Source organism: Acinetobacter sp. FDAARGOS_515 (assembly GCF_003938865.1).
In the GTDB taxonomy this organism is placed as follows: Bacteria; Pseudomonadota; Gammaproteobacteria; order Pseudomonadales; family Moraxellaceae; genus Acinetobacter; species Acinetobacter ursingii.
Genome location: NZ_RKIX01000003.1, coordinates 1787437 through 1845107, shown reverse-complemented (window position 1 = coordinate 1845107; position 57671 = coordinate 1787437). Strand labels below are relative to the sequence as shown.

Here is a 57671-nt window from a genome sequence, read left to right as displayed (position 1 = left end):
GATGTAATTCGTGGTCGTTTATGTTCGGCTTATCCTGCATGTGCAGCCGAAGTAAAATTGGCGGGTGGTCAGTATGCAGATATTGCGGTCACAGAAGCCGTCACCGATGGACATTTCGTCACTGCCCCTGCTTGGCCTGCACATCCTGCATGGCTTTCTCAGTTTGTCAAAGTACTTGGAGCTCAAATTACCCTGTAGAACAGCGATGAGTATTATTTAATATCGCTTTTTCGTTTGAGTTTGACATATGGCAATACAACAAGCTCAAACGAAATATCTTAATTCTCTGAAAACTATTGAATTTGTTTCAACATATTTTGGGCGCCTGCATGATTTTGATTAGTCGCTAGATTTTGTAAAATCCCCACTGCCCGAGCTTTAGGATTGCTAAAGCGGCTCTTATAAGCAGATACATGGGTTAGGCATTTTGCAACCAATATGCCAGATTCAGCATATACATTACTTCCATTGGTATTATACAACTTGCCATAGCTATAGGCTTTTTCAGCATTATTGCAGGCAACAATCTGGTTTTGTCCCTTACTCAAATCTTTACGTGCAGCGACATAGTATTTTAATTGCTGTGATTGAGGTGTTTCAGTCACTTTTTCTGGCATCTTGATCGGAGCGATGGGTACAGGCTTCGTCTCTTTTTTTGCATCTGATTCTTTTTTAACATCAGCTTCTTTTTTTGTTTCAATCTCTTTGTCAGACTGATGCTTCATATTTTTGGTCGAAGACGAGTTACTTACTCCTTTTTTAGGTGAGATAGCAGAAGCAGGATTGGCTTTACTATAAAAAGTTTTCGTTTCTTCAAGCGTCATTATTCGAGTGTGTAAACTCACCATACTGGTTGCATTTTGATCTATATTTTTACGTTGTGCAGTCGGTTCAATCGAAACAATCCAGCTTTTTTCAGTCCCATAATCACATTGATAGGCTCCTATTCCCTGCTTCACATTTGGATGAGATGCCAATATTTTTTTAGTTGAATGATCTTTAATTAAACTCAGATTGCTATGACGTAGCACAGAAAATTTCCCACCATTGGCATGGCAATATTGACTTAAATATTTCCGTGGATAGAGTGATTCTGGTTCAATATTGGGTTGTTGTTGTCCCCAGTCATAGATATATTCACGTGAAATGCCTGTTGCACCATTCAATTGTTTTTGGTCGATCAAATCCTGAGGAGATGCAAAAAGCTGCATTGAATCAGCATGATTTTTAGGTGTAGATGCGCATCCGTGCAACAACAATACATTCAACCCAATCCATAGCCATAATTTAGATTTCACGTTACTTTTTCTCAGTCCTTTTTTTTTATCGCTAAAATATAGCAAAAAATATAACTAAATAAATCTAATGATTTGATTTTCATTAAAATATAAGTGAAACCAAATTTGATGATGTATTCAAAATTAGGACTAAAATGCCAACTTTTTTCTATTCATCCCATAAACAATGAAATATGTATCACTCAGGATAGATGCGATTTATATAGATGTATTTGATCGTGTAGTAAGTTTTTCGCTTTAATGCGACCCGTAATGCTCGATCGTTTGAATCCTACATAACAGATGAGTTACTTAAGCCCTGTCATAAGCTCTATCAAATTGCTGGCTAATTTCACCCTTTTACTTAAACCTTATTACTTACCATACGAAGCCTGAAGTAAGGATAAAATATGCTGAACCCGAATATTCATCTGGTCTGCACGGTAGATGGCATAGATCGGTGCAATACATGGTTTTTTTGCTTCCAGTACCTTATAAATAATCTGCTTGTTCCAGAAATCTTGAATCGATGCAGGCACAATAGACAAACCAATCCCTGCCGCAATCAAGTTTAAACTGGAAGTCAAACGAGGCGCTTCCTGTACCACGTGAGGACTAAATCCAGCTTGATAACAACTTGCCATAATATTATCAAATAAATCCTGCCCGCCTAAACGCCGATAAAGAACAAACTCGTAAGGTTCCAAGTCAGATAACTGAATCACGCCATCAGTTTGGGCTAAACGATGATTATTGGGTAAAGCCACCATTAAGGGCTCGTTCAATACATGTTGACTATGCAATTTTCGCTGCATTGGCGCAGGCTTACGTAAAAATACGATATCCAGTTTTTCATTAATGACCGCATCAATTAAGGCACTGCTACTTTCTTCTTCCAGATAAATAGAGACTTGAGGAAATTGATCACGAAATGCTCTTAACACCGTAGGCAAAAAGGGATGCAATCCAACAGAATGAGTAAACCCCACATTCAGTTGTCCCTCTTTGCCCTGAGCAATATTTTGAACACGTCTGGGGATTGACTGTGCATGAGCTAAAATGGTAATCGCCTCTTGATAAAGCACTTTACCTGCTTCTGTCGCCTCCACCCCACGTGGTAATCGTTTTAAGAGCGGGGTATCAAGTTCCTGTTCCAAACTTTGCATCAATCTGGTCAAAGGAGGCTGCTGCATATGCAGCCTAACCGCAGCTTTAGATATATTACTTTCTTCAACCACAGCAACAAAAGCATTCAGTTTATGTATATCAATCATAGCAATACTTTTTGAGTATGTTTTATGCCAAAAATAGCATTGGTAAATATATCATAATCGGCTCATGCTATGCCTATCAGCTTAGACGATAAAAGGTGACGCAGTGAAGATTCAAGCCATGCCAATAGCGAGTGAACAATCGATAACTCCTGATTGCAAGGCTTTATTTAGCGGATTTATGAAATTGGGTTTGATGGGTTTTGGTGCCGTGTTACCGCTGGCACATCGTATGATTGTGGAGCAACAAAAATGGCTAGATGAAAGCCAATTTACCAACTTACTGGGCATTTGCCAGTTATTACCCGGTGGCAATATCATTAATATGTCAGTGGCAATTGGCATGCAGTTTCAAGGCATTAAAGGTGCCATCAGTTCGGTATTAGGACTGATTTTTGCTCCAACTGTAATCGTCTTAATGATCTATCAGGTATATGAACATTTTCAATACTTAACGGTAGTAAGACATCTTATTCAAGGATTAGCCGCTGCGGCAGCAGGACTTTTGTTCGCCACAGGCTTCAAAATGCTTCGTCCTATATTAAAAAGCAAACTCACCCTTCTGACGATTACGCTGACATTTATCTTTATGCTGTTATTTAAGCCACCACTGGCGTTGACCCTACTTATTTTACTCACCATTAACTTTTTAATTCTGGGAGTAAAAAAATCATGATCTTGGTACTCATGACTCTAGCCTTAGTATTTACTCAACTGTCGGTTTTGGCCTTTGGAGGTGGCAACGCCATTCTTCCCGAAATGCAGCATCAGGTGGTGAATATTCATCACTGGATGAGCGCTGAACAGTTTAGCTCATTGTTTGCAATGGCACAGGCTGCACCGGGGCCAAATATGATGATTGTTCCTCTGATTGGCTGGCATGTCGCAGGGCCTGCTGGCTTATTGGTGACTTCGTTGGCGAAATTTGGCCCGTCATCAATGATTACGATCTATGCACTCAAATTTTGGCAACGTTTTAAGGATCATCCTTTTAGAAGCCGTTTTGAGCAAGCGTTAAAGCCAATTACCGTAGGCTTGGTACTTGTCAGCGCATGGATGATTGCACAAGCTTCAGCGCAAAGCTCTTTATTGGTCATCATTGTAATTTTGACTGCACTTTTGGGTTTATTTAAAAAAATTCATCCGCTTTGGGTCATGTTGCTTGGTGCAGGTTTGGGTGTTGTTCTGCTCTAAATCGGCACAGGCATAAAAAACCCGCTGCTTGCGGGTTTAAACTTATTTATCCAAGATTGATTCAAAGGCTTTTAAACGCTTATGAATGGAGAGTAATTCAATGATGGTTTTCCAAGAATTAATCAAATATTGAAATGAGTCACGGACTTTACCGAATACTCCGCCTATTTGATTAATCAGACCTAAAGTCAGTTTTCCTGCGGCAATCGACGGAAATAAAACCACTAGATTGTAAAGAATATCCAGTTGTCCATACCATGTAGCAGTTAAATTAAAATAAGCATAATGAAAATAAAGTCGAAAATAGTTTTTGCGTACCCGACTAAATAATTCTTTTAAAGTCGCAGGTTGTGCGCGATCCGCATGATCTTCCCCATAGACCAATTCTTTACGATATGCCGCTTCAACTTTTTGATTATTAAATTGTAAGCCCGGTAATTTAATCCCCACCACCATCAATAAGATGGTTCCAAATAATGACCATACAATCGCAGCCCAAACCAATGAATGATTAAGCTCACCCATGATCGGAACAACCGGAACATATTTTGAGAGTTGAAAAAGTAGTGGAAGAAACGCGATTAAAGTCATCATCGCTTTGATCAGCTCTACCCCCAAATCTTCCATGATAGTAGCAAAACGCATGGTATCTTCCTGCACACGCTGTGATGCCCCTTCCACATGCCTTAATTTGTCCCAATTTGCCGTATAATAATCATTCATTGCCGTCCGCCAGCGAAAAACATAATGGCTGGTAAAAAAGGCATTGATCACCGCAAGCGTTACTCCAACCATGGCAATATAAAGAAAAACCATCGTTTCTTTATATAAATCCATTATGTTTCCACCGCCATTGGTCAGCATGCTTTGAATCAAATCCCAAAAAGGCACATACCAAGCATTTACCGCAACACTGACCTGTACCCCAAACCAGATATTGAATAAAATAAAAGCGGAACCCCAAACTGACCATCGTTGCCACGGATTATCTGAAACTTTCTTCCAAAACAAGGCAAATATGGCCGTCGCCACAAAAAACCAAAGATAAAACCATAAAAAAGTAGGCGACCAAAAACGGCTTACACCGACAGGAAGTTCAGCATCGGCATATCCTTTTGGAAAACCCAAAAATTCGCCCCACTCTTTGCCGCCTGAATACCAAAGCACAATATTAATAATAAACCAGAAGATGAGTGATAAAAAAAACCACTTGGGTTTTGGAAAAAATGACTTGAACATGAAGTTGCGATATTCCTTTTTCTGCGCACTATCGTTGGGATAGAAATTAAGATGTAAATCTTAAATTCCGCCTAAATAACTGTCTGTTCTTTGTTATTTATGTACAGCTCTATATAGCGCTTTTTGTATGGACGATACAAGTCCCATACATTGATAGTTGCTTTCATTTTTTAGACTTCAGCCAAGCTCAGCTTTCTTAAATGCCGATATCCGTTTTTTGCTTTTTTAAAGTTACTTTAATAGATGATTTAAATTGACTTAAAGATATAAAGAAACTGGTAATTTCAAGAGATTCATTGCGTGAAAGCGAACGTATTAAATGTGTAATTTTGACCAGTGAGCAAAATAAACATGTCTGATCCAAGTTTATTAAAATCAACCCGATAACATTATATCTATTTAAAAAATATAAATATAAATTTTAAATAGAATTTTTGATAGGCGTTTTGTTTGTCAGATATGTCTCATAAATGGACTAAGTTTGATATACAATATATAAAATATATGCACTTCAAACGGGAGTAAATTTTTATGGATCTAAAAGCTATCGAACTTATCGAAACGATTACTTTACATAAAGAAAATTTTACACCTAAAGTTTTCGAAAAAGGAACCGTGCTTAAAGTCATGATGCCAACACCAACCTCTTTACTGGTTTCTGATGATGAAGGCTTTTCGTTTACGATTGCTTTAGATGAGGAAGGTAAAACTTGGCACCCATTATAATGGTGTTCTCTATATCATTTTGATGTTTGGTGCTGTATTGACTGATCTGAGATCAGGGAGATTTAATTTTTGGGTTAAGGGGAAAACACGGATGGTTTACTTCAACACTCATGACTTTGTAAGTCATAACCTTTGCCTATAAACTTTTGGTCTATAGCGTCCTAAGCCGAATCGAGACCTTTTGGGTGAGTACACACTTACGTGATACATTTCGGTGCATGCTACTCTTTTCGATCCCCTGTGGAACTTTTGTTCCTAACCTTGCTAAATAGTCTAGAGAGAATCCGGAGAGATTGTTTTCCGAATTTCTAGCTTTATTAAACGTAATTGAAAATTTATCGCAAATTAATTAGTTTTCTTAGAATAAATTCTCTCTATACTTCTACTTTCAGATTTTTAACATCGCCTTTATGCTCAATAGCGAAATTTTTTAATTTTACATCTAGCTCTTTATACTATTAATCGTTTATTTGGCTTTATCTAAGGTGGAATAAACGTTTGAGCAAACTTATGCAGGGTATTAACTTTGCCTTGATCAAATGCTTCAGGCTTAATGTAATAAAGCTGATTTTTTTTAAGAAATGGCGCAAAATAGACCCCACTTTTGGGAATAAATGATGGGTTGAAGATTCGCTTATGAGCAATTTAGCTTTCGCTTCATTTTCACTACATGGTGTTGATGCACAAAAATTTTTGCAGGGTCAAGTTACGATTAATGTTGAAGCTTTATCTGAAAATACGACCCGTTATACCGCAATTTGTGATTTAAAAGGTCGCATCCATTTTGGCTTATGGTTAAACAAACAGTCTTCCGAAAGCTTTCAAATTGTCACCACGCAGGATCAGAGCGAGGAATTTGCCAAACATATTCGCAAATACGGCGCTTTTTCTAAGATGAAACTAGAGGATGCAGGTCCTGTATTTCCAGCACTGGGCGAGAAAAGCAGTGAATTTTCAAGTACAGAATCAGATATTAATGCTTGGCAACTACATGCCATCGAAGCCGGTCAGGCTTGGATTGCTCAGAGCACTGAGCATGAGTTTCAGCCGCAGGAATTACGCTTACATCAACGCGAAGGCGTTCATTACGATAAAGGGTGTTATCTAGGTCAGGAAATTATCGCGCGTTTATGGTTTAAAGCTAAACCAAAACATTGGTTACATTTGGTACTTGGCAATGGTGAAGTGCCTGCACCCGCAACAAAATTAAGTAACGATGTTGAAGTGGTCAATAGTATTGCGGTTGAAGGTGGCTACAAAGCCTTGGTCGTAGCCAAACCTGCTGCGCTTGAAGAGTTGAGCTTAACCATTTTGGATTTACCCGAATATTTAAGTGGTGATGTGGCCAGACCGCAATAACTTACGATGAATGCCCTATTTATTTGTAGTAGAAATCAATGGCGTAGCCCAACAGCAGGACGTGTATTTTCAAAACACATGAATACGCGCTCTGCTGGAACGAGTAAGCAAACCAAACGGGTGGTGTCAGCACGAGATATCGTATGGGCAGATCATATTTTTGTGATGGAATATCATCATAAACAAAGATTGGTTGAACAATTCAATAAGAATCTGAGAAATAAAAAAATTACCGTCTTAGAAATCCCAGATGAATATCATTTTATGCATCCAGACTTGGTTGAATTGTTAAGCCAAGCCATGCAGCCTTATTTATAACTAAACACATTTCTTCACTATTGTTTTTCATCATTTTTTGGCATGATCAAATGGCTTTTTATTGTGGAATGCAACATGAAATTTTTATTCAGCGCATTGACGCTAAGCTTATTTAGTATCTCTCTCAGCCATGCCAATATTGCCACTGTACAACAAAATTTAAAGAAGAACTTTCCAGATATTCCAGTGCAATCGGTACAAACCACGCCATTAAAAGACATTTATGAAGTGTATATGGGCGGGCAAATTGTCTATACCAATGATGATGCCAATTACTTTTTTATTGGCAATCTTATTGACAATAAAAACCAAAAGAACTTAACCGAAGACAGTTTGCAAAAACTTGAAAAAATTGATGTTTCCACACTACCTCTCGATCAAGCCATTAAACATGTCAAAGGCAATGGGCAACGTGTTCTATACCTCTTTAGCGACCCTGATTGTCCTTATTGCCAACGTTTAGAAAAGCAAATGGCATCGGTCGATAATGTCACGATTTATTTGTTTTTATATCCACTCAAAGGTTTACATCCGAATGCAGAAAATATGGCCACGCAAATCTGGTGTGCCAAAGACCAATATGCTGCTTGGGAAAATTATCTCTTAAATAAAAAACAGCCGACAAAATCTGCAAGTTGCCAAACACCAATTCAGAAAAATCTGGAACTCGGTAAACGCTTAAAAATTAGCGGAACTCCCACCATGTTCCTCAAAAATGGCAACAGAATTACAGGTGCGATGGAGGCCGATGAATTAAATCAGCTTTTAGATGAAACCAAATAAATTTTAGGGAAGTTTAAAATCTTTGATCTTCCCAAATTTAATCTATCATTAAGCAATCGGCTGTAAAAAATGACACATTCATTCTCAATTTTTATATTTACATTCCACACAAAACTTTTATGATGATGATTCACAATGTAATACCCATATTGTGCATCAATGGAATGATGTAAGTATGACAACAGGATTTTTAAAATGAAAAAACTTCTTCTCGTCGGTCTTATTGCTTTATCTTCAACCACCTTTGCAGCAGAAACAGCTCCTCAAACCAGTACAGCCAATAACCCTTTTGCCAAAGCTGAACAGTTATATAAAGACAAAAATTATAATGCGGCTTATCAGGAAATGGATCGTTTAGCCAAAACAGGCAATGCGCAAGCGATTTACAATCAGGGATTTATGAGTGAATTAGGACAAGGTACTGCTCAGGATTCAAAAAAAGCGCTTGCTGCTTATCAGGAAGCATCCAATAAAGGTTATCCAGTCGCGACATATCGCCTTGCTCAAATTTATATGGCGGGTGAGTTAGGTGTCACGAAGGATGAGAAAAAAGGTCGTGAATATCTGGAAAAAGCCTCGAATGCAGGTTTGGATGAAGCAACCGTAGAACTTGCCGTATTATTATTTGCTGAAAATAAAGATGCCTCGAATAAACTAGCACTACAAAAGCTTCAACCCTTAATTAACAAAAATAATTATCGTGCCATACACTTAAAAGCGATTTATGACATCAGTAATGGTTTTAAGACCAAGAATGAGGCCGCAGTTAAAGTGGGTTTAGCCAGTATCGAAAGTCTAGCCAAGAAAGGCTATATTCCTGCGCTGATGGCCGTTGGAAACCTGATGACCAATGGCAATATTGTGCCGCAGAATTTGCCAGAAGCGCGCAAAATTTTTGCTGCTCTAGCTCAGGATAATGTTCCTCAAGCCAAAGAATCACTGGCTGCGGTAGATAAACTGATCGCGGAAAAAGCGAAAGCACCGATCACCAAAGCAAAAAGTTAAGTTAAACAACAAATCATTTTGCCTCTATCATCGAGGCAAAATGATTTACCACCACAACATGATCAAGCTGCTAATCCCAACAAAGCCTAAAATCGTACTTAACATCAAAGGGGTTAAAGCACGTTCATTTAAACCATAAGCCTGCCCAAAAATTCCAAAGGCAATCGGCATCGGTAATGCAGCTAAAATGGTTCCTGCATACAACATTTCTTGGCTCACATCTGGCAAAATTCGCAGTAAGCAATAGATCAGTAAAGGCATCAGGATAACTTTAAAAGCCACTAACAAACCACTTTGCAGATTCAAAGCACTCATGCCCATTCCAACTAAACTTCCACCAATCACAAATAATGCTAAAGGCGATGCTGTTTTCCCCAACAAAGCTAAAGATTGATCAACTAAAATAGGCAAGCGAATATCTAACAAGATACAACTCATCCCCAAAATAATGGCAATAATCACAGGATTTTTTAGCAAATTTTGTGCGGTTTTTTGCAGCAGCGCCCATACTTTTTGTTGTTCTTGCTGCCCTGCTTCTGCTAATGCCAGAACCAAAGCCAATATCAATAAATTTTCCAGAATCAATGTCAATGAAATATAAATCGCAGCATGTGATCCCATCAGCAAACTTAATACCGCCGTGCCAATAAAGCCCGTATTGGACATAGAAGCGCCCATTGCCAGAACAGCCGTTGGGGTCAGACTATATGAAAAGCAATAACGATAACAATAAAACGCCAATGCAAAGATAATTAAAGAACCACCACCATAGGCGATAAAATAAGACGGATGCCAAATATCATTTAAACTTTTATTAGATAAGGCATACAGTAAAAATGCGGGTAAGGCTATTTTGATAATAAATGCACTCAATGCCTTGATCTGATCAGGTGTAATCAGCCGAATTGAAACACTCAAGTAACCTGCCAACAATAATAGAAAAATTGGTACGATGACCTGTACAACCACATTGGCACCCTTTTTATCAAAACAAAAAGACGCAACCAAGTGCGCCTTTTGCTAAAAAAATTAATAGTTAAATGGTTTAAATAATTGCTTTAAGCCATGCGGTTGGCAACGCAAATATTGTGGTGAGATCTCAATTTCAGCACCTAATGCAGCGGCTGCATGCCAAGGCCAGCGTGGATCGTACTGAATAGCTCTTGCCAGTGCAATCGCATCAGCCTGATCGTTTTGCAAAATAGCTTCAGCTTGTTCTGGCTCTGTGATCAAGCCCACTGCAATCACAGGAATTGAAACTTTGGATTTAATCTGCTCGGCAAAAGGTACCTGATAATTCGCACCAATTTTAATGTCCTGAAGTTCATGCAAACCGCCACTAGACACGTGGATATAAGCTGCGCCTAATTGCTGTAGAGCCAAAGATAATCCAATACTCGACTCGATATCCCAACTCACTGTTGGCTGCATCCAGTCTGTTGCAGAAATACGCACACCAACTGGAAAGTTTTGAGGCACAGCAGTTTTAATCGCTTGCAGCACTTCTAAAGTCATCCGAATACGATTTTCAAATGAACCGCCATATTCATCCGTACGCTGATTCGACAACGGCGATAAAAACTGATGTAACAAATAACCATGTGCCGCATGAACTTCGATGAGTTGAAAACCAGCGTCCACAGCACGAACTGCCGCAGCAGCAAAGTCTGCCTGAATCTGTTTGATCTCATCAATACTTAATGAATGCGGGAGCATGTCATGAGCACCAAACGCAATTTCACTCGGTGCCACCGTTTGCCAGCCATGTACATGATCTGGAGCAATTTGCCCTTTACCTAACCATGGTTTATCTGTGGATGCTTTACGACCGGCATGAGCAAGCTGTATCGCAAATGGCATTGGCGAAAGTTGCTGAATATTATCCAAAAGCGCTTTGATTTTATCTCGTTGAGTATCATTCCAAAGACCAACATCGGCATAACTGATGCGTCCTTGGGCTTGAACCGCAGAGGCTTCAATAATACATAGACCTGCACCAGACAGCGCATAATTGGCCCATTGCTGCTCATGCCAATAGGTAATTTCACCATCATCAGTTGCAGAATATTGGCACATCGGTGCAATGATGATCTTATTACGTAGGTTCAATGAACCTAATTGCAAGCTTTCAAATAACTTTGCCACGTGTCACCTCTTCTCTCTTAATTTTCATTAAAATTGTTTGCTGACTCTTAAGCCTGCACTCCAGTTACGTCCATCGGCAGGTTCAAAAAAGCGTGAATTACCGTCATTGACAATGACAGATCCGACATAGTCTTTGTCCAATAAATTATCGACACGGCTGAAAATATTGACTTTCCAGTCCTGTAACTGCCATGCATAACCTGCATAAGCGGTTACAACGGTATAACTTGGTGCTGCATCTGTATTTTGATCATCGACGTAAATTTTATCGTTATATTGGGCATCGACCCCGCCATAAAAACCAGTTTGCGGTTTCCAAGACAATGCGAGATAGGTCTGATTTTTGGCAATCCCTGGAATTTTATTGCCAGATGGAATCTTTGTGAGAGATCCTGTTGCTGGAATATCCGCATCAAATGTTGCATCCAGATATGCATAACTTGCAGTCGCAATCAAATCGCGCCAGAGCTGTTTATTCCATGAGAATTCAACACCTTCACGTAGGGTCTGATCGGCATTACGGAAAGTTGATCGCCCATACTGGCTACCAGCCGAAACAATATCGTCTTTGGTTTTGGTCTGAAAAACAGCCAAAGTAAAATCACCCAACGGATTTTGTGACTTTAAACCCGCTTCATACGTATCGCTACTAGAGGCATTCAGATCAAAATTAAAGCCGCCTTGTCCATCTGGACGGTAAGCCATTTCGGTAAAGGTTGGTGTTTCAAACCCTTTGGCGTAACTCACATAAGCCAAAAGTTCAGGCATGATTTGCCAACTTAAAGCAGCCGAAGGTAAAACTTTGGAATAATCAGTCTTGCCACTGTCATCTGGATTGCTTGCAGTGATGTAGTTATCATCTGATTTATAATGGACATTGCTATAGCGCACGCCTGTATCTAAACGCCAAGTCGGTAAAAACTGCCATGACGCCTGTAAATAAGGATCAATATTCCACAAAGTATTGTCTTCATCACGGCGCAAAGTACCTTTAACCCCATAACTCGGCTGATTGTTGATTAAGGTAAAATTTTCATAACCTTGACGATCCTCATCCATCGCATCTAAGGCCACGCCTGCACTCACGGTGATATTGGGAAGAAGTTCTTTGCCAGTCCAGCGTAGATCTGCGCCATAATAATTCCGCTCAAAATCAATCACACCACCCGCATGACGTGGATTGTTTTGTGCAGATCTAGGAATAGATTGATACTGGGTCACCTCACGATGACCAAAGTAAGCCATCGCATACAATTCATTTTTATCATTTAATGGCTTTAACCAAGTCAATCCTGTTTGCGTCTGTTCAATGTCTTTGCGCACATCGTAGCTATTATTGGTATCATTGACTTGTTTTGGATTGGCTTTCCATTGGTCACGTGTCAATCCTTGCGGATCATCAGCATTAATTTTTAAATAATTGGTAATCCAGTTAATTTTAGAACCATCTTCAAGATTCCACGTGAGTTTGGCATTATTCAAAACCTTATTGGCAGCGCTATGATCACGATAACCATCGGTATCAAAATAAGATGAACTGATCACATAACTCGGTTGATTGGCTTGTTTAGCGCCACCTTGCAATACAATTCCTGCACGATTTTTATCATGACTGCCCCCCGAATAACTCAGTTCAACCGAGTCTTTGCCTTGACCTTCTTTGGTGGTCGTCAACAAAGTACCACCCGATGAATTACCATATATTGACGAAAAAGGCCCTGTTAAAACCTCGATATGATCCAGACTGCTCAAATCGATATTAGACGTTTGTCCCTGACCATCTGGCATGGTGGCTGGAATACCGTCCACATATAAACGAATGCCGCGCACACCAAAAGCCGAACGCGCACCAAAACCACGCATGGAAAGTTGTAAATCCTGTGCATAATTCTCACGATTATGCAGTTGCAAGCTTGGAATACCTTTGACGACTTCTGTCAAATTAACCTGTGAGCTTTGATCCTGCTTGGGCGCATCAATGCGAAAAATCGAAGCAGGAGTTTGCAAATAAGTAGTGTCTGTACGAGTTGCTTCTACTTTAATGGTCGGCAATGCCACTGGTTCTGGCACTTCTGCCCACGCAGCACTACTCATACTGAACCCTGAAAGTAAAAACATGGAAGAATATAATGTATTGAATTGCATGAAGCGCATTCAGTTATCCTTTAATATCAACAATTAGCCCAAAAATATTTGTTATATCATTTAGTTTGTAAATTTTAACATATCGACAAAAAACGATTTTAGCCAATCATTCCAATTTTCAATATATTAGTTTGGTTATTTCTTGGAATACTTTGTAGGTTTAACGGCTTAAACTTGGATGATCTTTCCAGCAATAGCGTTCCAGCCAGTCTTTTGCTTCCTCAGCATAATCAACCCCGATTCTTTTTTTCCGTACAATCTCTGGTTGAATTTTTTTATTTTCAATCCACAAACCAGTTTCTACCCCCAACATTTTGCCTTTAAATCGCTCTGTAATACCTAATTGCCTGGTCAATTTTCCAGGACCTGATAAACGCTTAAAATCAAGTTTAGAAACTGAATCTTCAAAAAAAGCAGCTCTGAGCATCACTCCTTCAGGTTCATGTTCTGTCTGCGTGATCAAATTTAGCATGTGATACATCCCATAAATCAGATAAACATAGATGTGCCCGCCAGCGCTATACATCACCTCGGTTCGGGGAGTACGTCGTCCACCGTAGTTATGACTGGCTTTATCGCGAATTCCCAAATACGCTTCTGTTTCAGTGATGGTACAACGTAGAATTTCACCATTGTCCTGACGTACACAAAGCTGACAGCCGATCAATTGCTCGGCCACTGTCGATGTATCACGTTGAAACCATGTGAATGGTAAAATTTCTGACATCACGCTACCATAAGTAAAGAAAGGAAAATGACACGATATTGACAGATAAAGTGCCTTCTTAAATTTGTCATTGTGCTGATTACCCCCATATTAACATCGTCATGATTTTATCGAGCTGTCAATGCCAGAATTACCTGAAGTTGAAACCACTAAAACCAGTTTATTGCCTTTACTGCAACAGCGCGTCCAAATCGTTGAAGTCAGAGAGTCCCGATTACGCTGGCCAATTCCAGAGGATATTTCTCGCCTGAATGGACAGCGTTTAATTGGTTTACAAAGACGCTCTAAATATATTCTGGCTGAGTTTGAGCAAGATCAGATGCTATGGCATTTAGGCATGTCGGGCAGTTTTCGTCTGGCTACAGCTCAGGATGAGTTACGTAAACATGATCATTTGATGATTGGTTTTGAAGATGGTACCCAGTTACGTTATCACGATCCGCGTCGTTTTGGCTGTATTTTATGGCTCAATGAAGAATCTCAAAACAAACTACTGAATCCACTTGGCCCAGAGCCGCTCGGTGACGAGTTTAATGCAGATTATCTTTATCAAAAGCTTAAAAACAAACAAGTCGGCATAAAAATTGCAATGATGGATAATCACGTGGTGGTCGGCGTTGGTAATATTTACGCCACTGAAAGTCTGTTTAACTTAGGCATTCACCCTGCGCAGCCAGCCTCTAGTTTAAGTAAAAAGCAGATTGTTCAACTTGTGGATGAAATCAAACGTATTTTGAAATCTGCGATTGATTTAGGGGGATCAACCTTGCGGGATTTCACCAATGCTGTCGGTGAAAATGGCTATTTTCAACAAACTTTACTGGCTTATGGTCGTGCAGGTGAAATGTGTGTTCAGTGTGAAACGCCACTGGAAAATCTTAAACTCGGACAACGTGCCAGTGTATTTTGTCCCCAATGCCAACCTTTAAAACGTATCAAAGTTTAATATTTGTCCTCAACAGATTCAGGAGGCTTGCCCATGCAAACTGCCATTGTTCGACATATCCTAGTTAAAGACAAAGATCTTGCGGAACAACTTAAAAAGAAAATTTTGTCGGGTGCTGATTTTTCAAAAATCGCCAAACAATATTCCACCTGCAATTCTGCCAAACGTGGTGGTGAACTTGGCGAAGTGAAAAAAGGTCAACTTGTTCCCGTTATTGATAAACTCGTATTTACTGCGGCTGAACGAATTTTACACGGTCCAATCAAAAGCCAGTTTGGTTTTCATTTGCTTGAAGTCAAATTTAGAACTGAATTTGCATAAATTGCGGTCGTGAATAAAAGGACGTAAGTCTTAAAAACTTAAGTCCTTTCACTTTCTAGTTGCATTGGCTTTGCATGAGGATTCATTTGATAAGTCCAACTTTCGATCATTTCACCTGTTTCAAATTCCACCATCACCTTAACTCGCTGATATTGAAAACCTTCAAACTCATCGAGCATCGGCCAATGTTCAGCCAGTTTATCGGTACTAAACACTAAACCAGACACTTTAGGTGCATTTTCATCCAGCACCAAGGCAGGTAAACCCTGATCGGGTCCCCAGTCTAAAGTATGCACCACGCCATTCACTGAAGCCTTTTGCCATTCTCCGCCAATATTTCCCAGAATATGTGCGTTTTCACGATCTGGACATAAAGTTCCATAAGCAAACAGTCGGTTCATGTTTGAGTAAATCCTATGATTGGCAGGTATTTTCAGTCGCCATATTTTAAGGACTCTGACAAAAACCTCAAGTCGCCCAAGTGTCAAATTCAGATGAGAAATATCAATCGAAATGCATAAAAAAACGGCATTTAAAAATACCGTTTTGAGAAAGCCTATAATACTATGATTGTGGATGTTGCTTTAATTCATCGCGAATTTCACGAAGCAATTGAATTTCTTCAGGAGTTTCTGGTGCTGGTGCTTCCGCTTCATCCTTACGACGCATACGGTTAATCAATTTCACCATCAAAAATACGACCCATGCCAAAATCAGGAAGTTAATTAAAATGGTCAGAAAGTTACCATAAGTCAATACGTTTACGCCTGCTTTTTGCAGAGCATCCAATGATTGTAAATTATTCGGGTTGGCACCAAGTACAATATACTTTTGTGAAAAATCAACACCACCACCTGTAATCACAGTAATCAACGGCATAATGATGTCTTTCACTAATGAATCAACAATTTTACCAAATGCACCACCGATGATGACACCGACAGCCAAATCAATCATATTGCCTTTAACAGCGAATTCTTTAAATTCTTGAATAATACTCATCTCAATTTTCTCCACTCGGGAACCGCTATTCCCATGTTTTTGTTCTAATCACGGCTTAACAATAGTGTTAATGGATGATCGGCTCATGTTTGCTAATTTAATATTTTTCTCAAAAAAAGAAAGCTATTTCACACTTTAACAACATTTTATATGAATAAAAATATGAACTTAAAGATCTACAGCGAAAAAGATCACCTAATAAAAAAACCGCTAAACGAATTTAGCGGTTTACTTACTGATCTTAGATCAAAATCAAATTATTTATCGCGATTACGTTTACGTTCATTTTCAGTCAAATAACGCTTACGGATACGAATTGACTTAGGTGTTACTTCAACTAACTCATCATCTTCAATGAATTCAAGTGCTTGTTCAAGCGTGTATTCAATTGCAGGAGTTAAAGTTAACGCATCGTCAGTACCAGAGGCACGAACGTTGGTGAGCTGTTTTGCTTTAGTTGGGTTAACCACCATGTCGTCTGAACGAGAGTTAATCCCGACGATCATCCCTTCATACACTTCTAACTGTGGTTTAGCAAACAAACGACCACGGTCTTGCAAGCTGAACAATGCATAGCCCAAGCAAGTGCCTTGAACCATTGAGATCAATACACCGTTTTGACGTTTCGCTACAGTACCTTGTTTCACAGGACCATAATGCGAGAAGCTTGAAGTCATAATCCCTGTACCAGAAGTCATGGTTAAGAATTCTGAACGGAAACCAATCAAACCACGTGAAGGAACAGTCGCTTCAATACGGATACGGCCTTTACCGTCAACTTCCATATTGGTCATTTCGCCTTTACGGTGACCCATTTGTTCCATCACCGCACCTTGATGTTGTTCTTCAACATCAAAAGTCACGTTTTCGTATGGCTCTTGTTTTTCACCATCTACTTCTTTGATGATTACTTGTGGACGTGAAACGCCCATTTCGAAACCTTCACGACGCATGTTTTCAATCAGAACAGAAAGGTGAAGTTCACCACGGCCAGAAACTTTGAAACGGTCTGGACTGTCTGTATCTTCTACACGAAGTGCTACGTTATGGATCAATTCGCGATCAAGACGTTCACGGATATTACGTGAAGTGACAAATTTACCTTCTTTACCTGCAAACGGTGAGTTGTTGACTTGGAATGTCATCGATACCGTTGGTTCATCTACAGATAATGGCGGTAATGCTTCTACATTTTTCGGATCACAAATCGTGTCAGAAATGTTAAGTGCATCAATACCTGTAATACATACGATGTCGCCCGCAGATGCTTCTTCAACATCAATACGCTCTAAACCGTGGTAACCCATGATTTTTAAGATACGACCATTACGCGTCTTACCTTCTTTATCAATCACAGTCACAGGAGTATTGGTTTTCACTGAACCACGTTGAATACGACCAACCCCGATCACACCCACGAAGCTGTTATAGTCAAGTGAAGAAATTTGCATCTGGAACGGACCATCAGCATCAACTGCTGGCGGCTCAACGATATCAACAATCGTTTCAAACAACGGTGTCATGTCTTCAGCCAATTCTTCTGGCGCTGGACCTGCAACACCACGTAAACCTGAAGCATAAACGATTGGGAAATCTAACTGTTCGTCAGTCGCACCCAAGTTATCAAACAAATCAAATACTTGATCGATCACCCAGTCTGGACGTGCGCTTGGCTTATCGACTTTGTTAATGATCACGATTGGCTTCAAACCACGCGCAAACGCTTTTTGCGTTACGAAACGAGTTTGCGGCATTGGGCCTTCTTGAGCATCAACCAATAGTAATACGCAGTCCACCATAGACAATACACGTTCTACTTCACCACCAAAGTCGGCGTGTCCCGGGGTATCCACGATATTGATACGGTAAGTAATATCAGTACGTTTATCTAACCAAGTGATCGAAGTATTCTTTGCAAGAATAGTAATACCACGTTCGCTTTCAAGCGCATTCGAGTCCATGACACGCTCAATCTCGCCTGCACGATCACCCAAAGCACCTGATTGTTGTAGAAGTTTATCGACAAGCGTGGTTTTACCATGGTCGACGTGTGCAATAATTGCAATATTGCGGAGATTTTTGATATCTGACATGAAAATTCGATAAGCCTAAAACTTGAGGGCAAATTATACAGAAAAATCCTACATAAAAGTAGTGACAGTTTATTGACATGCCCGTGTTTTTTTCATGTCTTCGTCGTTTTTTCTTGGGTAAAGGCAATTATCTCGATTAGAATAGCGCCACTTTGAAGCTTAAGATTTAATCTCTCATGTCTGATTTACAAGACGCTGCGCCAAAATCAGGTGAAAAACTTGATCTGATTTATGGGTTAAATGATCGTCCTGCCCCTTTTGTTGCATTTCTTGCTGCACTACAACATCTTTTAGCAATTATTGTACCTATTGTTACGCCAGGACTTTTGATTTGTCTGGCACTGGGGGTTTCCCGCGAAGAAACCAATATGATTTTGTCCATGTCATTGGTCATTTCAGGGATTGCGACTTTTTTACAATGCAAGAAGGTCGGACCTTTTGGTGCTGGTTTGCTGATCGTCCAAGGGACAAGTTTTAACTTTATTGGCCCGATTATTGGTATTGGTAGTGCAATGGTCGCCGCAGGAACGCCTGTCAATCAAGTGATGGCAGCAATTTTTGGGGTGGTGATTGCAGGATCATTCATTGAAATGGGCGTATCCCGTATTCTGCCGTGGGTGAAAAAGCTGATCACGCCACTGGTCACAGGAATCGTAGTACTGATGATTGGTTTAACCTTGATTAAAGAAGGTCTCATCAGTATGGGCGGTGGTTATCAGGCCATGCAAAATCAAACCTTTGCCAGCCAAGATAATTTGATCATGTCTTGTACAGTGCTTGCGATTATCATCCTACTCAATCGTATTCAGGTCATCTGGATTAAAAGTTCTGCCATTTTGATTGCGCTGATTGTGGGTTATGTTCTGGCAGGCTTCATGGGACATCTGGATTTTTCAGGTTTACACGAAACACCTATCATACAGATTCCAACGCCAATGCACTTTGGTTTAAGCTTTTCTTGGAGCTTATTCATCCCTATGGCGTTTATTTATCTGGTGACGTCTTTGGAAGCGATTGGTGATATTACTGCAACCAGTAAACTCTCCAATGAACCTGTCAATGGTCCAAAATGGATGGAACGGATTAAAGGTGGCGTACTGGTGAATGGTGCAAACTCTTTACTTGCAGGTTTATTTAATACTTTTCCAAGTTCGGTGTTTGCACAGAATAATGGTGTGATCCAACTCACAGGAGTGGCCAGTCGCTATGTCGGTATCTGGATTGCGATTTTATTGATCCTACTTGGATTGTTTCCTATGGTTTCTGGCGTGATTCAAGCGGTACCGCAAGCGGTATTAGGCGGTGCAGTAATGGTCATGTTCGGCGCTGTAGCTGCATCAGGGATTAATATTTTATCCAGTATTCATCTGGATCGTCGTGCACTGTTGATTATTGCGATTTCATTGGCTTTAGGACTCGGTGTTGCACAAGTTCCGCAAATCCTTGAGCATTTACCTGAACTGTTTAAAAATATCTTTAGTTCAGGCGTCGCCACAGGTGGTATTGCTGCTTTAATCTTAAATATCGTCTTGCCTGAACATCAACATCCTGAAGATCAAGATCAGAGAAATCAAGATTAAATCGGGCAATTAAGAAGAATTTGCCCAGTTTGACTGGGCTTTCTTATTCATGAGAGTTAAATATGATGGATCCACGTAGTGAAGTCGTACTGCGCCAACAACAGTTTTTATCAGGCAAGGTATTGCTCATCAATGCACCTGCGGATGAACTTGCCCGCGAATTGCCCAACGATTTAAATATTTCGATCTGGACATGGAACTTTGCTGATCATCAATATTTCGAGCAGCAGCAGTTTGCTACGCATTTTTCAGTTGAATTTCCACAGAAAGATATCGATCAAGTCATCATCTTTGTACCAAAATCGAAAGAGTTACTCAGCTATATTTTGCATGTTGTTGCGAGTCATCTGAAGCAAGGTCAATCCATCTTTTTGGTGGGTGAAAAAAAGGGTGGCGTAGAACGTGCAGCTAAACAACTACAAGTCTTAGGTAAAAATCTTAAGCTCGATAGCGCACGTCACTGTCAGCTTTGGCAATGTATTTTGCACAAAACTGAAACCTTAAAACCACTAGAAAATTGGGTAAAAACCTACAGCATTGAAGTCAATCAAACTCAACTTCATATTTGTGCGCTGCCTGGGGTATTTAGCCAAAATCATTTGGATGTCGGCACAGGCATTCTTTTACCTTATCTAAATAATATAAAATCGGGTAAACTTGCCGACTTTGGCTGTGGTGCAGGTGTTATTAGTGCGTATCTGGCAAAATTAAATTGTAACAACGAAATTTATGCGCTGGATGTCGATGCATTTGCACTACGTTCTACTGAAATGACATTTCATCGGAATGGACTTCATTTAGAACAGCTTCATATTCAAGCCGTTACCGGGATTCATGATGCACCACTTGAACTAGACGCAATTGTCAGCAATCCGCCTTTTCATCAAGGAATTCATACGGATTATGCGGCAAGTGAGGGTCTATGCAAACAAGCCAAACGACATTTAACTGTCAATGGTGAATTATGGATAGTGGCAAATCGTTTTTTAAATTATCCACTTTTGATTGAGCAACAATTTGGTCGCTGCAATACCCTTGCCGATCAACAAGGATTCAAAGTGCTTTATGCCCATGTGTCCCAATGACTAAGGAATTTTCATGAGTGAAAAGATTCAACCTGAAAAGCTTCAGCGTAAGCTCGGTGCTCGTCATTTAAATATGATCGCCATTGGCGGTTCGATTGGTACTGGTTTATTTCTGGCTTCAGGTTCAACCATCGCCAATGCGGGGCCGGGCGGCGCATTATTGGCCTATGCACTGATTGGCGTCATGATTTATTTTCTAATGACCAGTTTGGGGGAGCTCGCCACCCACAATCCCACTTCAGGCGCTTTTTTTACCTATGGTAGTCGCTATGTCGAGGATGGCTTCGGCTTTGCTTTGGGCTGGAACTATTGGTACAACTGGGCCATTACCGTGGCTTTTGAACTGGTTGCGGTTCAGTTGATTATGAAATTCTGGTTTCCAGACTTACCCGGGTTTTATTGGAGTGCGATTTTTCTGGTCGTCATTTTTGCCATCAATGCCATGACCGTCAAAGGTTTTGGTGAAAGTGAATTCTGGTTTTCAATGGTCAAGGTCGTTGCGATTGTCGCCTTTATCATTATTGGTTTCTCCATGATCATCAAAATCATGATGACACCGGGAGTAGCGACTTTTGGTAACTGGACCTATAAAGACGCGCCTTTTGTTGGTGGATTACAAGCCATGATTGGCGTGGCCATGATCGCAGGGTTCTCTTTTCAGGGCACTGAAATGGTCGGCGTTGCCGCAGGTGAATCTAAGGATCCAAAGAAAACAATTCCTCTGGCAATTAAGCAGATTTTCTGGCGGATTTTACTGTTTTATATCGTGTGTATTTTTATCATTGGGACACTGATTTCCTATGATGATCCGCGCCTGTTACAAGCAGCTTCTAGTGGTGATATTGCACTTTCGCCATTTACTTTGCTCTATGAAAAAGTCGGTTTTGCCTTTGCTGCAAGTTTGATGAATGCCGTGATTTTAACCGCGATTTTATCGGCAGGAAATTCAGGCATGTATTCTTCAACCCGTATGCTGTTCGACATGGCACGTGAAGGTCGTGCGCCCAAATGGTTCTCAAAACTGGATAAACGTGGCGTACCAATGCATGCACTTTATGCCACGACAGCCGTTGCTGCACTGTGCTTCCTGACTACTTTTATTGGGGAACAAGCTGTTTTTAACTGGCTGCTCAATATGTCAGGCATGTGTGGCTTTATTGTCTGGCTCGGGATTGCGATTTCACACTATCGCTTCCGCAAAGGCTATCTGGCTCAGGGTCATAGACTTGAAGATCTGGCATATCGAGCCAAATTCTTTCCATTTGCACCGTGGTTTGCCTTTATTTTGTGTTCGATCATTATTTTGGGACAAAACTATCAAGCGATTTTAGGTGGAAAAATTGACTGGGTGGGCTTACTTTCCACCTATATCAGTATTCCCCTATTTTTGGTGATCTGGCTGGGTTATAAATGGAAACATAAAACCAAATTGGTGTCTTATCAAGAGATGAATATCCAACCCGATCAAGATTAATGCGTGTTTTAGCTTGCAGTAACATCATTCAATTTCTTCAGTTTTGAAAAGCTTGACTTTTCAAAACAAAGGATTATGATTGCGACCAAGATTCAACCATTGGCGCAGTCAGCATCAAAACTGCCAATTTATAGGAGTAACAACATGCCAGCTTTACAGGATAAACATTACTAATCATTGGCACGTTGTCATCTCACGGACAAGGGTCAAAGATCACTTGTCCGAATGCACAAGACCTAGCATTCGCTAGGTTTTTTTATGCCTGTTCGGACAGCTATTAAAATAATGATACGGACAGCTTATTATGAGCATACAAAAAATTTTAAATGCAGATGCCGCTTATGGAGTTCCTGTAAAGATCTTTACGAACGATATCGATCAAGACAGTATTGAACAACTCACTAAAATGGCGCAATTGCAATTTATTCATTCCCACATAGCAGTCATGCCAGACGTGCATGTTGGGAAAGGAGCCACCGTTGGCAGTGTCATTCCGACCAAACATGCGATTATACCCGCTGCGGTCGGCGTAGATATTGGCTGTGGAATGAATGCGATACGTTTAAACCTCAAAAGCAGTCAACTTCCAGACAATCTTTCAAGCTTACGTCATGCGATTGAAAGAAAAGTCCCTGTTGGTTTTGATTTACACAAACAAGTGAAAGCCAAAGCTTCGACCCTGACACCGCTGGATAAACGGCTCCAACCGATTATCAGCAAACATCCTGGTTTGGTTCGAATGCTGCGAAAGTTTGATATGACTTGGCAAAAACAACTCGGAACTTTAGGGGGCGGCAACCACTTTATTGAACTTTGTCTGGATGAAAATCAGGACGTCTGGATCATGTTACATTCAGGGAGTCGTGGTTTAGGCAATGTCATTGGTACTTATTTTATTGAACTGGCAAAAAAAGAAGCCCAACACCGCTTTGGTCATGTTCCTGACAAAGACTTGAGCTACTTTGCCGAAGGCTCTGCAAGCTTTGACGATTATGTTGAAGCGGTTGAGTGGGCACAGGCGTATGCCTATGAAAACCGTCGTGAGATGATGCGTTTAATTTTAGAGGCGATTCGCCCACTATTACCTTCATTTCAGTTGACCAAAGAAGCAATTAATTGCCACCATAATTATGTCAGTCAGGAACAACATGATGGCGAAAATTTATTAATTACACGAAAGGGTGCCATCCGAGCTGGTAAAGATGAACTTGGAATCATTCCAGGTTCGATGGGTGCGCGTTCTTATATTGTACGTGGCAAAGGTCATCCCGACTCCTTTTGCTCTTGCTCACATGGTGCAGGACGTAAAATGAGCCGTAATAAAGCCAAGCATCTGTTTAATCAACAAGATTTGATTCAGCAAACGCAAGGCATTGAATGCCGTAAAGATGTAGGTGTGATTGATGAAATTCCAGCAGCGTATAAAGACATTGATCAAGTCATGGCTCATCAGTCAGATTTGATAGAAGTCGTACATACGCTTAAACAAGTCCTTTGTATTAAAGGATAATTTAACTCGGAGCTAAACCATGAAACTAGGCAAGCGATCCAAAGTCAAAGTGAGAAATCAGGTGGCTTTATCGCCTTTGTTACATAAAGGCGGAATGCATGAAACTGAAAAACCCAAAGCACAACATCGTCGTGAACGTCAGCAAACCAAACAATTGCTAAAGTCTAAAAGATGGTGTGAGTAATTTTAATCTAGCGTTCTATAAGGAGCAGCGTATGAAAAACTGTAGATATTTTTGTGAATATTTCAATCTAAGTCAACACGATAAAACAAACCCCAGTGATTTCAACTGGGGTTTGCCATTTTAGATGGTTAAGTTTATAAAACACCTAAACTTTTTTGAATATTTTCCAGATGCGGAACATGGAAATGCTGATCGGCAATTTTAACTCGCTTAAATACCATTGGATCAGATGTTGTCTCTTCTTCATCGACCACTTCTGAAATACGCAAACGAATCGTCTGCGGCATGCTGTCACAGATTAAGGCAAAACGTTGCGCAACATCATCTCCTTCTATGACCAAAGCGACCCCTTGAGTAATATTAGGATGATTAACTGAATAAATAGGCAATTTCAAATCATGCCATTCTATCGACTCAGCATCAACCTTGGTATCAAGCGCCGACAATACAATGTTTTGCGGTAATAGCATCGGCACCTGATCACGACATTCAATGATATAAGCATCAATAAATCCAGTCGAGACACTAATTAAGTGTTGAAGCTCCTGCTGATCAATCTGCGCGGTTACTTTTTTATCAATCGCCATCAGTAACTCCCTGAAGCTGTTTCAAGTAATGCTTCAATATTCTCAAGCAATTCTGATTCTTGGAACGGTTTACCCATGTAATGCGTTACGCCAAGTGATAATGCCCGTTCACGATGTTTTTCACCAGTACGCGATGTAATCATGATAATTGGCATATCCTGATGTAACTCATGATGGCGTACCAGATTAGTCACCTCAAAACCATCCATGCGAGGCATTTCAATATCCAGCAACATCAAATCAGGTTTGACATTTTCAAGCTGTTCCATGGCATCGACACCATCTTTGGCCGTCACCACATCAAAGCCCTGACGTTCCAGTAGCCGCGAAGTAACTTTACGGACAGTCACCGAGTCATCTACGATCATGATAAGACGACGTTCATCGGTATGACGTGTTTTTTCTCTGCCTTCAACAACTTGTTTATTACGTTGCGTAGATTGGATCTGACGCGCAATATTTTGTCCATCCAGAATTAGACAAACATGACCATCACCTAAAATTGTCGCCCCAGCAACAGCGCCAATACTTGCGAACTGTCGTCCGATTGGTTTCACTACAATTTGTGCACGCGAACCGACCAATTGATCGACCAATAACGCAATGGTCTGACCATGCGCGCCTTTGACCAATAACACAGGCAATGAATGTGCAATACCAGATAATTTTGGAATAGGCTGATTGCTGACAAACTCCGCCAAATAACGTAAACGATATGGAGTATTATCGATATTAAAATAATCATCCTGACCATGGAAATAGCGTTCAAGAGTTGCAGGCGCAATACGCACAATTCGGTCAATCTGAGCCAAAGGCAAGGCAAATTGCTGATCACCGACTTTCACCATGAGTGCATCACTCACTGCCACAGTCGTTGGTACACGAATAGTAAAAGTGGTACCAGAACCAAATGTTGAATCGACACTGACATGACCACCAAGCGCCTTAATACTACTTTGCACCACATCCAGACCCACACCACGTCCTGAAATTTGGGTCACTGAAGTCGCTGTACTAAACCCAGGATGGAAAATGTATTGCAAAATTTCCTGTGCTTCGAGTTTTTGATCCTCAGTCATCAAACCATTTTCTAAAGCTTTGGCTTTGATTTTATTAACATCAATACCTTTACCATCATCGCTAAAGCTCACCAAAACATCTGTTCCTTGGCGGCTAATATTTAGCTCAATACGCCCTATTTCAGGTTTACCCAGTTTTAAACGCTCTTCACGATCTTCCACACCATGATCGACTGCATTTCGCAGCATGTGTTCAAGTGGCGTGACCAAGCGTTCCAAGATATTTCGATCCAGTTCGCCTTCGGTATTATTGACTACCAATTCAGCTGGACGGTTCAAACTACTTGCCGTCTGACGCACAATACGCTGTAAGCGAGGTAAAAGTCGTGAGAACGGAACTAATCGGGTACGCATCAGACTTTCCTGAATTTCAGCCTGAATACGTGATTGTTGTAATAACAAACCTTCGGTATCACGAATTTTGTCGGATAATGTGGTTTTGAAATCAACCAAATCCGATGCAGATTCAGCAAGCGATTTTGACAGTTGATTCAATGATGAGTATTGATCCATTTCTAATGGGTCAAAGTCGATATAACGTAAGTTTTCTGTCCCATGTTTGGCGATAATCTGACTTTCTAATTCGCCTTCCATTCGACGTAACTGATCTGCCAAACGTTGAATCGCCAATTCCATTTCGACCAGTGTATTGCCTAACTGTCCCAAATCCATTTCGATACGCGAACGGTTAATCGCATTTTCACCAGACAAGTTAATCATTTTTTCGATCAGATCCGCAGAAACACGGATCATCTCATTTGAATCATCAGCCTGTACGGTGTTGTCCCATTCACCCAGCATAGATGGCGGTTCTGTACCATCTCCCTGTACAAACTCCATCACTTGTTCTTGCGAGAATAGATCCGCGCGAGCCAGTTTAGTTGGAATTTGCGCATTGGTATCGACAAATTCAAGACGTTCTAAGGTATGCTTTAAACCATCATAATTATTATACGAACGTTCAAAAATAGCTGCCTTTAACCATGTAAATGCCGTCAGCAAGAGATGGTCATAAGCATTGGAGCTAAAGGCTTTTACCGCAAATTGCTCAAAGGCATTTTCAAGATGTGAGGCAATTACTGCAACAGGCTCTAACTCTGCCATTCGTGCACCGCCTTTTAAACTATGCACTGTACGTTGCAATTGAAGCAAAATACTTCGGTTAGTCCGTTCATCAAACCAGCGATTGAGAAGTTGCTGTCCAGCATCAAGCAACTCTGCCGCTTCTTCATAGAAAGTCGCTTCAACCAAAGATTGAACATCATCGGGATCTGTATCTTGATGCGGTTTGGTATTATCGATATCAACATTAGTATTTGAAATCGATGCTTGACTTTCTAGTGCATCATTCTCAGCGGAAGTCGAATTCTGTAATTGTTCCTCAGCAACAACTGCATCAGATTCCACGCCTGATGTTGGTTCACCAAGAGCAACTGATTCAAGATGATCTGTCGTTAATTCATGCTCAACAACTTCAGTTGGTGGCTCAGCAACAACTTGCGCCAAGGTACTATCAACAGAAGTAGTCCACGTTGCACTCTCAGGCTGTTGCTGTGGTACCCCTTGTAGAACCTGCTCAATATTTCCAAGCAACTCAATCACTTCTGTCGCTGGATAATCTACTGCTTCATCACGCAACGTTTGAATCCGATCAGCAATATCATCTTGTACCAGACGAATAATCTGTATCAGATTTTCAGAAGAATGTATTTGCCCATGAATCAAGCGTTGATAAATGGTTTCTAACTCGTGCGCAATCAGTCCCATATAGGTTGCCTGAACCATATTTGCGCCACCTTTTAAGGTGTGTAAATAGCGCATCAAATTATTCAAGGCAGACGTATTACTTTGTTGCTGCGACCAAGTGTTTAGGTCTGCGTCAATACCGACCAACAGCTCATCAGCTTCTTCTAAAAAGATATCGAGAAGGTCTGCATCGAAATGACGATTGGCTTGCTCTGAATCTAGGTGCTGATGATCTTGTTGAATACGTGCAGAAATTGACGATAAATCAAATGTTGAAACATTTGACTCTGATACCGCAACAGGCTCAATGGAAATAGTCTCAGGTTCAGCACTTACTTTATCAGCACTTAGCTCAGATGATACTTTCTTATCCGTAATCGCTGTTTCAATATCTTGTTGGACAAAGTCTTGCAGCTCATGAATCACATTGAGTTGCTCTTGTCCCAAGCTTACTCGCTGCCCTGCTGCCAAGGTATCAAATAAATGAATGACTTGCTGGTGTGCCTGTCCAAAAATATCAAAGGCATAATCCAGATGCAGTAATTCAGGTTTTTCAAGTAATTGTTCATAAGCAGGCTTTAATTGCAAGACATAATCATGAACGCCTTGGGCTGCTCGATTATGCGTATGCTCAATTAAAGAACTTGCCTCGGTAATCAATGCTTGAATATAGACAGGGAATTCCTGTTTGACGCGTTTTTCAAACTCATAGTCTGCATTCAGCAGATTTTCAATATCTAATTGCAATAGTGAAGTGACAACACCTTGTGGATGCTGTGCTTCATGTGCAATTTCTTCGATATTAAAGCCATAGTTTTCCCATGCTTGATTAAATTTTTGATCAATTTTGTCAAGCTGTTGCTGAGTACCCTTTTGATGCAGTGTATGTAGATAATCTCGAACAAATTCAGCATAGTGGGTTAAGAGAGCGGTTTCATTTGAAGTCGACTCAAGCTCATCTTGCATCAAGGTTTTAAACAGCGTTTCTACCTTGCTGCTGGCTTCAAATACTTGCTGAATATGCGCCATTGATGAACTGCCGCGCAAAGTATGCAAAGCGCGAATCAATTGATTATAACTTTGATCTGATGGCTCATCTTGCTGTAAAAAAGTATCAATTGTTTGTAGATGTTCTTCTGCTTCTTCAAGGAAAATCGCCATGGTTTCTTCAATCAGACTATCATCTGATGAAGCAACTGCGTCCACACAGGTGTCAGCTATGGCAGCAGGCTCTACTTCAACTGGCTGTTCAGCTTCAATAATCTGTTGTTGCTGAATTTCGAGCCCTGTAATTCCAGATTCTGTATTTAACTGTTCAGCTAAATCGAGTAATTCTTCTAAAGCAGGCTCGACGTCTTGTTGGTGTTGTAACTGCTGTCCCAACAAAACCAATGGGCGAATATCGATAGAGTGTGGCTGGGTATTTTTAAAATCATGATAAAATTTAAAACGATAAACATTAAATACCACTTGCACAAAACGTTGTAAATCTGCACTTAATGGCAAAGTTTTGGCAATAATTCGATTGAGTGCTTCTTCAACTGTCCACGCCAGTTCACTGGAAGATTTCGCCCCCACCATTCGACCAGACCCTTTTAGAGTATGAAAATGGCGACGAACGTCCGCTAAAACCTGCTGCTCATCAGAATCAGCCACCCACTGCGGAATAAGTTGACCCAATTCTTGAAAAATTTCTTCTAATTCTTCAATAAAAATTTCAAGAATTTCTTCATCCTGATCAAGAAAACTGTCTTCAGGTAAGCTTATTTTTTCAACAAGATGTTTTAATATTTCTTTCATAACGAAGGCTTCTTTCGTTTATCCACCCTTGATGGTGAAACTTGATCTACCACCATCACGCAAGTGACTTCCTTCTCAAGAAGCCATCTTGACGATGCATTTTTTAATTTGGGACATCCCGAAGTCTGCCCCAAAAGTCACTTCACGCTTATTCAGGTAACTTAAAGTCAGATACAGACTCACGCAATGACTCTGCCATATTGGCCAGTTCAGAAACCGAACGTGCCGTATCAAAAGTTGCAGTCGTGGTTTGTGAGGTAATTTCCTGTACGACGTTCATGGTATTGGCAATATGACTCGCCGATGCAGACTGAAGTTTTGCAGCATTGGAAATGTTTGCAATCAATTTAGCCAAGTTATTAGATACGCTTTGAATTTCATCAAGCGCTACACCCGCATCTTTCGCCAAATTCGCACCACGAACAACCTCAGAAGTGGTCTGTTCCATAGAAATTACAGCTTCATTGGTATCGGTCTGAATGGTTTTAACCAAGCCTTCAATCTGTTTGGTTGCAGATGCAGAACGTTCTGCAAGACGCTGTACCTCATCGGCAACTACCGCAAAACCACGACCCGCTTCCCCTGCCATCGATGCCTGAATTGCAGCATTCAATGCCAGAATGTTAGTTTGGTCGGCAATATCATTAATGAGCGAGACGATGTTCCCAATTTCTTGCGAAGACTCACCCAAACGTTTAATACGTTTCGATGTTTCCTGAATCTGTTCACGAATCGTATCCATACCCACAATCGAACGGTTTACAACGTCAGCACCATTGGATGCAATTTGTACCGAACGTTCCGCAACCTCTGCTGACTCAGCAGCGTTCGCAGATACCTGATCGATCGACACCGCCATTTCGTTAATCGCAGCAGATGCACCTGCAATTTCTTGTGCCTGATGCTCAGAAGCTTCCGCTAACTGATTGGTAATGGTCTGCGTATTTTGTGTATAACGCGCCACTTCCTGAGACGTATCCGTAATACGTGATACCAGATCACGTAATTGATCAATTGCGAAGTTGATCGAGTCAGCAATTGCACCAGTAAAATCTTCTGATACCGTTGCATACGAACGTAAATCACCATCAGCCAAATCGGCAATTTCATCAAGTAAACGTAAAATCGCATTTTGGTTACGGTCATATTCATCCTGTAAACGCGTTACACGATTTTTTTCCAACAAATTACGAATCGCCAATAAACGAGCAACGGATAAGATAAAACCTGTAAGGAACAGTAGTAATAAAACTGCTGGAATAACACTTGACCAGCTAGAATCTGCTTTATCTGAAAGATTATTCAAGGATTTCAACATATCATCAGATTGAGAGAAAATCTGTGAAGATGCTTGGCGGACTTTTACAATCTGGTTGGCATTTTTAAATACCGTTGATGCTGCTGTTTTTAAAACTTCATCATACTCAGATTTAATACTATCGACAGATTCACGTAAACTTGGATCGCTAATACGTTCAACACCCAAGTCAGCACTACCATTTAACTGTGCATTTAAATAAGCACCAAAGGTTTCAATATCGGCACTAAAGTCATCTGCTGACGCACGGGCATTTTCTGTGCCCACCAATACAGAACTGATAGAACGTAAAATACGCTCTGCAATAAATACTTGGTTCTTGGCAATCACCACCTGACTACTTGGCATATTCAGACGAGCCATCTGATCTACCATCAAGTTATATTCTGCCTGAATCCCTGGAATCGACTCACCGATCGCGATATTGGTGTCATAGAGTTGATTGATCAGCTTTTGTTGAGACGTAATCAAATCCACATTGGTCGATACATTCTTCCAGAGTTGATCGACCTTTTTAAATTCCTCAGATGATGCACCGTAGATGTCCTGTACATTTTCCAGATTTTGCGCAAACTGTTCCTGCGATTTTTTCAGACTTGCAATTGCCTCAGGTGAGCCTGATGCAGTTGACTCTGTCGCTTGTCGTGGAATAGTTTGAGACAATAAGCGCAGTTGCCCCAGACTACGAGTTAATTCATTATTCCGCGGTACACTATAAAATAAGTAAATCAACGTTATCGTTGATAGAAAAAGAAAAATAATCGCTGAATAAATGATCGGTCTCGTTTTTTTACTATCACCGAACATTTGTGAAATTAGCTCAATTTGAGCTTGAATCTTGGCAAAAAATGCAGAACCGTTTTTCTTACTCGCACTTTCAGCTGTGTTTTTCTTTTTTAGTTTAAAGCCCATACAGCTTCTCCCCTGAATACGCGTGATTTACTTAATTGCGTACGAATTTAATTTATAAATTTTGCTGAAGCATTCATATATTGTGGATTTTTCAGCAGCTGACTAAATAAAAAGACATGCCAACGTTGGTTATGCTGATAGAAATAACCTTGACAATAATCTTTTAATTTTTGATCCAGCTCATCACTTTTAGAAAAAAAGCTGTGCTTATTAAAGTGCTGAATACCCAAAACCTGATCTACAACTAAACCGACATAGTGGTCATTATGACTAATACATAACACTTTTTGGCTAGGCGAAAATGGAGCACGTTGCCCAGAGACAAAATGTGTTAAATCAGAAACTGAGAGTAGTCTTCCCCGAATATTCGCCAGCCCGCGCACCCAAGCTTGGGCATTTGGAACTGGGGTATATTTAGGAGGGTAAATGACTTCCATCACCTCCCCCAGAGGCGCAACAAAATATTGCCCCATCATCTCAAAGGCTATACCTGACCACCGGTTGACTTCATTTTGGTTAGAAGCGTAGCTTCGATTGCCACGTTTTGCCAATCGAAGCAATTCGATAAATCCATTAGCAGCCATGATGACTATTCCAGATTAAGGTGTTGTTTAATCACGTCTATAAGTTGGCTTTCTTCAATCGGTTTGGTCAGATAGTCACGTGCACCCTGACGTTTCCCCCAGACACGATCTGTTGCCTGATCTTTAGTACTCACGATCACCACTGGAATATGCTTGGTATTTTCACCGCGACTAATTTCACGAGTCGCCTGAAAACCGTTGACCCCTGGCATTACGACATCCATCAACACCAAATCAGGCTGTTCAGCCTGTGCCATGGTCACCCCATCAGCGCCATTAGATGCTTCAATCACCTCAAAACCGTGTTTTGTTAATATTTCTCTAAAACGAAATGTTTCGGTTGGTGAATCATCTACAATTAAAATACGTGCCATTTTATGTCCCCAACACTTTTCTTTAATTTATGTATTTACGTGATTTCGAATAGCGTTTAATAATTCATCTTTACTAAAAGGCTTGGTCAAATATTCATCTGAACCGACAATACGACCTTTGGCCTGATCAAATAAACCATCTTTACTCGATAGCATAATCACCGGAATATTTTGATAACTCTGTGAATTTTTGATCAATGCACAGGTCTGATAACCATCTAAACGCGGCATCATGATATCTACAAAAACGATATCAGGATTCGCTTCAGCTATTTTTGAGAGCGCCTCAAAGCCATCTACAGCAGTAATCACCTCACATCCTTCGCGTTGTAGTAAGGTTTCGGCGGTTCGGCGAATGGTTTTTGAATCATCAATTACCATGACTTTAAGATTTTGAAATTTGTCTTCCATTTAATGATCCTTTCCCCATTTATTCATTACTAACAATAACTGAAACTGATTATAGCCGATGATTGGGGCTTTCATTGTTTTTACAGATTATGACCTTTTTTAACATATTATTACTTGCGTTTTCAATGAAGGTTTTCTCAAGCTAAAACACATTTTTTCTAAATATCACCAAACCAATCACATTTTAAAAGGACTTATGATTTTTTTTTGAGTTATTCCTATTTTTAATTGGATAAATTACAACTAATATAACCTTATTAATATTTAAAAATAAGTAATTTAGTCAAGTTTATTTGGGGAAAGTCATGAATAGTCGAGTGACTCGTCGAAAGCTTCTGGAAGTATCCAAACAGATGACTCGTCATTTCATTATTGTATGTGGTCTATTGTTATGGATGCCTTTGCTTTATGCGGTCAATCCACAACCACATGCTGTATGGTATCGATATTACGATCAAAAAGGTATTGCCAATATTAGTAGTTCTGTAACACCTGCACACATCCGTTATGGTTATGAGGCTTTGGATAGCAATATGCAGGTGATTCGTCGCAATCGACCGTATAATGCAGAAGCCGATTTGCGTCAGTCCACTCAACGTGAGGCACAAGCGCGGCAGCGTGAGCAAGATTTAAAACTTAAACGTGCTTATGGCAATGTTGCTATTGCGACCGAAAAACAAAATCAGGCTTTGTCTGGGATCAAGAAGCAAATCAAATCACAACAAGATCAATTGAGACAATTGCAAAGCGATCGTATTTTGTTTAAACGTCAGGAAATGGAATACCTACGCAAGGGCGAGAGTAGTATCCCGCAACGTCTAAAAGATCAGCTCAATCAAAACGACCAGAATATGACCAGTCTTAAAAAAAATATCTCTAGTTTGCAAAATAACTACCGAACAACACAGGAACATTATTCCAACATTATTGAACGCTTAAAAACGCTGGAATAACCGTTATAATCCTGACACTAAATAAAACCATGAATGTCATTAACTTGAGGATGATTAGGCATGCACAAAGTGTCAGGCACTGCATTTTATATTACTGTACTGTGTTTAAGCTCTAGCTTTGTTCTCTCTGCCTGTCATCGTTCTAGCACAGAATCGTCACAAGCCAATCAAACTGAGAACATTGAGATGATCCAGCAAGATCTGGTTCAGGTCTCAACAGGTGCGCTGGAACGTAAAACTGCGTTCACGGGTACGATTCGTGCTATTCAACAAAGCTCCATTCAGTCACAAGTTTCCGCAACAGCCACGCAGGTCAATGCCGATGTCGGACAGCAGGTGACAAAAAATCAGGTTTTAGTGCGTTTAAATAATCAGGATAATGCTGCTCGTTTAGCACAAGCGCAGGCTAATCTGGCATCTGCTCAGGCTCAAGCTGAACTATCACGCAATCTGATGCAACGTAAAAAAAGACTTTTGGATCAGGGTTTTATTTCACGAGTTGAATATGAACAAAGTCAAGTTGACTATAAAGCCCAACTTGAAACAGTAAACGCTCAAAAAGCCAATTTAGACATTGCGCATAAAGCTGATCTGGATGGCATTATTCGCAGTCCGCTGACTGGTGTAATAACCAAACGAGAGGTTGAGCCTGGTCAAACGGTAACTTCAGGACAAACTTTATTTGAAATTGTGAATCCTGAACAATTGGAAATTCAGGCCAAACTACCGCTTGAACAACAATCTGCACTGCGTATTGGCCAAAAAATTCAATACACGATTCAGGGTAATTCAACACAATTCAATGCCATTCTGACTCGTATTTCACCTGTAGCAGATCAAGTCAGCCGTCAAATTGAATTCTTTGCTCGACCGATTGAAAGCATCAACTCACTCAGTATTGGTGCTTTTGTCGAAGGTGTTATTTTAAATCAAGATCAAGTGCAGGGACAGATTATCCCATTGGACAGTATCCAAAGTCTGGATCACTCACCTTATGTGTGGGTCGTTCGTCAACAAAAACTGCGTAAAATCAATATTCAGGTTGTGGAAAAACGTTTTGCCGAAAACAAAGCGGTGGTTACAGGTTTGCAAAATCATGATGCTGTCAGCCGAATTCAATTTGATAATTCCGATGAAAATAAATCAGTGGTATTTTCTAGCCCAGATCAACCCGCAGTAAACAACAAATAAAAGAACGATTTTTTAGGACTCAATAGCGATGTGGTTTACCCGAATTAGTGTCAAATATCCTGTGTTTACCATCATGATGATGTTCTGTCTGATGGTATTGGGATTGGCATCATGGCAACGTATGGGGGTAGAAGAATTTCCTGATGTCGACTTTCCATTTGTCGTGGTCTATACCAATTATCCAGGTGCGTCCCCTGAAGCGGTTGAATCTGAAATTACAAAAAAACTGGAAGATCAGATCAATACAATTTCAGGTTTAAAACAGATTACTTCGCAGTCCAGTGAAGGACTGTCGATGATTATTGCCGAATTTAATCTGGATGTCCCTTCCAGTGTCGCTGCGCAAGACGTTCGCGATAAAATTGCTGTCGTTAAATCCAACTTTCGTGATGAAATCGAAGACCCAGTCGTTGAACGCTATGACCCTGCCAGTAATGCGATTATGTCAGTGGTGTTTGAATCAGGTTCGATGTCTTTGCGTGATTTTAGTTCTTATCTGGATCAGCGAATTTTACCGCAACTTAGAACGGTTCCCGGCGTAGGCACAGTCAATCTACTGGGAGATGCCCAGCGTCAGATCCGTATCGAGATCAATCCCCAACAACTACAAAGCTATGGCATTGGGATTGATCAGGTCATTAACACTTTAAAAAATGAAAATGTTGAAATTCCAGGCGGTACACTCAAACAACCTGACTCTGAGCTCGTGATCGAGATCCAATCCAAAGTGATCTATCCACATGGCTTTGGTGATTTGGTTGTTGCCAATAAAAATGGTACGCCGATTTATTTAAAACAAATCGCCAAAGTTGAAGATACTCAAGCTGACCTAGAAACAGGGGCTTATTTAAATGGTAAGGCTGCTGTTGCAGTTGATATTTTGCGGAGCTCCGATGCCAATGTAATTCAGGTGGTGGATAACACCTATAAAGTGCTGGAGAAAATTAAAACCCAACTTCCTCAAGGCGCCAGTTTAAATGTCGTGGTTGATAGCTCCAAAGGGATTCGCGCCTCCATTAAAGATGTTGCGCGTACCATTATTGAAGGTGCATTACTGGCTGTGCTGATTGTTTTGCTGTTTTTAGGCTCTTTTCGCTCCACCATCATTACCGGTTTAACTCTTCCGATTGCCCTACTTGGAACTTTAACTTTTATCTGGGCGTTTGGATTTAGCATCAACATGATGACATTACTGGCATTGTCATTATGTATTGGCTTGCTGATTGACGATGCCATCGTTGTGCGCGAAAACATCGTGCGTCATGCAGAAATGGGCAAAGATCATGTGACTGCCGCCTTAGATGGAACGAAGGAAATTGGGCTGGCTGTTTTGGCAACCACACTGACCATTGTCGCGGTGTTTTTACCTGTGGCTTTTATGGGGGGCATTATTGGGCGTTTTTTCTATCAATTTGGGGTAACGGTCAGTACGGCTGTTCTCATCTCGATGTTTGTTAGTTTTACCCTTGACCCGATGCTATCAGCCCATTGGCAAAAGAAAAAAACCAATAAGCCACCCAGTCGAATGAAACGTTTTTTCCAATGGATTTCTCAAAAGCTCGACAACTTAAGTCATGTCTATGAGCATTTGCTCAAACTTGCCTTACGATTTCGTTTTATCACGATTTTAATTGCAATTGCATCGTTAATTGGGGCATTAGGCTTATCCAAACTTATTGGAACCGAATTTGTACCCACACCCGATAAAGGCGAGATTCGCATTAAATTTGAAACTCCAGTGGATGCCTCCTTGCAATATACTCAGGCTAAACTGAATCAGGTCAATCAAATCATTCGTCAACATCCACAAGTCAAATCAACTTATGGCGTGGTCAACGGCATTACAGATCGTGGTAAAAACCATGCCAGCCTGAGGGTCACGGTAACTCCTAGAAATGAACGTAGCCAGACGCTGACCGAATTAAATAATGAATTTCGTGAACGTTTAAAACGGGTCGCTGGAATCACGGTTACCTCTGTCGCATCGGCAGATGAAACCGTATCTGGTGGACAAAAGCCCATTATGATCTCCATCAAAGGCCCTGATTTAGATGAGCTACAACATATTTCAGATCGTTTTATGGCTGAAATGGGAAAAATAAAAGGTGTAGTCGATCTTGAAAGCTCACTCAAAGAACCAAAACCAACTTTGTCAATTCAGATTCATCGAGTATTGGCCAGTGATCTTGGGCTTTCTGTCAATCAAATCGCCAATACGATTCGACCATTGATCGCAGGAGATGATGTCACCACATGGCAAGATGAACGTGGTGAAACCTACGATGTCAATTTGCGTCTAGCTGAACATAGTCGTGCCTTAGCAAGCGATTTGGAAAATCTTTACCTCACCTCGTCTAAAACCGATGCTAATGGACAACCGATTTTGGTGCCTTTTGCAACCGTCGCAAAATTTGAGCAGACCTTAGGGGCATCGCAAATCAATCGTCGTGATCTGGCACGTGAGGTGCTGGTGGAAGCCAATACCTCTGGTCGCCCTGCGGGTGATATTGGCAAGGACATTGATCAATTACAGAAGAACTTTAAACTGCCTGCTGGATATAGTTTTGATACTCAAGGTGCCAATGCCGATATGGCTGAATCGGCGGGTTATGCACTGACTGCCATTACCCTGTCAATTGTATTTATTTATATTGTTTTAGGTTCACAATTTAATAGCTTTATCCACCCTGCCGCGATTATGGCATCCTTGCCTTTGTCTTTAATTGGGGTATTTCTGGCGTTATTTTTATTTCAAAGTACCATGAATTTGTTTTCGATTATTGGCATCATCATGCTGATGGGACTGGTCACCAAAAATGCCATTCTGTTAATTGATTTTATTAAAAAGGCCATGGATCGCGGCGAAACCCGTTATGATGCGATAATTCAGGCAGGTAAAACCCGTTTGCGCCCTATTTTGATGACCACCAGTGCGATGGTGATGGGCATGATTCCATTGGCTTTAGGGCTAGGCGAAGGCGGCGAACAAAGTGCGCCGATGGCACACGCGGTGATTGGTGGCGTGATCACGTCTACCCTACTGACTCTGGTGGTGGTGCCTGTGATTTTTACCTATTTGGACGATTTGAAAAATTTCTTGTTGCGCCAAACCCGTAAATTAATGTCATAATCTGGGCTTTGTTGAATGAGGTGAAATATTCATCTCATTTTTTATCGTATAATCTTGTGTTTTTATCGTGCTCTGTTAAAGAGCCCACTTTTAGGACAGTTTCCATGCGCGCAAGCCGCTTTTTATTTGCAACGTTAAGAGAAACCCCAAATGATGCAGAAGTGATTTCGCATCAGCTCATGCTTCGAGCCGGGATGATTCGTAAATTGGCTTCAGGTTTATATACTTGGCTGCCGATGGGTGTACGTGTGTTAAATAAAGTTGAAGCGATTGTACGCGAAGAAATGGATCGCTCTGGCGCACTAGAAGTGTTTATGCCCGTAACTCAACCCGCAAGTCTCTGGGAAGAATCAGGCCGTTATGTGCAATATGGCCCAGAGTTGTTACGCTTTAAAGATCGTCATGATAATCCGTTTGTGCTTGGCCCAACCCATGAAGAAGTGATTACCGATCTGGCACGTAACGAACTGAAAAGTTATAAGCAATTACCTGTTAATTTCTATCAGATTCAAACCAAATTCCGTGATGAAATCCGTCCACGTTTTGGGGTGATGCGCTCACGTGAATTTATTATGAAAGATGCCTACTCTTTCCATGTGGATCAAGCATCTTTACAAGAAACTTATGACAATATGTATGACACCTATTGCCGTATTTTCACACGTTTGGGACTCAATTTCCGTCCTGTACAAGCCGACACAGGTTCAATTGGTGGTTCGGGCTCACATGAATTTCATGTACTAGCAGACAGTGGCGAAGACGATATCGTATTTTCGACTGAATCCGATTACGCCGCTAATGTTGAAAAAGCTGAAGCGGTACTCGTCGGTGAACGCGCTGCACCAACACAAGCCTTGACAATTGTAAACACGCCAAATCAGAAAACTATTGCTGATGTCTGCGCATTTTTAAAGGCAGATGCTAAACAGTCGGTTAAAGCCTTACTGGTACAGGGCAATGCTGATGAAAAAGGCAACATCCCTGTGATTGCGCTATTTTTGCGTGGTGATCATGAGCTGAATGAGATCAAGGCAGAGCACCATCCTTTAATTGCAGCACCTTTAACCTTTGCCACTGAAACGCAACTCCAAGAGCTCGGCTTAACTGCGGGTTATGTGGGTCCACAAGGCTTAGTTGAAAAAGGCGTGACTGTGATTGTAGATCGCGCTGCATCTGTATTATCTGACTTTATTGCAGGCGCAAATGAAGCAGATCAACACGCAACAGGTGTGAACTGGCAACGTGATGCACAGTTCAGCGAAGTCTATGATCTGCGTAATGTGGTCGATGGTGATCCATCTCCAGACGGCAAAGGTGTACTGCAAATCAAACGGGGAATCGAAGTCGGACATATTTTCCAACTTGGACAAAAGTATTCTGAAGCGCTGAACTGTACCGTTTTGGGTGACGATGGAAAACCACTTACTGTCACTATGGGCTGTTATGGCATTGGGGTGACACGTGTTGTGGCATCTGCCATTGAACAAAACTATGATGACAAAGGCATTATCTGGCCTTCTGCGATTGCACCGTTTGAAATCGCCATTGTGCCAATGAATGCGCACAAATCACCAAAAACACTGGAAGCCGCAGAAGCACTTTATGCCGAATTACAGGCTCAAGGCTATGATGTTCTTTTGGATGATCGTAATGAACGCCCTGGGGTTAAATTCTCGGATCTTGAATTAACAGGTATTCCGCATCGTATTGTGATTGGTGAAAAAGGTTTGGACGCTGGAACCTTTGAATATAAAGGTCGTACTGATGCTGAATCAGTCAATTTAAGCAAAGAAGAATTACTGGCGAAGTTACAAGCTTAATCTTCATAAGGTAAAAATAAACCGTACGCTGAAATATCAGAGTACGGTTTTTATCATCTCAAAATAGCTCAAAAAAAAGCCAAACCGAAGTTTAGCTTTTCTATCAAATTACACCGAGTGCATTAAGCGCCAGTTTGATATTCAGCTTGAGCTACCGCTGTTGAAGCTTGATACGGATGTTTAAAATCATTTAAACCTGCCGCAGCCTCATGAATATCCTTACCTTCTTTCACCACAAAACTATCAAAGCCAGAGCGCTTTAAATAATTCAGGACATCTTTGAAAATATCCCCTACCGCACGCAATTCGCCTTGATAACCTTGACGGCGTAACAGCGCAGCAAAGGAATAACCACGACCGTCATTAAAACCGGCAAACTCGATAAAAATGGTATCAAAATCATTGAGCGGAAATTCGTGTGTTTCAGGAGAATCATCTACAGTGATATACAGCGCTTTTTTGCCCTGAATATTCGCCAGTTGATCGAGTTGCGCTGTGGTCACCACCACATCACCTTGAGGAACAATCCCATCTTCAGCGATCAGTTGATAGGTATTATCTACGATCGTGCCATCTTTAAGCAGCACCTGTAAGGCTGGATTAAGCATATGCACGCTCCTTAAATGGTTGAATGCCGACACGACGATACGTATCAATAAAGCGTTCTTCGCCAGTACGTAAATCGAGATAGGTATTCAAAATTTCTTCGATTACATCAGGAATAACATCCGCAGCAAATGATGGCCCTAAAATGTCACCAATTGAAGCATCATGATCTGAGTTTCCACCTAACGTGATTTGATAGAATTCAGCACCTTTTTTATCGACACCCAAAATGCCGATATTCCCCACGTGATGATGACCGCAGGCATTCATACAACCCGAGATATTTAAATCCAGTTGACCCAGATTATAAATGGTATCTAAATCTTCAAAACGGCGGGTAATCGCTTCTGAAATTGGAATCGATTTCGCATTTGCCAATGAACAGAAATCACCACCCGGGCAGCAAATAATATCAGTCAAGAAACCAATATGCGCGCGCGCCATGTCATTCTGCTCAAGCGTTTGCCACAATTCAAACAAGTCTTTTTGTGGCACATCGGCCAAAGAAATGTTTTGTTCATGTGTGGTGCGCAGTTCACCAAAGGTGTATTTGTCTGCCAAATCGGCAATCAAATTCATCTCTGCGGTGGTCATATCACCCGGCGCAACCCCAGCACGTTTTAGATTAATGGTGACAATACGATAACCTTTAACCTTATGGGCATTGGTATTGACATTAAACCATTGTTTAAATTTAGGATGCTCAGCAAATAAGGCTGTAAAATCCTGATCTTCAAAGTTTTGATAGTCAAACGGTGTGAATACCTCATCCAGTTTTTTCAAGGTTTCTGGCTGGATTTTTAGAGGCTCACGCGTATGTGCAAATTCTGCTTCAACTTTTTCAGCAAACACTTCTGGAGTTAAAGCTTTCACCAAAATCTTGATGCGTGCTTTATATTTATTATCACGGCGACCATGCAAGTTATACACACGCAATACCGCTTCCAAATACGCAATTAGATCTTCACGTGGTAAAAATTCACGAATAAAGCTGCCAATGACTGGGGTACGACCTAAACCGCCACCGACTTTGATTTTATAACCAACTTCACCTGCTTCATTTTTGACGATATAGACGCCAATGTCATGAAACGAGGTTGCTGCACGGTCTTTTTCTTCCAATGCAGACACTGCAATTTTGAATTTACGTGGCAAGAATGCAAACTCAGGATGGAAAGTACTCCACTGACGGATCAACTCACAAGTCGGACGCGGATCAGCAATTTCACCTGCTACCACACCTGCATATTGGTCAGTAGTGGTATTACGGATACAGTTCCCACTGGTTTGAATAGCATGCATTTGTACAGTAGCTAGTTCAGCCAGAATATCTGGTACATCTTCTAGCGCAGGCCAGTTCAATTGAATATTCTGACGTGTTGAAACGTGTGCGTAACCACGGTCATATTCCGTCGAAATCTCGGCAATTTTACGTAATTGTTTTGAGTTCATTAAGCCATACGGCACAGCAATACGAAGCATTGGCGCGTAACGTTGTACATAAAGACCGTTTTGCAGACGCAATGGACGGTATTCATCTTCAGTAAGCTTTCCAGCAAGATAGCGTTCTGTTTGATCGCGGAACTGAGCAACACGTTCATTGACCAGTTGTTGATCGAAATCAGTATATAAATACATGGCGTATGGCTAGTAGATTCATGGTAAAGGCGGATAGCATAACGAGCTTTGATTCATCAACAAAATGCTTTTTTTGGATATTTAATAACGATTTTATTGATAAGACGTTTTATTGCGCCTTTTATATGAAAAAGCCCAGAGTTAATCTGAGCTTTTCCATTTATTTAACCATGTTGATCGTTATTTGGCATCAGGTAAGGCATAGGCCACTAGATAGTCGCCCATCTTGGTGCCAAATGAACCATGACCACCCGCCATAATCACCACATATTGTTTACCACTGATCTCATAAGTCATGGGTGTTGCCTGCCCGCCTGCTGGCAAACGTGCTTCCCAGAGTTTCTTACCATTACTCACATTAAATGCACGTAAATAGTTATCCTGAGTTGCTCCCACAAACATGACATTTCCTGCTGTGGAAATCGAACCACCTAGACCCGGCACACCAATTTTAACTGCTGGTAACTGGAACAGATTTGGCAAGCTGTCACGAATCGTTCCAATCCGTTTTTTCCATACCACTTGATGCGTGTTTAAATCCACACCCGCCACATAACCCCAAGCAGGTTGCTTACACGGCAAACCAATTGGAGAAAGGAACGCACTAATTTCAACACCATATGGAACACCATACATGGGTTGAACACCTTGCTCCGTTCCCGCACCTTTGGCTGTTTCCACACGGCTTGGATCCTCTGGGATTAGACGACTCACAAATGGCAAGCCAATTGGATTCATGACCGCAACCTGACGGTCAGGATTCACTGAAATACCGCCCCATTCAAACACGCCAAGATTACCCGGGAAAACCAACGTCCCATTTTCAGATGGCGGTGTGTAAATACCATCATAATTCAACCGTTTAAATTGAATACGGCAGACCAGTTGATCAAACATCGTACCACCCCACATATCTTTATCTGTGAGCTTGTTTTGTGGTGCTAAATCTAGATCAGAGAAAGGCTGTGTGGCCGAATAATGTTCGCCTTTGGTTTGAGGTCCACGTTTTACGGTTTGTGGTACAGGACGTTCAGTAATTGGCACAATCGCCTTACCATCACGGCGATCCAGTACAAAGACATTCCCTGTTTTGGTGGTGACATAGACCGCAGGCACCATTTGACCTGATTTATCTTTTACATCAGCCAATGTCGGTTGTGATGGTACGTCCATATCCCACAAATCATGATGTGTGGTTTGGAAATGCCAAATTAATTTTCCAGTCGAAGCATTTATGGCCAATACAGAGTTGGCATAACGCTCTTTCAGCGCAGTACGATCACCACCCCAGATATCAGGCGTACCTACACCTGTTGGCACAAAAACCACATCTGCTTTGGCATCATAAGCAAGCGGTGCCCATGCATTTGGAGAGTTATGTACAAAAGTCTGACCCGGTGCAGGAATTGCATTTGGATCTTCTGCACCTGTATCAAATACCCAAAGCAGTTTGCCTGTATTGACATCATAACCACGAATTACGCCAGACGGCTCTTTACTTGAGTAGTTATCGGTGACAGAACCCGCAATCACAATTGTTGTTCCTGTGACAACTGGTGGAGAAGTTGGGTTATAACCCCCTGGATAGGCATAAGGCATATCTTTTTGAAGATCAACCTGACCATTCGTACCGAAGTCAGAACATGCTTTGCCCGTGTCTGCATTGACAGCAACCAAACGACCATCATTGACTGGTAAAATGATCTTACGTGGACATTCCGTTGAACTCGATGTTTTGTTTTGCAAACTGGTCGCAAAACCATCGGTATTGGCTGCATCAAAATAAGAAACACCACGACAGGTTAAATGCTGATAAGTTTTATCTGCTTTTAGTTTTGGATCAAAGCGCCATTTTTCTTTACCTGTTGCAGGATCTAAAGCAATCAACCATTGATGTGTGGTACACATATACATGTCATTGCCAATTTTGATTGGCGTGACCTGATTGGTCGTTTCTCCAGAGTCATTGCCACTTTTTAAATCGCCAGTACGGAATGTCCAAGCAACTTTTAAATCTTTAATATTTTGTTCATTAATTTGATTGAGGGGTGAATAACGAACACCTGCTTGGGTACGCCCATAAGCTGGCCAGTCTTGTTCAGCCACACCATCCACTTTTTGAGCAGTTGCAGGTTGTTGATTTTGAATAACCCCATTAATTTCCTGTGGATCATTAAAAATCGAATACACCATCACCGCAATGGCAATGACCAGTGTTGAAGACAATACAATCTTGCTTGGCGCAACATTGACCATACCGCGGGTAATGGCTGGAATAAGCAACCACAACCCGAATAACCCTAAAATATCTAAACGTGGTGCCAGTGCCCAGAAGTCTGTTCCGACTTCCCATATCGCCCAGATAGTTGTACCCAGCATCAGTGCTGCATAGAGCCAGATTGCTGAAACAGAACATTTGCCCAGCAAAATTGCAAAGGCAATAAACAATAGTCCTATTACTACATAATAGAAAGACCCACCTAAAAAGGTAAGCCAGAGACCTCCAGCGAGCAGGACCAGCCCAAATACCATGGCAATAATCACGGTAAAGGTTCTGAGCCCTGAGTGTGAAGATGGTTGAGTCATAATACCACCCTATTCATTTGTGTTTTTTATATAGAAATTAAAACGCTGTTTGCAATTTAATGCCGCCAACCCATGTGTTATCACCATTTTTATAGGCACCTACATGGCGTACGTATTGAATATTTGGACGAATCGTCAGCCAGTTATTCGCATGAATACCGTAATAAAGCTCAGTATTGTATTCTTCATCCTGATCGGTATCTAAATCACCGTTCACTTCAATACGCGCAAAACCAATCGCGACATCATCTTGTGGACGTTGCTCAAATGGCCCTTTATAAACGAGGCCGATATTTTGCATATTTCTAACCGTATTGGTATCCGAATCATGCAGCGTGAGGTTAATAAAACCGCTCAGACCGCGATCTGATTGATCATTCACTCGAGTAAGCTGTTGTTTGGCAACCAACCAGCCACCCTGTTTATGTGAAGTTTGTTGCGGATTATTAATTTCTGCGGCATCCGCAGTACTGTAATAATAGCCCAGACGGTATTCGCCATTGAGTGCTTGTGTACCCCATTTCGGAGACCAAACCACCTCAGCAGGAATAATCGCGCCATGTGAACCATCGGTACTCAGGTTAAAACCTTTACCGCGCTCCAGATTTTCTGGGTTGTATTCATATACCCCAATTTGAGTATATAAATCGGGCTGCCAATTGTATTTAACGCGTAATGCCCACTGACTCACTGGCCAGTTATACCATTGATCGCCGACCCAGTTACCCACTTGCGAACCACATAAAGCAAGGTTTTGAAAATCGCAGTCGAAACTATTAAAGTCTTCGCCCTCACCAAAACGACCGACTTTAATATCCAACGCCTGATCAAAAAATTTCTTTTTAATCCAGAGGTCGGTTAAACGCCAAGTTTGCCCACGTCCCCAGATTTCCTGCGTTGAACTTAAATGTCCATCTAGCGCAGGTGAAGTTTGAGACAGTGAATGTCCATTACGTTCAGTTATGGTGATTTGTGCTTCAGTATCATCCCAACCCGCTATTTTACTTAAGTCAAGATGAGTGCCCAACGAAAACTGATCGGCATATTCTGTACCATGATTCGAGGTTTTTTTTGAATCCAGAACATTTGCCAATTCGCCCGTATAACCAAAACTAAAGTCATATCCTTGTTGCTGTAACTCAGTACGTTTTCCATTCCAGTCACCAAACATCCACGGACTTGATGAATCAAATGCGGATGCAGCGTGCGAGGTTTGAGCAAAAATACTGAGCGATAAAACAGATAAACAAGAAACAACTAAAGATGAATTAATTGTCATGTTTACGTAACCTTTTTATATATTTATGCGATAAAGATTACGATAATTCAAAGCATAACAATTTATTCAAAATGTTAATTATTTGATTAAAATCACTTTTATTGTAGCTATTCGTTTAATTTGTCACCATTTTCCGTCCCCTAAACCCTGTGCAATAAAATCATAGCGTGGTTGTGATCTTGAAAATTTAATCGGGCAAGCCAACTGAGGTTCGGTTTGATCAGTTTGTTCAGATAACGGCACATCGACCACCCAACCTCGCTCAACAGCAAGAGGGGTATGCAATGCTTCTTCTAAACTTAAAACAGGTTCAACACACACATCTAGCGCAGCAAATACATGATGCCAATGCGCATAATCCTGAGTTTTAAATTGATCTGCCAATGCCTGTTTAACCAATTGTCGACCTTCTGGATGAAATGAGGCCCCTTTTTCTAATAAAATGGGTAAATCTAGTGCCGCTGCAAGTCCTGTCATAAATTGTGGTTCAAGACTACCTACCGACATATAGCGTCCATCTTTGGTTAGATAATAGTCATAAAAACTACCGCCATTTAATATCGCCTGCTCAGGTTGCTGCACAACATTTGCTGCCAGACTTGCCGAAGCTGCCATACTATTGAGACCCGCCACACAATCGGTCATGGAAATATCAATATATTGCCCTTGTCCACTTTGACTGCGCTCCACCACAGCCGCCAAAATACCAATCACCGCATGTAACGAACCGCCTGCCACATCGGCAATCTGAATGCCCAAAGGCGGTGGCCCGCTCTGTACCCGCCCACTATGTCCCATAATGCCAGACAAGGCTAAATAGTTAATGTCATGCCCTGCCCGATCTTTATAACTTCCCGTTTGCCCATACCCCGTGATGGAACAATAAATCAGGCGAGGGTTGATCGCCGACAATGTGGCGTAGTCCAGCCCAAGTCGTTGCATGACATCAGGACGAAATTGTTCAACTACAATATCAAATTCTGAAATTTTCGATTTAATCAAATCAATACTGGCAGGATCTTTTAAATCGAGTGCAATCGATTGTTTGTTACGGTTGAGATAGCTATGCGATGTGGCTTGACCATTGGCATAAGGCGGCATAATTCGAACCAGATCAGGCCGACTTGGTGACTCAATATGAATCACTTCTGCCCCCATATCCGCCAGATACATCGTGGCAAAAGGCCCCGGTAACAATGTTGAAAAATCCAGTATTTTCAGTCCGTTTAATGCCGTTGTCATGGTTATTTTCATCCTAAAACTATTGTCTTTTTAGTCATCTTAGGGATATAAAAGAATCAAAACAATGTCATGTTCAGCCATTTACCTTGATCATTTCGGCAATTTAACATGTAAAAAGTGATTTGCTGTTGTTGTAAATCGCCAATTGAACATTTTTTAGAGTCATTTAGGTCAATCAAAAGTGAACATAAAAGAGACTGAAGGATTTAACATGAGTCGCGATACCATTAGTATCCATTTCGTGAATGCGGCTTTGACTGGTGTTAAACGCCTAGGCATGGATGTCGAAACCCTGCTTTCGCATGTTGGGATTGAAGCAGAATTATTACGTCAACCCAAAGCGCGTATTTCGCCAGAACAGTACACTCGTTTTATCAAAATGCTCTGGATGGTCACTCAGGATGAGCATGTTGGCTTTGATGTTCAACCACGCCGTTTAGGCACTTTTGCCATTATGTGTCAGTTGATTATTCATGCAAAGACATTAGGTGAAGCGCTCGATTTATCTTCTCAATTTTATAAACTTTTTGGTGACGAGTGGTCGGTCACTTTAGAGCGCGATAAACATGAAGCGCGTCTGGTACCGATGATTCCTAAAAGTCTGGATCCTGATCATTTTATTACCGAAAGTATGCTGATGATTTGGCATGGTTTGGCTTCGTGGTTGATTGAACGTCGTTTGCCACTTGAACGGGTTCATTTTGGTTATCCTCGTCCTGCACATGCTGATGAATACGATGCATTATTTTTTGCCCCTGTGATGCAATTTGACATGCCACGTACCGAAATTACGTTTGCGGCAGATTATCTGGATTTACCGATTCGCCAAAATGAGAAAACACTAGAAGAATTTTTAAAAGCTGCACCTGCACAGCTTTTGGTCAAATTTAAAAATACCAATTCTCTGACTTCACGCATCCGTGATGTCCTTAAAAGTCAGATTGGTGAAGAAATGCCAACGCTCAATGATGTGGCATCTATGCTTTATCTTTCTCCGCAAACACTGCGCCGCCGTCTGGCTGCGGAAGGTAAAAGTTATCAAGGTGTCAAAGATGCTTTGCGTCGAGATGCCGCCATTCACTTGTTGCTAAATCCAGATTTGACCCTTGAAGATGTTGCGCAACAGGTTGGATTTAGTGAAACCAGCACCTTCCACCGTGCCTTTAAAAAATGGACTGGGGTTACGCCAGGTTTATATCGACAATTACACGGTTATCATTAAGGTTTAGCTTTGTAGTTTGTAGATAGACAGTCTAAAGATTAGGCTGTCTATTAGCAAAAAGCCACTGTTCTATTCCCTTTGGGTAAACAGGATATTGTTCTGAAACAAGCTGCTGTGAAGTCATCCATTGCGCAATATAAGTTGAACCATCGGATTCATAGCCGTTTATTTCAGTCTGGCTATATAATGTGGGATCAACAAATTCTGCTTCATACACAAAAACAACTTCGTGCCCTTGCTGACCATCAAAACTAAATAAATTTTCCAATACGCCTAGAAGTTTTGGATGGGTAATTTGTTGATTAATTTCTTCAAGCACTTCTCTTTCTATTGCTTGTAAGGAGGTTTCTCCAAATTCAATACTACCGCCTATCGGTCTTAGATAATGCTCATTTTTGCTGGGATCATACCCAAAAGAAAGCAAAGATTTATTCCCATATCGGAAAATACACAGGGCTTTTGCTTTAATACTAGTCATTACATTACCCCTAGCCGATTTAAGAATTCTTTTGTCTGCTGAGGCGAAGTGAGTCGAATAAATTGGATATGTTGATAATCAGGGTTTTTCATTAAGTTTAAATATTTTTTTCGATTTTTAGGATAGGATTTGATTAACCAAACAAAAATTGATTGTTTAGACAGAATCAATTTTAAATTTTCCCGATTATTTGAATGTTTCCACAATGGTTTTTGATTCACTAAACCTTTTAATGTTCGTCGAGTAAGACGATACAGATTCACCCAAAATGGATAATCCAGCCAAATTACCATATCTGCTTGTTGCATAATCATTGGAATGGTGCGTGTATAAAGGCCATCTAATACCCATCCTGTATCAGCATTCTCGGTTGCTATTTTCAGCTTTAAAAACAAAGCCTCATTTGAAGATTCCTGCCAGTCATCCAACCAAAGTAAATCATCCAATTCGATATAAACAAGATTTAACTGCTTAGAAAGTTGTTTGGCGAGTGTGCTTTTCCCTGAACCTGTTGTGCCAATAATATTAATAAATTTCATATAAATAGATTGTTTTTTATGGCTGCATAGTTTACTCATCAAGCGATGCTTGATCAAGTTTCTATATCAGACAAAGTCTTGGCAAAAAACATCATCCACCAGATGACCTTATCGTCATTGTGTTGGGTCTAAAATCCATTACACTCAAAAGCATAAAAATATTTAAGGTTATAAAAGGAAGAATGATGAGCGAGGCTTATATCATCGATGCCATCCGCACGCCACGCGGGAAAGGAAAAAAAGATGGCTCACTCTACGAAGTCAAACCTATTACTTTGGTCACGACCTTGCTTCATGAGCTACAACAGCGTCATCAATTTGATACCTCAAAAGTTGATGATATTGTTTTGGGCTGCGTCACCCCGATTGGTGATCAGGGCGGTGATATTGCAAAAACCGCAGCAATTGCCGCAGGCTGGAATGATGATGTGGCTGGCGTTCAGATTAATCGTTTCTGCGCCTCAGGCTTAGAAGCAGTAAATTTAGCCGCTCAAAAAGTCCGTTCAGGCTGGGAAGATTTAGTCGTTGCTGGTGGGATTGAATCCATGTCACGCATCCCGATGGGATCTGATGGCGGGCCTTGGGCGCTTGACCCCGAAACCAATTTAAAATCATCCTTTGTTCCACAAGGCGTAGGCGCAGACTTGATTGCAACCTTGGATGGTTATAGCCGTGCAGATGTGGATGCATTTGCTGTCAGTTCACAACAAAAAGCAGCGGCAGCACAGGCCAAAGGTTATTTTGATCAATCAGTCGTGCCTGTGAAAGATCATTCAGGGGTCACGATCTTAGAAAAAGATGAATTTATTAGAGATTCTACCACGGTTGAAGGCTTAGCAAAACTTAATGCCAGCTTTGAAATGATGGGACAAATGGGTTTCGATGCAGTTGCTTTACAGAAATATCCAGAGGCTCAAAAAATTAATCACGTTCACCATGCAGGCAATTCATCAGGGATTGTTGATGGTGCTGCTGTGGTGTTATTGGCCTCTGAAAAAGCAGTCAAAGAACAAGGCTTAAAACCACGTGCCAAAGTGCTTGCGACAGCATTGGTCGGTACAGACCCAACCATTATGTTGACTGGTCCTGCTCCTGCGGCACGTAAGGCATTAGAAAAAGCAGGTTTATCCATTGACGACATCGACCTGTTTGAAGTGAATGAAGCCTTTGCTGCCGTGGTGATGCGTTTTATCAATGAACTGAACGTTCCAGCCGAGAAAGTCAATGTCAATGGTGGTGCGATTGCGATGGGTCATCCATTGGGTGCAACAGGTGCCATGATTTTAGGTACTTTGCTGGATGAGTTGGAGCGTCAGGGCAAGAAACGCGGTCTGGCAACCTTATGTGTCGGCGGTGGGATGGGGATTGCCACCATCATTGAGTTGGTATAAAAACTGGCTGCATTGATCTTGCCACGTTGGAAACACTGTCAAAAATGCTCATTTACACATCGTAAACTGCGCTTTTTTCAAATATTTCCGCCTCGCAAGCTCTGCTTCGCCAGCGTTTTTAAGAAATAAATTTAGGACGATGATGTATGAGCGCTATTAAATACGAAAAAAACGCTGACAATATTGTAATTCTTACCCTTGATTCATCGGGTCAATCTGCGAATACCATGAATGCAGAATTTCGTGATTCACTAGATAAAGTCAGCCAAAAGCTCAAAGTTGAAACTGATCTCAAAGGTATTATTTTCCGTTCTGCCAAAAAAACCTTCTTTGCAGGCGGTGATTTGGATGAGCTTATTCAGGTTCAACCTGAACATGCTACTGAATTTTTCAAGATGATTGAAAAACTCAAAGGTGACCTACGCACGATTGAGACATTAGGCGTTCCTGTTGTAGCTGCGCTGAATGGTACTGCATTAGGCGGTGGTTGGGAAATTGCTTTAGGTTGCCATTACCGCATTGCAATCAACGACCCTAAAACCAAGTTTGGTTTACCTGAAGTCACTTTAGGTCTACTACCAGGTGGTGGTGGTATCGTGCGTATGGTCCGTCTGCTCGGTTTACAAAATGCGTTTCCATTCTTAATGGAAGGTAAGCAATTTGGCGTGGATCAGGCAAAATCGCTAGGTTTGGTGCATGACACCGCTGAGAATGAACAGGAGCTGTTAGAGAAAGCGATTGTTTGGGTGAAGGCGAATCCTAAGAGTCAGCAACCGTTTGATGTCAAAGGCTACAAGATTCCAGGTGGCGATCCAAAAACTCCCGCGGTGGCTCAGGTATTGGCGATTGCTCCTGCGATGCTACGTGATAAAACCAAAGGTTGCTACCCTGCGCCTGAAGCCATTATGGCGGCAGCAGTAGAAGGCGCACAGGTGGATGTGGATACCGCTTTGCGTATCGAATCACGTTACTTCACTCAGCTTACCATCGGTCAGATTTCTAAAAATATGATCGGTACCTTCTGGCATGGTCTCAATGCAATCAAGTCTGGTGCAAGCCGTCCTGCGGATGTTGCTAAATGGCAAGCGAATAAAGTCGGTGTTTTAGGTGCAGGCATGATGGGTGCAGGTATTGCCTACTCAACCGCCATCAAGGGCATTCCAGTGATATTAAAAGACGTATCGGTCCAAAATGCTGAAAAAGGCAAAGCTTATTCGCAAAAGTTACTCGATAAACGTGTTTCACAAGCCCGCATGACCGCTGAAAAACGTGATCAAGTCCTGTCTTTAATTACCGCAACGGCCAATGCAACTGATCTACAAGGCTGTGATCTAATCATTGAAGCGGTATTTGAGAATCAAGAACTTAAAGCCAAAGTCACACAAGAAGCTGAACAATATTTGGCTCAAGGTGGAATCTTTGCATCAAATACTTCGACTTTACCCATCACTGGCCTTGCAACAGCCAGTAAAGATGCCAAAAATTTCATTGGTTTACATTTTTTTAGTCCAGTCGATAAAATGCAATTGGTCGAAATCATTAAAGGTAAACAAACCTCTGCTGAAACACTGGCTAAAGCTTACGACTTTGTGCAACAAATTGCCAAGACGCCAATCGTGGTGAATGACAGTCGCGGCTTCTTTACTAGCCGTGTGTTTGGTACGTTCGTTCAGGAAGGTATGCGTTTACTTGCTGAAGGTGTGCATCCAGCCAAGATTGAAATGGCGGCATTGAAAGCAGGTATGCCCATTGGCCCATTGGCGATTCAAGATGAAGTCTCTTTGACCTTGTCTGAACATGTTGCCAGTGAAACACGCAAAGCATTACAAGCAGAAGGTAAATATCTGCCAAAAACCCCTGTGGATGAAGTGGTACATACCATGATTCATGAACTTAACCGCAAGGGTAAGGCTGCGGGTGCAGGTTTTTATGACTATCCTGAAAATGGAAAAAAACATTTATGGGATGGACTCAGCCGCTGGACAAAAGAGAATGATATTTCGGAACAGGAGATGATTGATCGCTTCCTGTTTGTTCAAGCATTGGATACTTTGCGCTGTTATGAAGAAGGCGTCTTAGAATCTGTTGTTGATGCCAATGTCGGTTCAATTTTTGGCATTGGTTTTGCCCCGTGGACAGGTGGCGCGATTCAATTCCTCAATCAAAACGGAGTTGAAAAGTCACTACAACGTGCCGAACAACTCGCTGAAAAATATGGTGAACGCTTCAATCCACCACAGTTATTGAAAGACCAAGCACAAAAGAGTGACATCATTCGCTAAACATATGCATGCTCATCACAACGCACACCAACTTTAAATCTGGTGTGCGTTGTTATATCATTGTATTGAATAGACTTTATATTTAAATTCTCTCTTTTTTTCAATTTTATGCTATAACAACCACTTATTTTTCTTTGTTTATTTTGACGGTTGGACTCATTTATGAGTAAATCATCTTCTGGCAATGATGCTGAATCAACGGCTTTAGGCTGGAAATTTATTATCATTGTGGCGGCGATTACCACGATATTTTTCACTTTTTTATACTTGGCCATGTCCAGCGAACCTGACTATATGCCTAATCAGGAAGCGAAAAAAGGTCATTACCAACTCAAAACAACATCGCAACCCGCATCTGAAAATCAGCAAAATGATGAAGCGCCAACTCAACAGTCCACGCCTAAGGATGCACATTCGCAACATCAAGCGCAACATTAACACTGGAAAATATCATGTCAGTAATACAACGTCAGGCACTTATCGTTGAAGGCGGTGGTATGCGCGGTGCTTTTACTGCGGGCGTACTCGATGCCTTTTTAGAACAACAATTTAATCCGTTTGATCTCTATGTCGGTGTGTCTTCTGGGTCTACCAATCTTGCCAATTATCTGGCAGGTCAAAAAGGTCGTACACTTAATTTTTATATTGATCATTCTCTACGTCCAGAATTTATCAGTTATAAGCGCTTCTTGAAAGGCGGTGATTTACTTGATTTAGAATGGATGTGGCAAGTTGGTGAAACTGAACACCCGCTTGATCAACAGACACTATTTGCACAAAATCCTGATTTTTATATGGTACTGACTCACGCACAAAGTGGTCAGGCTGAGTATTTACGAGCAGGACGAGATAATCTATTGGATGCTTTACGTGCATCGAGCACGATTCCTGTATTAACTCGTCAACCTGTCGACATTATGGGTGAGCCTTATTTTGACGGCGGTGTCGCAGATGCGTTGCCTGTACAGTGGGCAGCGCAACAAGCAGATGTGAGCAAGCTGATGGTGATTCGCACACGTCCGCAGCATTATTTTAAAGCCAGTAGTAAAGGCGATCAGTTTTTGGCAAAATATATTGTCAGGAATAATCAAGGCTTTGCATTGAGTCTAAAAGAACGCTGTAATCGTTATAATGATTCTGTCAATTTTCTGCGTCAGCCCCTTTCAACTCAGCAACCACAACACATTCTTGAAGTTTGCGTTCCCGATAAAAAAGGATTGGCAAATCGTCTTTGTAAAGATCGCAACAAGTTGCAATATACCTATCAAGTCGGTCTGGAAACTGGATTTGCGGCGATTGAGCAATGGAAAACCCTACCCTAAACAGTTAAAAGATCAGGTTTCTGCCTGATCTTTCCAAAACACTAGACGATTTGAAAAGGGATCACGAATCGATAATTCTAAATTTCCCCACGGCACGGTTTCAAGCTGGGGTTTGGCAAATCGGGCATTCTGATCTAAGAGTTGTTGAGCAAATTGTTCTAATTCCACTAAATGCAACCGTACCAATGCACCTGGACTACAATCCCCATAATGTTCAGTTAAATGTAAGCAATATTGATCTTTAGAAATTTGCATATAAAGCGGAAAGTTCTCTTCAAATTGATGCGTCCAATCTAGTTGGAAACCCAAAAAATCAAGATAAAAAGCTTTGGCCTTTTCCACATCAAAAATACGTATCACAGGAATAATATTCTGGTTTTGATTCATTTTTTTCTCAATTCAGTTTGTATTTTGAAGTATTTCTTTATCTTTGGATTTACGTTGCTGTAAATACCGTAATCTTTTGGCGACAAACCCTGCCGCCTATTCAAAAACATTTAAACTTTAGACTTCTTTCGTAAATTCTCTTTATTTCTCTCTATGGGAGAAAAACAAACAGGGTTTAAGCAATGATGAAAGAAGTCTTTTTAACACCTCAACCACAGTTCTCATAGTAATTGAAAACGACTGATTTTTAGATTCATATCAAATCTTATTTTGCACGAAATGCTACCCAAACCTGAATGTTAAGGGTTAATCATCTAAAGATAAAAACATTTCAATATGAGGAATACCACAGTCATCATAAATATCACCGCGTTGACAAAAACCTAAACGCTCATAAAAACCCGTTGCATATACCTGTGCAGAGAGTTTTAAATCAGGCAAATTTTGTTCTTGCGCATGAACAATGATGGCTTGCATCAGCTTATATCCAATATTAAAGCCCCGATAAGCCTTTAGAACGGCCACTCGCCCAATACTCCGATTTTGCAGTAAACGTGCTGTCGCAATCGGTTGAACATCATGATACACGACGAAATGCTGCGAGATTGCATCATGAGCGTCCCATTCTTCCGCCTCGGGAATGTGTTGTTCTTCAACAAACACCAAGGTCCGAATCAATTTGGCATCTTGTTGTAAACTGTTCCAGTCACCTACTTGAATATCAAGTTGCAGATCTAGCGTAGTTTTATCCATCATTTAACATTTACACCCAACATTCTCAATCGCGATTTGGTCATTTAAGAGCAATTCCAATGTCTGTTTTTCAATGCCATACATCTGTTTTAATGCCTGAATCTGCTCCAGAATTTTTGGATCAGGTTGATCGATATCTTTACGCTTTGTGGCCAAAATCATTTTATTTTTACTGGTATGCTCTAAAGATACAAACTCAAACACTTTTACGTCATAACCATAGGCTTTGAGCAATAAAGCACGTAAAGTATCGGTCAGCATTTCAGCTTGTTGCCCTGCATGAATACCAAACTGTAACATCGGTTTTAACACTGATGGACTGTGCAATTGTGGTCTTAATTCTTTATGACAACACGGCGCGCACATGATCATCGAAGCATTTAAACGAATACCGGTATGAATCGCAAAATCTGTTGCAATATCACAGGCATGTAAAGCAATCATAACATCAAGCTGCTCGGTCTGATAAGTTCTGACATCCCCTTCAAAAAAATCAAGCCGATCAAAACCTGCTTTGGTTGCGATCTCTTTGCAAAATTCAACCAGATTAGAACGTAACTCAACGCCTGTGACGACAGGCTGAGTCGCTGTTTGCTGCTGTAAATAATCATACAAGGCAAAGGTCAGATAGCCCTTGCCCGAACCAAAATCGACAATATTAACCTGATCTTTTTTTACCTCAATTTGATCATAAGCATGAGAAAAAATTTCAATAAATTTATTAATCTGTTTCCATTTACGCGCCATCGCAGGAATAATTTTTCCATTGGCCTCTGTGATTCCTAAATACTGTAAAAATGGACTGGCCTGATCAACATAGCGTTCTTTTTCACGATTATGTTGCTGAGTCGGTTTGGAATGCTCCAGACTCGGTTTCGTGTGTTGTTGAATATTCAGTAGTACTTTTTTCTTATTTTTTTTCAATTGAGCTTCAACATTGTGCGCAAACAAATTGGCTTGCTTGCATAAATGTACAAGTTTTTCAATCACATCAAGTGATTCTTTTAACTCATAATTTTTTGTCACGTCTTTAGTTTTATAATGATACAGCGCACTTAATTTCGTTTGTTGCTGTAACTCAACCATTCGGAATGTGATTTTCTCAAGCTCTGTCTCTGTACCTTGATATTGACTCAAAATCAGTCGTTCAAACTGCTGACTTTGAATCGTTTGGTGTATCAATTCAAGGAACTGCTGCTCTTGAGGAGAATGGGTTGCCAAAGCGGACATAGTAAAAACCTTATTTATTTGCCGCTCTAGTTTAAAACGTCTTACTTTAAAAACAAAATTGAATTACTATACACTTGTACTTTTAATAAAATGATCTAAAAATGTCTCAGTTTCCTGTACTTGATTATGATCCTCTGGAAGAACAGCTCAATGCATGGAGCCATGCTGCTGGTGCTGTACTGGCAATCATGGCTTCGTTTTTTTTATTGATCAAGGCACATGACCTCAGCACAGGTCAATGGGTGGGTTTATGGGCGTATTGTTTCAGCCTAATTTTAGTCTTTAGTAGTTCTGCGCTGTATCATTTTGCCAAAACCAAAGAAAAACGACATTGGTATAAAAAACTGGATCATACCGCGATTTATTATCTCATCGCAGGGACATACACCCCTTTTTTAAGTATTGCTATTCCAACTGCCAAAGCACA

51 protein-coding genes (2 of these 51 only partly in view) are annotated in these 57671 nt (G+C 41.0%); 25 read left to right on the top strand and 26 right to left on the bottom strand.

Going from position 1 to position 57671, the window contains the following annotated elements; all coding sequences use genetic code 11:
* Positions 1 to 198, top strand: partial view of a DJ-1/PfpI family protein gene (locus tag EGS47_RS10445; RefSeq protein ID WP_005002188.1) — the end only. The gene continues 381 nt to the left of window position 1, outside the view; the window shows 198 of its 579 coding nt (coding positions 382-579); its start codon lies off the left edge, out of view; the stop codon is at positions 196 to 198.
* 95 nt (positions 199 to 293) lie between these two features.
* Here EGS47_RS10445 and EGS47_RS10440 read toward each other — a convergent pair whose 3' ends face one another.
* Both EGS47_RS10440 and EGS47_RS10435 read right to left on the bottom strand, forming a co-directional pair.
* The gene (locus tag EGS47_RS10440) at positions 294 to 1298 is read right to left on the bottom strand and encodes a hypothetical protein (protein ID WP_005002186.1); all 1005 of its coding nucleotides are present in this window, start codon (positions 1296 to 1298) and stop codon (positions 294 to 296) included.
* Between the two features lie 353 nt (positions 1299 to 1651).
* Positions 1652 to 2551, bottom strand: a complete 900-nt coding sequence (locus tag EGS47_RS10435; RefSeq protein WP_005002184.1) for a LysR family transcriptional regulator — start codon at positions 2549 to 2551, stop codon at positions 1652 to 1654.
* A gap of 103 nt (positions 2552 to 2654) precedes the next feature.
* On the opposite strand from EGS47_RS10435, the gene EGS47_RS10430 reads away from it, so the two are divergent.
* A complete protein-coding gene (locus EGS47_RS10430; RefSeq protein ID WP_416376707.1) occupies positions 2655 to 3224 on the top strand; it encodes a chromate transporter in 570 nt (189 codons plus the stop codon).
* A gap of 2 nt (positions 3225 to 3226) precedes the next feature.
* The gene (locus EGS47_RS10425) at positions 3227 to 3742 is read left to right on the top strand and encodes a chromate transporter (protein ID WP_171064967.1); all 516 of its coding nucleotides are present in this window, start codon (positions 3227 to 3229) and stop codon (positions 3740 to 3742) included.
* Between the two features lie 42 nt (positions 3743 to 3784).
* Here EGS47_RS10425 and sbmA read toward each other — a convergent pair whose 3' ends face one another.
* The gene (sbmA, locus tag EGS47_RS10420) at positions 3785 to 4981 is read right to left on the bottom strand and encodes a peptide antibiotic transporter SbmA (RefSeq protein WP_005002172.1); all 1197 of its coding nucleotides are present in this window, start codon (positions 4979 to 4981) and stop codon (positions 3785 to 3787) included.
* Between the two features lie 531 nt (positions 4982 to 5512).
* On the opposite strand from sbmA, the gene EGS47_RS10415 reads away from it, so the two are divergent.
* The 5 genes from EGS47_RS10415 (at position 5513) to EGS47_RS10395 (ending at position 9172) form a co-directional block, all read left to right on the top strand.
* Positions 5513 to 5707: a hypothetical protein gene (locus EGS47_RS10415; protein ID WP_005002170.1), complete on the top strand. Its 195-nt coding sequence runs from the start codon at positions 5513 to 5515 to the stop codon at positions 5705 to 5707.
* Between the two features lie 636 nt (positions 5708 to 6343).
* Positions 6344 to 7066, top strand: a complete 723-nt coding sequence (locus EGS47_RS10410) for a YgfZ/GcvT domain-containing protein (RefSeq protein ID WP_005002168.1) — start codon at positions 6344 to 6346, stop codon at positions 7064 to 7066.
* 6 nt (positions 7067 to 7072) lie between these two features.
* Positions 7073 to 7384, top strand: coding sequence for a low molecular weight protein tyrosine phosphatase family protein (locus tag EGS47_RS10405; protein ID WP_005002166.1), 312 nt, complete (start codon positions 7073 to 7075; stop codon positions 7382 to 7384).
* A gap of 75 nt (positions 7385 to 7459) precedes the next feature.
* On the top strand, positions 7460 to 8167 hold the full coding sequence (locus EGS47_RS10400) for a DsbC family protein (RefSeq protein WP_005002164.1): 708 nt from the start codon (positions 7460 to 7462) through the stop codon (positions 8165 to 8167).
* A gap of 195 nt (positions 8168 to 8362) precedes the next feature.
* Positions 8363 to 9172, top strand: coding sequence for a tetratricopeptide repeat protein (locus EGS47_RS10395; RefSeq protein ID WP_005002163.1), 810 nt, complete (start codon positions 8363 to 8365; stop codon positions 9170 to 9172).
* A gap of 45 nt (positions 9173 to 9217) precedes the next feature.
* Here the strand turns inward: EGS47_RS10395 and EGS47_RS10390 are convergent, their stop codons facing one another.
* The 4 genes from EGS47_RS10390 to EGS47_RS10375 all read right to left on the bottom strand — a co-directional run bounded on the left by EGS47_RS10390 (position 9218) and on the right by EGS47_RS10375 (position 14189).
* Positions 9218 to 10141 carry an AEC family transporter gene (locus tag EGS47_RS10390; RefSeq protein WP_035271865.1) on the bottom strand — a complete coding sequence of 308 codons (924 nt, stop codon included), beginning with the start codon at positions 10139 to 10141 and terminating at the stop codon, positions 9218 to 9220.
* A 60-nt stretch (positions 10142 to 10201) separates the two neighbouring features.
* Positions 10202 to 11317, bottom strand: a complete 1116-nt coding sequence (locus tag EGS47_RS10385; protein ID WP_005002159.1) for an NADH:flavin oxidoreductase/NADH oxidase — start codon at positions 11315 to 11317, stop codon at positions 10202 to 10204.
* A gap of 27 nt (positions 11318 to 11344) precedes the next feature.
* On the bottom strand, positions 11345 to 13411 hold the full coding sequence (locus EGS47_RS10380) for a TonB-dependent receptor family protein (protein ID WP_227546611.1): 2067 nt from the start codon (positions 13409 to 13411) through the stop codon (positions 11345 to 11347).
* A 211-nt stretch (positions 13412 to 13622) separates the two neighbouring features.
* Complete coding sequence (locus EGS47_RS10375) at positions 13623 to 14189, bottom strand: DNA-3-methyladenine glycosylase (RefSeq protein WP_005002147.1); 567 nt, start codon at positions 14187 to 14189, stop codon at positions 13623 to 13625.
* Between the two features lie 121 nt (positions 14190 to 14310).
* Here EGS47_RS10375 and mutM point away from each other — a divergent pair, with 121 nt between their 5' ends.
* Together mutM and EGS47_RS18525 are read left to right on the top strand one after the other, a co-directional pair.
* Positions 14311 to 15135, top strand: a complete 825-nt coding sequence (gene mutM / locus EGS47_RS10370) for a bifunctional DNA-formamidopyrimidine glycosylase/DNA-(apurinic or apyrimidinic site) lyase (RefSeq protein WP_004992502.1) — start codon at positions 14311 to 14313, stop codon at positions 15133 to 15135.
* Positions 15136 to 15168: 33 nt separating this feature from the next.
* Positions 15169 to 15456: a peptidylprolyl isomerase gene (locus tag EGS47_RS18525; protein WP_004992500.1), complete on the top strand. Its 288-nt coding sequence runs from the start codon at positions 15169 to 15171 to the stop codon at positions 15454 to 15456.
* Positions 15457 to 15494: 38 nt separating this feature from the next.
* On the opposite strand, the gene EGS47_RS10360 is transcribed toward EGS47_RS18525, so the two are convergent.
* From EGS47_RS10360 to typA, 3 genes are all read right to left on the bottom strand, one after another.
* A complete protein-coding gene (locus EGS47_RS10360; protein ID WP_004994930.1) occupies positions 15495 to 15857 on the bottom strand; it encodes a gamma-glutamylcyclotransferase family protein in 363 nt (120 codons plus the stop codon).
* A gap of 163 nt (positions 15858 to 16020) precedes the next feature.
* Complete coding sequence (gene mscL / locus EGS47_RS10355) at positions 16021 to 16458, bottom strand: large conductance mechanosensitive channel protein MscL (protein ID WP_004992495.1); 438 nt, start codon at positions 16456 to 16458, stop codon at positions 16021 to 16023.
* Between the two features lie 257 nt (positions 16459 to 16715).
* Positions 16716 to 18551 (bottom strand): translational GTPase TypA, encoded by a 1836-nt coding sequence (typA, locus tag EGS47_RS10350; protein ID WP_004992487.1) that lies wholly within the window; start codon positions 18549 to 18551, stop codon positions 16716 to 16718.
* A gap of 176 nt (positions 18552 to 18727) precedes the next feature.
* Between typA and EGS47_RS10345 the strand changes: the two genes are divergently transcribed.
* From EGS47_RS10345 to EGS47_RS18405, 5 genes are all read left to right on the top strand, one after another.
* The gene (locus EGS47_RS10345) at positions 18728 to 20131 is read left to right on the top strand and encodes a uracil-xanthine permease family protein (protein WP_004994940.1); all 1404 of its coding nucleotides are present in this window, start codon (positions 18728 to 18730) and stop codon (positions 20129 to 20131) included.
* Between the two features lie 65 nt (positions 20132 to 20196).
* Positions 20197 to 21216, top strand: coding sequence for a class I SAM-dependent methyltransferase (locus tag EGS47_RS10340; protein WP_010588607.1), 1020 nt, complete (start codon positions 20197 to 20199; stop codon positions 21214 to 21216).
* A gap of 13 nt (positions 21217 to 21229) precedes the next feature.
* On the top strand, positions 21230 to 22690 hold the full coding sequence (locus tag EGS47_RS10335) for an amino acid permease (RefSeq protein WP_005002144.1): 1461 nt from the start codon (positions 21230 to 21232) through the stop codon (positions 22688 to 22690).
* Positions 22691 to 22994: 304 nt separating this feature from the next.
* Positions 22995 to 24200, top strand: coding sequence for an RtcB family protein (locus tag EGS47_RS10330; protein ID WP_119686335.1), 1206 nt, complete (start codon positions 22995 to 22997; stop codon positions 24198 to 24200).
* A gap of 19 nt (positions 24201 to 24219) precedes the next feature.
* Entirely contained in the window at positions 24220 to 24384 is a 165-nt protein-coding gene (locus tag EGS47_RS18405; protein WP_004992481.1) for a hypothetical protein, read from the top strand.
* 134 nt (positions 24385 to 24518) lie between these two features.
* On the opposite strand, the gene EGS47_RS10325 is transcribed toward EGS47_RS18405, so the two are convergent.
* From EGS47_RS10325 to pilG, 6 genes are all read right to left on the bottom strand, one after another.
* A complete protein-coding gene (locus EGS47_RS10325) occupies positions 24519 to 24971 on the bottom strand; it encodes a hypothetical protein (protein ID WP_004992479.1) in 453 nt (150 codons plus the stop codon).
* Entirely contained in the window at positions 24971 to 29596 is a 4626-nt protein-coding gene (locus EGS47_RS10320) for an Hpt domain-containing protein (RefSeq protein ID WP_005002139.1), read from the bottom strand. Before EGS47_RS10320 ends, EGS47_RS10325 begins: the two co-directional genes overlap by 1 nt.
* Positions 29597 to 29744: 148 nt before the next feature.
* Complete coding sequence (locus EGS47_RS10315) at positions 29745 to 31826, bottom strand: methyl-accepting chemotaxis protein (protein WP_005002137.1); 2082 nt, start codon at positions 31824 to 31826, stop codon at positions 29745 to 29747.
* Positions 31827 to 31873: 47 nt separating this feature from the next.
* Positions 31874 to 32410 carry a chemotaxis protein CheW gene (locus tag EGS47_RS10310; protein WP_004992475.1) on the bottom strand — a complete coding sequence of 179 codons (537 nt, stop codon included), beginning with the start codon at positions 32408 to 32410 and terminating at the stop codon, positions 31874 to 31876.
* Between the two features lie 5 nt (positions 32411 to 32415).
* A complete protein-coding gene (locus EGS47_RS10305; RefSeq protein WP_004992474.1) occupies positions 32416 to 32784 on the bottom strand; it encodes a response regulator in 369 nt (122 codons plus the stop codon).
* A 27-nt stretch (positions 32785 to 32811) separates the two neighbouring features.
* The gene (gene pilG, locus EGS47_RS10300) at positions 32812 to 33195 is read right to left on the bottom strand and encodes a twitching motility response regulator PilG (RefSeq protein WP_004992473.1); all 384 of its coding nucleotides are present in this window, start codon (positions 33193 to 33195) and stop codon (positions 32812 to 32814) included.
* A gap of 305 nt (positions 33196 to 33500) precedes the next feature.
* On the opposite strand from pilG, the gene EGS47_RS10295 reads away from it, so the two are divergent.
* The 4 genes from EGS47_RS10295 (at position 33501) to EGS47_RS10280 (ending at position 40289) form a co-directional block, all read left to right on the top strand.
* On the top strand, positions 33501 to 34148 hold the full coding sequence (locus tag EGS47_RS10295; protein WP_005002135.1) for a hypothetical protein: 648 nt from the start codon (positions 33501 to 33503) through the stop codon (positions 34146 to 34148).
* Positions 34149 to 34208: 60 nt separating this feature from the next.
* A complete protein-coding gene (locus EGS47_RS10290; RefSeq protein WP_005002133.1) occupies positions 34209 to 35339 on the top strand; it encodes an efflux RND transporter periplasmic adaptor subunit in 1131 nt (376 codons plus the stop codon).
* 28 nt (positions 35340 to 35367) lie between these two features.
* Positions 35368 to 38469 (top strand): efflux RND transporter permease subunit, encoded by a 3102-nt coding sequence (locus tag EGS47_RS10285; RefSeq protein WP_005002132.1) that lies wholly within the window; start codon positions 35368 to 35370, stop codon positions 38467 to 38469.
* 104 nt (positions 38470 to 38573) lie between these two features.
* Positions 38574 to 40289, top strand: coding sequence for a proline--tRNA ligase (locus EGS47_RS10280; protein WP_119686337.1), 1716 nt, complete (start codon positions 38574 to 38576; stop codon positions 40287 to 40289).
* 122 nt (positions 40290 to 40411) lie between these two features.
* On the opposite strand, the gene EGS47_RS10275 is transcribed toward EGS47_RS10280, so the two are convergent.
* From EGS47_RS10275 to EGS47_RS10255, 5 genes are all read right to left on the bottom strand, one after another.
* Positions 40412 to 40897, bottom strand: coding sequence for a DUF934 domain-containing protein (locus EGS47_RS10275; RefSeq protein WP_119686338.1), 486 nt, complete (start codon positions 40895 to 40897; stop codon positions 40412 to 40414).
* Positions 40890 to 42533 (bottom strand): nitrite/sulfite reductase, encoded by a 1644-nt coding sequence (locus EGS47_RS10270; RefSeq protein ID WP_049174809.1) that lies wholly within the window; start codon positions 42531 to 42533, stop codon positions 40890 to 40892. Before EGS47_RS10270 ends, EGS47_RS10275 begins: the two co-directional genes overlap by 8 nt.
* 180 nt (positions 42534 to 42713) lie before the next feature.
* A complete protein-coding gene (locus EGS47_RS10265; protein WP_119686339.1) occupies positions 42714 to 45119 on the bottom strand; it encodes a glucose/quinate/shikimate family membrane-bound PQQ-dependent dehydrogenase in 2406 nt (801 codons plus the stop codon).
* 37 nt (positions 45120 to 45156) lie between these two features.
* Positions 45157 to 46398 (bottom strand): carbohydrate porin, encoded by a 1242-nt coding sequence (locus EGS47_RS10260; RefSeq protein ID WP_119686340.1) that lies wholly within the window; start codon positions 46396 to 46398, stop codon positions 45157 to 45159.
* Between the two features lie 123 nt (positions 46399 to 46521).
* Positions 46522 to 47640 (bottom strand): CaiB/BaiF CoA transferase family protein, encoded by a 1119-nt coding sequence (locus EGS47_RS10255; protein ID WP_005002124.1) that lies wholly within the window; start codon positions 47638 to 47640, stop codon positions 46522 to 46524.
* Between the two features lie 211 nt (positions 47641 to 47851).
* On the opposite strand from EGS47_RS10255, the gene EGS47_RS10250 reads away from it, so the two are divergent.
* The gene (locus EGS47_RS10250) at positions 47852 to 48862 is read left to right on the top strand and encodes an AraC family transcriptional regulator (protein WP_004992456.1); all 1011 of its coding nucleotides are present in this window, start codon (positions 47852 to 47854) and stop codon (positions 48860 to 48862) included.
* Between the two features lie 31 nt (positions 48863 to 48893).
* Here the strand turns inward: EGS47_RS10250 and EGS47_RS10245 are convergent, their stop codons facing one another.
* Both EGS47_RS10245 and EGS47_RS10240 read right to left on the bottom strand, forming a co-directional pair.
* Positions 48894 to 49340 carry an NUDIX hydrolase gene (locus EGS47_RS10245; protein ID WP_119686341.1) on the bottom strand — a complete coding sequence of 149 codons (447 nt, stop codon included), beginning with the start codon at positions 49338 to 49340 and terminating at the stop codon, positions 48894 to 48896.
* Positions 49340 to 49918, bottom strand: coding sequence for an AAA family ATPase (locus tag EGS47_RS10240; protein ID WP_119686342.1), 579 nt, complete (start codon positions 49916 to 49918; stop codon positions 49340 to 49342). Before EGS47_RS10240 ends, EGS47_RS10245 begins: the two co-directional genes overlap by 1 nt.
* Positions 49919 to 50064: 146 nt before the next feature.
* Here EGS47_RS10240 and EGS47_RS10235 point away from each other — a divergent pair, with 146 nt between their 5' ends.
* The 4 genes from EGS47_RS10235 (at position 50065) to EGS47_RS10220 (ending at position 54874) form a co-directional block, all read left to right on the top strand.
* Entirely contained in the window at positions 50065 to 51270 is a 1206-nt protein-coding gene (locus EGS47_RS10235; protein ID WP_119686343.1) for an acetyl-CoA C-acetyltransferase, read from the top strand.
* A 146-nt stretch (positions 51271 to 51416) separates the two neighbouring features.
* Positions 51417 to 53552 carry a 3-hydroxyacyl-CoA dehydrogenase NAD-binding domain-containing protein gene (locus EGS47_RS10230; RefSeq protein ID WP_119686344.1) on the top strand — a complete coding sequence of 712 codons (2136 nt, stop codon included), beginning with the start codon at positions 51417 to 51419 and terminating at the stop codon, positions 53550 to 53552.
* Positions 53553 to 53714: 162 nt separating this feature from the next.
* A complete protein-coding gene (locus tag EGS47_RS10225; RefSeq protein WP_049174794.1) occupies positions 53715 to 53990 on the top strand; it encodes a hypothetical protein in 276 nt (91 codons plus the stop codon).
* Between the two features lie 14 nt (positions 53991 to 54004).
* Positions 54005 to 54874, top strand: coding sequence for a patatin-like phospholipase family protein (locus EGS47_RS10220; protein ID WP_119686345.1), 870 nt, complete (start codon positions 54005 to 54007; stop codon positions 54872 to 54874).
* Positions 54875 to 54886: 12 nt separating this feature from the next.
* On the opposite strand, the gene EGS47_RS10215 is transcribed toward EGS47_RS10220, so the two are convergent.
* The 3 genes from EGS47_RS10215 to EGS47_RS10205 all read right to left on the bottom strand — a co-directional run bounded on the left by EGS47_RS10215 (position 54887) and on the right by EGS47_RS10205 (position 57244).
* Positions 54887 to 55261: a glyoxalase superfamily protein gene (locus EGS47_RS10215; protein WP_119686346.1), complete on the bottom strand. Its 375-nt coding sequence runs from the start codon at positions 55259 to 55261 to the stop codon at positions 54887 to 54889.
* Positions 55262 to 55567: 306 nt separating this feature from the next.
* Positions 55568 to 56017, bottom strand: coding sequence for a GNAT family N-acetyltransferase (locus EGS47_RS10210; RefSeq protein ID WP_005002119.1), 450 nt, complete (start codon positions 56015 to 56017; stop codon positions 55568 to 55570).
* On the bottom strand, positions 56018 to 57244 hold the full coding sequence (locus EGS47_RS10205) for a class I SAM-dependent methyltransferase (protein ID WP_005002115.1): 1227 nt from the start codon (positions 57242 to 57244) through the stop codon (positions 56018 to 56020).
* 101 nt (positions 57245 to 57345) lie between these two features.
* Between EGS47_RS10205 and trhA the strand changes: the two genes are divergently transcribed.
* Positions 57346 to 57671: the 5' portion of a PAQR family membrane homeostasis protein TrhA gene (trhA, locus tag EGS47_RS10200; protein WP_005002113.1), read on the top strand. The gene runs 316 nt beyond the window's last position; 326 of the gene's 642 nt are visible here — the first part of the coding sequence; it begins with the start codon at positions 57346 to 57348; the stop codon falls past the right edge of the window.

Excerpts from the sequence above, each read along its gene's own strand:
- EGS47_RS10285 (WP_005002132.1), top strand. The coding sequence starts at position 35,368 with ATGTGGTTTACCCGAATTAGTGTCAAATATCCTGTGTTTACCATCATG.
- EGS47_RS10335 (WP_005002144.1), top strand. The coding sequence starts at position 21,230 with ATGAGTGAAAAGATTCAACCTGAAAAGCTTCAGCGTAAGCTCGGTGCT.
- EGS47_RS10235 (WP_119686343.1), top strand. The coding sequence starts at position 50,065 with ATGAGCGAGGCTTATATCATCGATGCCATCCGCACGCCACGCGGGAAA.
- EGS47_RS10435 (WP_005002184.1), bottom strand. The coding sequence starts at position 2,551 with ATGATTGATATACATAAACTGAATGCTTTTGTTGCTGTGGTTGAAGAA.
- EGS47_RS10245 (WP_119686341.1), bottom strand. The coding sequence starts at position 49,340 with ATGACTAGTATTAAAGCAAAAGCCCTGTGTATTTTCCGATATGGGAAT.
- EGS47_RS10330 (WP_119686335.1), top strand. The coding sequence starts at position 22,995 with ATGAGCATACAAAAAATTTTAAATGCAGATGCCGCTTATGGAGTTCCT.
- EGS47_RS10215 (WP_119686346.1), bottom strand. The coding sequence starts at position 55,261 with ATGAATCAAAACCAGAATATTATTCCTGTGATACGTATTTTTGATGTG.
- EGS47_RS10240 (WP_119686342.1), bottom strand. The coding sequence starts at position 49,918 with ATGAGTAAACTATGCAGCCATAAAAAACAATCTATTTATATGAAATTT.
- mscL (WP_004992495.1), bottom strand. The coding sequence starts at position 16,458 with ATGAGTATTATTCAAGAATTTAAAGAATTCGCTGTTAAAGGCAATATG.
- EGS47_RS10360 (WP_004994930.1), bottom strand. The coding sequence starts at position 15,857 with ATGAACCGACTGTTTGCTTATGGAACTTTATGTCCAGATCGTGAAAAC.
- sbmA (WP_005002172.1), bottom strand. The coding sequence starts at position 4,981 with ATGTTCAAGTCATTTTTTCCAAAACCCAAGTGGTTTTTTTTATCACTC.
- EGS47_RS10260 (WP_119686340.1), bottom strand. The coding sequence starts at position 46,398 with ATGACAATTAATTCATCTTTAGTTGTTTCTTGTTTATCTGTTTTATCG.
- EGS47_RS10205 (WP_005002115.1), bottom strand. The coding sequence starts at position 57,244 with ATGTCCGCTTTGGCAACCCATTCTCCTCAAGAGCAGCAGTTCCTTGAA.
- EGS47_RS10225 (WP_049174794.1), top strand. The coding sequence starts at position 53,715 with ATGAGTAAATCATCTTCTGGCAATGATGCTGAATCAACGGCTTTAGGC.
- EGS47_RS10295 (WP_005002135.1), top strand. The coding sequence starts at position 33,501 with ATGAATAGTCGAGTGACTCGTCGAAAGCTTCTGGAAGTATCCAAACAG.
- EGS47_RS10325 (WP_004992479.1), bottom strand. The coding sequence starts at position 24,971 with ATGGCGATTGATAAAAAAGTAACCGCGCAGATTGATCAGCAGGAGCTT.
- EGS47_RS10415 (WP_005002170.1), top strand. The coding sequence starts at position 5,513 with ATGGATCTAAAAGCTATCGAACTTATCGAAACGATTACTTTACATAAA.
- EGS47_RS10345 (WP_004994940.1), top strand. The coding sequence starts at position 18,728 with ATGTCTGATTTACAAGACGCTGCGCCAAAATCAGGTGAAAAACTTGAT.
- EGS47_RS10310 (WP_004992475.1), bottom strand. The coding sequence starts at position 32,410 with ATGGCTGCTAATGGATTTATCGAATTGCTTCGATTGGCAAAACGTGGC.
- EGS47_RS10305 (WP_004992474.1), bottom strand. The coding sequence starts at position 32,784 with ATGGCACGTATTTTAATTGTAGATGATTCACCAACCGAAACATTTCGT.
- EGS47_RS18405 (WP_004992481.1), top strand. The coding sequence starts at position 24,220 with ATGAAACTAGGCAAGCGATCCAAAGTCAAAGTGAGAAATCAGGTGGCT.
- EGS47_RS10320 (WP_005002139.1), bottom strand. The coding sequence starts at position 29,596 with ATGAAAGAAATATTAAAACATCTTGTTGAAAAAATAAGCTTACCTGAA.
- EGS47_RS10275 (WP_119686338.1), bottom strand. The coding sequence starts at position 40,897 with ATGCTTAATCCAGCCTTACAGGTGCTGCTTAAAGATGGCACGATCGTA.
- EGS47_RS10395 (WP_005002163.1), top strand. The coding sequence starts at position 8,363 with ATGAAAAAACTTCTTCTCGTCGGTCTTATTGCTTTATCTTCAACCACC.
- EGS47_RS10270 (WP_049174809.1), bottom strand. The coding sequence starts at position 42,533 with ATGTATTTATATACTGATTTCGATCAACAACTGGTCAATGAACGTGTT.
- EGS47_RS10210 (WP_005002119.1), bottom strand. The coding sequence starts at position 56,017 with ATGATGGATAAAACTACGCTAGATCTGCAACTTGATATTCAAGTAGGT.
- EGS47_RS10375 (WP_005002147.1), bottom strand. The coding sequence starts at position 14,189 with ATGTCAGAAATTTTACCATTCACATGGTTTCAACGTGATACATCGACA.
- typA (WP_004992487.1), bottom strand. The coding sequence starts at position 18,551 with ATGTCAGATATCAAAAATCTCCGCAATATTGCAATTATTGCACACGTC.
- EGS47_RS10255 (WP_005002124.1), bottom strand. The coding sequence starts at position 47,640 with ATGACAACGGCATTAAACGGACTGAAAATACTGGATTTTTCAACATTG.
- EGS47_RS10230 (WP_119686344.1), top strand. The coding sequence starts at position 51,417 with ATGAGCGCTATTAAATACGAAAAAAACGCTGACAATATTGTAATTCTT.
- EGS47_RS10290 (WP_005002133.1), top strand. The coding sequence starts at position 34,209 with ATGCACAAAGTGTCAGGCACTGCATTTTATATTACTGTACTGTGTTTA.
- EGS47_RS18525 (WP_004992500.1), top strand. The coding sequence starts at position 15,169 with ATGCAAACTGCCATTGTTCGACATATCCTAGTTAAAGACAAAGATCTT.
- EGS47_RS10220 (WP_119686345.1), top strand. The coding sequence starts at position 54,005 with ATGTCAGTAATACAACGTCAGGCACTTATCGTTGAAGGCGGTGGTATG.
- EGS47_RS10380 (WP_227546611.1), bottom strand. The coding sequence starts at position 13,411 with ATGAGTAGTGCTGCGTGGGCAGAAGTGCCAGAACCAGTGGCATTGCCG.
- EGS47_RS10250 (WP_004992456.1), top strand. The coding sequence starts at position 47,852 with ATGAGTCGCGATACCATTAGTATCCATTTCGTGAATGCGGCTTTGACT.
- EGS47_RS10265 (WP_119686339.1), bottom strand. The coding sequence starts at position 45,119 with ATGACTCAACCATCTTCACACTCAGGGCTCAGAACCTTTACCGTGATT.
- EGS47_RS10315 (WP_005002137.1), bottom strand. The coding sequence starts at position 31,826 with ATGGGCTTTAAACTAAAAAAGAAAAACACAGCTGAAAGTGCGAGTAAG.
- mutM (WP_004992502.1), top strand. The coding sequence starts at position 14,311 with ATGCCAGAATTACCTGAAGTTGAAACCACTAAAACCAGTTTATTGCCT.
- pilG (WP_004992473.1), bottom strand. The coding sequence starts at position 33,195 with ATGGAAGACAAATTTCAAAATCTTAAAGTCATGGTAATTGATGATTCA.
- EGS47_RS10410 (WP_005002168.1), top strand. The coding sequence starts at position 6,344 with ATGAGCAATTTAGCTTTCGCTTCATTTTCACTACATGGTGTTGATGCA.
- EGS47_RS10405 (WP_005002166.1), top strand. The coding sequence starts at position 7,073 with ATGAATGCCCTATTTATTTGTAGTAGAAATCAATGGCGTAGCCCAACA.
- EGS47_RS10280 (WP_119686337.1), top strand. The coding sequence starts at position 38,574 with ATGCGCGCAAGCCGCTTTTTATTTGCAACGTTAAGAGAAACCCCAAAT.
- EGS47_RS10340 (WP_010588607.1), top strand. The coding sequence starts at position 20,197 with ATGGATCCACGTAGTGAAGTCGTACTGCGCCAACAACAGTTTTTATCA.
- EGS47_RS10400 (WP_005002164.1), top strand. The coding sequence starts at position 7,460 with ATGAAATTTTTATTCAGCGCATTGACGCTAAGCTTATTTAGTATCTCT.